The following is a 55,769-nucleotide window of genomic DNA, read 5'->3' as shown; positions in this document are numbered from 1 at the left end:
AGATGGCCCAGTTGCAGCGGCGTGCCCGGCGTTGAGCCGGCCGCGCCCGTGGCGTCGCTGTCGCCGCCGGATTCGAAGGTCTTGCTGCGATCCGGCGTCACGCCGGGTGCCGCGCGGCCACCCAGCTGTATGCCCAGGGCACCCGCCGCCGAAGCGAGGATGATGCCCTCGTTGGCATGCATCCAGAGACTGGCATCGCGGCGCCAGCCGTTCACCGCTTCCTCGAAATTGCCGACGATGGCGAAACCAGTGGCCGTGAGCCGGGCCGGCACGTGATCAACCCAGCCGAACAGCTGGCGCGAGAGCTGCATCAGCCGCTCATTGGTCGGTGCATCGGTGGTGCGGCTCTTGAAGGCCCAGTAGCGGCTGGCGAACTCGGCCATGCGATAGAGCACGGCACCGGCCGGGCCCAGGCCCACGGTGGACAGCACGACGAACCAGAAGAACACGCCGAACACATGGCGGTGCGCGGCCAGCAGCGAATGCTCGACCACATGGCGCAGCAGCTCGGTACGCGGCAGCTCGCTGGCATCCAGGTGCCGCCAGGCCGAGAGCAGGCGTCGCGCCTCCAGCTCGTCGCCTCGCTCCAGCGCGTCACGGATGTCGGTGAAGTAGTGGCTGAACTGGCGGAAGCCCAGCGTCAGGTAGAGCGTCAGCACGGTGAACGCGAGGGCCAGCACCTCGCTGAACTGACGGATCGCGATGTGGATGATCGCGGCCAGCAGCGCCGGGCCGACGGCCGTGATGGTCCAGACCACGGTGGCATGGTGTTCACGACCCGCGTCGAAATTGCGGCCGGTCCAGCGCACCCAGGCGATCACGCCGTCGTGGACCTTGTTTCCGTGGGGCAGAGGCTTCAGCTGCTCGACCAGCAGCGCAAACAGGACCGCAAAAAAGTTCATGGCCGCCGATGATAGCGGCGCCCCGCGCTCAGGCTGAGAGGAAGCGGTAGAAATTGCGCAGCATCGCGGCCGTCGCACCCCAGATGAAGTACTCGCGTGGCAGGCCCTGTTCGTCGAGGCTGGTCCAGGGCATGGACAGGAAGCTGCGCTCGCCGCCGGCGTATTCGAAGCGATGACGACGATGGTTGGCCGGATTCATCAGGAACGCCAAGGGCACCTCGAAGGCCTCGGCCACTTCAAACGCATCGAGCTGCAATTCGATGTCGGGTTGGACCAGGGCGACGACCGGCGTCACGTGAAAGCCTGTCACGGTCACATAGACCGGCAGTTCGCCGATCACCTCGATATTGCGGCCTGCCAGGCCGATTTCTTCCTCGGTCTCGCGCAGCGCCGTAGCAATCGCATTGCCGTCCTCGGGCTCGACACGGCCACCGGGGAAGCTGATCTGGCCGGCATGGTCACGCAGATGGTCGGTCCGGCGTGTCAGCAGCAGATGCAGGCCCTGCTCATGCATCACCAAAGGCACCAGCACAGCGGCAGCGGCCGGCGGTCGGTTGGCAAACAAGCCGCCATCGCCAGGGATTTCGACCTGCCAGGACGGCGGGGAGGCAAAGCGCTCGCGCAGCGATGCCGGAGTCAGCGACCCATCGGCCACCGCGGGCAGATGGCCATCAACCGCTGTCACCGGAACGGCTTGGGGATTGAGGATGGCGGGACGAGTCATTGAGCCCAAAGGATAGGCTGGAAACGACAAAGCCGCCCGGAGGCGGCTTTGTTGAAGCGTGGCATGGCGAGTGCGTCGCCAGCTTTTGCCTGCGTTAACGGCGCCAAGGGTGCCATTAACTCCGGCGAAAGATGGCCTTAGGCCAACTTTTCCTTGATGCGAGCCGACTTGCCCGAGCGGTCGCGCAGGTAGTACAGCTTGGCACGGCGGACATCGCCACGGCGCTTGACTTCGATCGAAGCGATCAGCGGGCTGTACAGCTGGAACGTGCGCTCAACGCCTTCGCCGCTCGAGATCTTGCGGACGATGAAGCTGCTGTTCAGGCCGCGGTTGCGCTTGGCGATCACGACGCCTTCGTAGGCCTGGACGCGCTTGCGGCTGCCTTCGACGACGTTGACGCTGACGATCACGGTGTCGCCAGGGGCGAAGGCCGGGATGGTCTTGTTCAGGCGAGCAATTTCTTCTTGCTCAAGGGTTTGGATCAGGTCCATGGTTTCTCCAGGGATCTTGTCGGCGTCCTGGCCCTGACCGTCGACGCGACGGCAGTTTGCCTGTGGTGTACGCCGAAAGCCCGGCGTCTCTCAACCCGACAGAGGATCGAAAAGCCCGCCATTATAGCCACAAAGCTCAGGCCGGCGTTCAGGCCCCGCCAGATCGGGTCTGCAGCGCCTGCAGAAAGGCCTCGTCCTTGCGGCTCAGGCGCCCTGCCGCCCTGGCCGCCACGATCAGATCGGGCCGCAGAGCCTGCGTGCGCTCCAGGGAGCGCTCCCGGCGCCAGCGGGCAATCTCGGCATGGTGGCCGGACAGCAGTACCGGAGGAACCTGCAAGTCCTCAGCCTGGTCCGGCAGACCGCTCAGCAGTTCCGGCCGGCTGTAGTGAGGGCAGTCGAGGAGCCCATCCGAGAAGCTGTCTTGCTGGTGCGAAGCCGCATCATTCAGAACACCGGGCTGCAAACGGGCGATGCCGTCCAAGAGGGCCAGCGCAGGCAATTCGCCACCAGACAGAACGAAATCGCCCAGACTCAGCTCCAGCGTTACGTGTCGATCGAGGAACCGCTGGTCTATGCCTTCATAACGGCCGCAGATCAGGATGCCTCCTGCCCCTGCCGCTAATTCCTGCATCAGGGCCTGGTCCATGCGTCGGCCGGTCGGACTGAAATGAATGACAGCTGGGGCAGCACCTGCATCGACTTGCGCTTCGGCCCGCGCAGCCTTGGCAGCAGCGAGGGCGCGCTCCAGCGGCTCGACCAACATCACCATGCCGGGCCCGCCGCCGAAGGGGCGGTCGTCGACACGGCGGTAGTTGTCCTCGGCGAAGTCCCGCAGTTGCCAGAGCTGCACATCGACTTGACGACTCTCGAAGGCGCGACGAGTCACACCGCTGGCCAGATGCGGTCCGAACAACTCGGGAAACAGGGTGATCAGATCGAAGCGCATGGCGCTCGCGAAGCCGGGTGCGGCTTAGAAATCCAGGCCCCAGTCGACGCTGATGCGTCGCTCGGCCAAGTCCACGTCATCAACAAAGGCCGACACGAAGGGGATGAGCTTTTCCTGGTCGGGCTTGAGCGGCGCCTGCAGGCCTGGCGGTGCGATTCGCAGCACGGAATGCGGGCCTGTATCGAGCAGACCTATGACCTCGCCCAAGGCCTCGCCTTGGCGGTTGACGACATTGAGACCGATCAGGTCGACCCAATAGAACTCGTCGGGATCAGCTTTGGGAAAGGCAGCACGCGAGATGAAGATGCGTGCGCCGCGCAGCGCCTCGGCGGCGTTGCGATCCGAGACGCCTTCGACGTTGGCAACAATGCCATCGCCGTGGTCACGGACAGAAAGAATCTTGAGCAGCGGCGGCACAGGCTGGGCCTTGGCCGTCGGCAGCGTCGTCTCGGCGGGCTTCAGGAACCAGCGCCGCGACGAGAAGAGCGCCTGGGCATCGTTTGAATAGGCCTGGACCTTGATCCAGCCCTTGATGCCCCAGGCGTCTAGCAGGCGTCCGACTTCGATTGCGTCAGCCGGCCAACCACCTTCGAGAGGGGTCGGCTCAGGCTTGCGTTCGGCGTCGGACACCTGGGAGGCCAATTAGGCGGTAGCCTTCTTGGTGGCGACGTCGACCAGGCGGGCGACGGCGGGCGACAGCTGGGCGCCGACACCGGTCCAGTAGCTGACGCGGTCCAGAGCGACGCGCAGCGACTCGGCAGCACCGGAGGCGACGGGGTTGTAGAAACCCACGCGCTCGATGAAGCGGCCGTCACGGCGGTTCTGGCTGTTGGCCACGACGATGTTGTAGAAGGGGCGCTTCTTGGAGCCGCCACGTGCCATACGAATCACAACCATGATTGTTCCTAAATATTCAGAGCAACCACCGCACCAGGAGACACTCAGGGCAAGCAGTTCGGTTTGATGCAGGCCCGACAATCTGATCCGGACCTTGCACCGTAGGTGGCGCTGTAGATACGCCAGCCACCACGGCTGACCAGCACCAGAACCCGGCATTATAGACTCGGCCGGTCAAAATCCTGCCAATGAGTACAGAAATCTCTTCTACGCCCACCGCAACCGGCCTGCTGATACGCCCCAGCACCGAGGCCGACCTGTCCGCCATCCAGGCGATCTACCAGCATGCCGTGCTTCATGGCACGGGCACTTTCGAGACCGAAGCGCCCGACGTCGCCGAAATGGCTCGCCGTCGCGGCGAAGTCCTGGGGCGCGGCCTGCCCTACCTGGTGGCAGAGAGCCAGGGCCGAATCCTGGGCTACGCCTACGCCAACTACTTCCGCCCTCGCCTGGCCTACCGCTTCTGCCTGGAAGATTCGATCTACCTGCATCCGGACAGCCAAGGCCTGGGCATAGGCAAGCTGATGCTGGCCGAGCTGATCGCCCGTTGCGAGGCGCTGGGCGCCCGGCAGATGCTGGCCGTGATCGGCGACTCGCAGAACCGCGGATCGATTGGGGTCCATCGCGCCCTGGGATTCGAGGACACCGGCATCCTCAAGAGCTCGGGCTGGAAGTTCGGCCGCTGGCTCGACGTGGTGCTGATGCAGCGCCAGCTGGGTCAAGGCGATGGCAACTCTCCCGAGGCGCCGAAACCATGAGCTTGTACAAATCGAAGACGGCCGCCACCTGGCTGGCCCTGGGCCTGGGCGCCTTCGGCCTGCATCGACTCTACGTCCATGGCCTCAAGGACAAACTGGCCTGGCTGCACCCATGGCCCACCCTGGTCGGCGTGTACGGCATCCAGCGCATGGATCAGCTCGGCCAGGACGACCGGCTCGCCTGGGTGCTGATGCCCATCCTGGGGCTGATGCTGAGCTACGCCATGCTCAACGGCATCATCTATGGCCTGACGCCGGACGAACGCTGGGATGCGCAGCACAACCCGGGCCAGGCCGGCCGCCAGACCGGCTGGGGTGCCGTCATTGGCGTGATCGCCTGCCTGATGATAGGCGGCGCGGTCTTGATGACCACGATTGCGTTCAGCGCCCAGCGCTACTTTGAAAGCCAGGTCGAGGCAGCCCAGAGCATCAGTCAATAGGCCGCCAGCAGGAATAGAAAAGGCCCGCTTGAAGCGGGCCTCTTTCATTGGAGCCTGGCGGGCTTCAGAACATCGTGAAGCTGAGCCAGTAGCAGACGCCGGCCATGAAGGCCGACGCCGGGATCGTGAAGATCCAGGCCCAGACGATGTTGCCGGCCACGCCCCAGCGGACGGCCGACACGCGCTGCACCGAACCCACACCGACGATGGCGCCGGTGATCGTGTGCGTGGTCGAGACCGGGATGCCCATGGCCGAGGCCAGGAACAGGGTCATCGCGCCACCGGTCTCGGCGCAGAAACCGCCGACCGGCTTGAGCTTGGTGATCTTCTGTCCCATGGTCTTGACGATGCGCCAGCCGCCGAACATGGTGCCCGCGCCGATGGCAGCGAAGCAGGCCCAGATCACCCAGGCGGGCGGTGCCTTGGCATCGGCCGACACATGGCCGGTGGCGATCAGCAGCATCCAGATGATGCCTATGGTCTTCTGCGCGTCATTGCTGCCGTGGCCGGCGCTGTAGAGGCCGGCCGAAACCAGCTGCAAGCGACGGAACCAGCCGTCCACCTTCAAGGGCGGCGTGCGGCGGAAGATCCAGGCCACCGCCACCATCAGCAGCGAGCCCAGGATGAAGCCGAGCAGCGGCGACACCACGATGAAGGCGACCGTGCGCATGATGCCAGAGGCGATCAGGGCGCTGGCACCGGACTTGGCGATCACGGCGCCCACGATGCCGCCCATCAGCGCATGGGAGGAGCTCGAAGGGATGCCGTACCACCAGGTGATCACGTTCCAGGTCAATGCGCCGACCAGGGCGCCGAACACCACGTGATGGTCAACCACGCCAGCCTGGACGAAGCCCTTGCCGACCGTGGCAGCCACCCCGTAGTTGCTCATCCCGAAGATGACCACGAAGTTGAAGAAGGCGGCAAACAGCACCGCCTGCTGCGGCTTCAGCACGCCGGTGGAAACCACCGTGGCGATCGAGTTCGCCGCGTCGTGAAAGCCGTTCATGAAGTCGAACATCACTGCCAGCACGACCAGCAGCGTGACGACCCACAGGGCAACCTGTACCGATTCCATCTGCGGACTCGATCAGGAGTTCTCGAGGACGATGCCCTCGATCAGGTTGGCCACGTCTTCGCAGCGGTCCGAGATCGATTCCAGCTGTTCGTAGATCGCCTTCAGCTTGATCAGCTCGCGCACGTCGTCCTGCTCGCGGAACAGCTTGGACATGGCGGCACGCATCACGCGATCCGCATCGCTTTCCAGCTTGTCGATTTCCTCGCAGGTCTTGATGGCGGCCTCGGCCGTCTTGGGCTCGCTGAGCTTGGACAGCAGGGTCACGGCATGCTGGACGCGCTCGCAGCACTTGGCCGACAGGTCGCCCAGCCGCAGCACTTCCTCGGGGATGGAGCGCACGTCGTACAGCGACATGGTCTCGCTGGAGTCCTGCAGCAGGTCCAGGATGTCATCCATCGCATTGATCAGACCATGGATCTGCTCGCGGTCGATGGGCGTGATGAACGTGCGGTGCAGCAGGCGGTTCACCTCGGCGGTGATGCGGTCGGCCTGGTGCTCCGCGGAATCCACCTCGGCCGCGTACTTCTCACGCAGCGTGGCGTCGCCGTAATTCTGGATCATCAGCATAAAGGCGCGCGCGCCTTCGACGATCTGGGTTCCATGCTGATTGAACAGCTCGAAAAAATTGCCCTCGCGGGGCAGCAGCTTGCCAAAGAACATGGAGACTCCTGTGTGCGGTTCCGGGCCCGGTGGCCCGCCATCACTTCTATTGCAACGACTTGGGGGATTTGATTGTCATCACCGCGTCATGCGCGGCACGGGCGAGAGTGTAATCGGGAGGCGTTCAATAGCCTGCCCGTCCGTCGCCGCCAGATGGGACCGAAGATTCCCCAATTCCGGGATCTGCAAGTCGGGCGACAGCTCCAGCAGGGGCTGAAGCACAAAGGCGCGCAGGTGGAGCCGTGGGTGCGGCAGGCTCAGCCTGGCCGTTTCGACACGGGCCTGGCCCTGCAACAGCAGGTCCAGATCCAGGGTGCGGGGCGCATGGCGATAGGGCCGTTCGCGCCCCTGCTCCAGCTCGATGGCCAACAAGGCATCAAGCAGGGTTTCGGGTGTCAGCCGGGTTTCGAGCAGGGCCACGGCATTGAGGAAGTCCGGGCCACCGGCATCGACAGGCGCACTGCGGTAGGCGCCCGAGACGGCTAGCAGCCTTGTGTCAGGCAAGGCCGCGAGTGCCGCCAGCGCCTGTTCCAGCGCCAGCCGGGTATCGCCCAGATTGGCGCCCAGGCCAATGTAGGCGAGCTCGCTCATCGTCAGTCTTGGCTGGGGGTGCCGCCCGCGCCTTCAGCACGGCGCGCACCGGAGGGGCGACGACGGCGGCGGCGCTTCTTGGCCGGCGCACTGCCGCCCTCCTCGCCGCCCAGCTCGTCATCAGTCGGCTTTGCGGCGGCCGGCGACTGCTGGGAATCCTTGCGCGGCTGGGGCTTGGCGACCCGGCGCTGCTTGCTGTCCTTCTCGCGGGCATCGGCCAGCAGCGCCTCGCGCTCCTCATCGCTGCCGAGGGCGAAATCCTCCCACCAGTCGGCCAGGGCCGGATCGACCTCGCCAACATCGGCCCGCAGCCGCAGGAAGTCGAAGCCGGCGCGGTAGCGAGGCTGCTCGACCAGGCTGAACACCCCGCTGCCGCTGCGGCGCTCGAAGCGCGGCTGCATCATCCAGATCTCGCGCATATCCGCCGCCAGCTTGCCGCGGCCCGAGATGTCGCCGATGCGCGCATCGAATGCGGCATCAATCGCCTGCTGCAGGGCCGGGATGGCCGGCTCGCCAGCCTCACGGGCCTTGGTCCAGCGGTCCAGCACCTCGTGCCAAAGCATGCAGGCCAGCATGAAGCTGGGCGAAACGCCACGGCCCTCGGCCACCCGGCGGTCCGTGTCCTCGAAAGCCTGGCGGACGAAGTTGCCGCGGGTGCCGGCCGGCAGATTGCCATCGGCATCCAGCATCGCATCCAGTATGGGGAAGACGCCGCGGGCCAGGCCCAGCTTGCGCAACTGCTCCAGGCTCGCCAGCGAATGGCCGGTCTGCAGCAGCTTGATCATCTCGTCGAACAGGCGCGAGGCCGGCACATTGGCCAGCAAGGGCACGCTGGCCTTGACCGGCGCCTTGGTCTTGGCCTCCAGCTCGAAGCCCAGCTTGGCGGCAAAGCGCACGGCACGGATCAGGCGCACCGGGTCCTCGCGATAGCGCGTTGCCGGGTCGCCAATCATGCGCAACACGTGCTTGCGGGCATCGGCCAGGCCGCCGTGATAATCCACCACCACCTGGCGCTGGGGTTCGTAGTACATGGCGTTGACCGTGAAGTCACGGCGAGCAGCATCCTCGATCTGCGGGCCCCAGACGTTGTCGCGCAGCACCCGGCCTTCGGCGTCCACCACATGGGCCTTGCCGGCCAGTTCGGCCTTGGAGGTCTTCTCGTTGCCGGTGACCTGCTCGGCGCCTTCGGCCGTGGGCAGAGCCCGGAAAGTCGAGACCTCGATCACCTCATGCTCGCGACCGCGGCCATAGACCACATGGACGATGCGGAAGCGCCGGCCGATGATGAAGGCGCGCCGGAACAGGCTCTTGACCTGCTCGGGCGTGGCATCGGTGGCCACGTCGAAATCCTTGGGCCGCTGGCCCAGCAGCAGGTCGCGCACCGCGCCGCCGACGATGTAGGCCTCATGCCCCGCCTCGGTCAGCGTCTGCACCACGCGCACGGCGCGCTCGTCCAGCAACTGGGGGTCGATGCCATGCTCGGCGGCCTGGATCTCGACCCGCTTGCCCAGCTTGGGGGTCCCGTTGGCGGGCTTGCCCAGCAGCTTGTCGATGAATTTCTTGATCATGCGAAGAGTTTCAGAATGGGCCAACCGCGCTCGCGGGCAACCGCCTCCAGCGCCGGCGTCGGGTTGGTCGCCACCGGGTGGCTGACTTGTTCCAGCAGCGGCAGGTCATTGGTCGAATCGCTATAGAAGCTGATCCGCTCGAAGTCCTGCCAGGACTTGCCCTGCTCTGCCAGCCAATCACGCACCCGGCTGATCTTGCCGGCCTGGAACGAAGGCACACCGTCGATGTGGCCGGTATAGCGGCCGGCCGCATCGCGCTGCAGCCGCACCGCGATCAGGTGTTCGACACCGAAGGCCGCCGCGATGGGCGCCGTGACGAACTCGTTGGTCGCGGTGACTACGGCCACCAGGTCCCCTGCGTCTTGATGCTGGCGCACCAGGGCGCGCGCATTGTCGCGCATCAGCGGCGCCATCACCTCGGCCATGAAGCGGACCCGGGCGGCCTCGGCCTCGGCCGGCTCCCGCGAACGCCAGACCGAGGTGGCGAATTCGATATAGGCATCGACATCCAGCTCGCCCCGCTGGTACTGGGCGTAGAACTCGTCATTGCGGGCCGCCCAGGCGGCGCCGTCGGCCCAGCCTATGCGGACCATGAACTCGCCGAAGGCATGGTCGGAATCCTGCGGGATCAGGGTGCCGTCGAGGTCGAACAGGGTCAGGTTCATGGGGCGGGTGTGGAATCTTGAGGGCTCTCGTCGGCCAGCATCTGGCGCAGCAGGGGCACGGTCACGGCCCGCTTGTGGGCCAGGGCGAACTCGTCCAGCCGATCTAGCAACTTCATCAGGTGCTTGAGATCGCGGGCGAAGCGGGTCAGCAGGTAGTCCATCACCTCGTCGCCCAGGAAGATGCCACGGCGGTCAGCCTCCCGGCGCAGGGCGGAACGGGTTTCGGCCTCCGACAGCGGCTGCAGCGCAAAGGTCGGACCCCAGCCGAGCCGGGTCCGCAGGTCCTCGCGCAGTTCCAGGTCCACCGGTGGCGCCGAACCGGCAGCGACCACGGCCAGGCCCTGGGTGGCCGCCTCGACGAACAAGGTGAAGGCCGCATGCTGCTGGCCGGCATCGAAGCGGTCGCAGTCGTCGAGCAGCAGCAGCGAAGGTTGAGCCGGCAGGTCCCATGGCAGGATGGTGTCGGCGTCGTACCAGCCGACCTGGGCGCCCGCGGTCTGCCAGGCCTGGGCCAGGGCACGCAGGCAATGGGTCTTGCCGCTGCCCGGCGGGCCCCAGAGGAAGACCGGCGGCGCCCCCACAGCCAGCTGGCGCAGCTGAGCCAGCAGGCCGGAGTTGGCACCGGGCACGAAGTTATCGAAGGTGAACTCGGGATCAGGCGCGATGGCCAGCGGAATCTGCTTCAACAAGACAAGAACTCACTCATCAGCCCTGGTACAGCGGACTGTCCAGATAGGCATTGCGGGTGCGGCGCCAGGCCACGACCCCCAGGGCACTCAGCGGCAACGCTATCAGCACGCCGACGAAGCCGAACAAATGGCCAAAGGCCAGCAGCGCAAAGATCACCATCAGCGGCGACAGGCCTATGCGCTCGCCGACCAGTCGCGGTGTCAGGAAAAAGCCCTCGACCAGTTGCCCCAGGCCAAAGACCACGGCCACGGCCAGCACGCCGTACAGGCTGGCGAACTGCAGCACGCCGGCCAGCAGGGCCAGCAGCAGGCCCAGGCCGAAGCCCAGGTAGGGAATGAAGACGGCCAGGCCGGTGAACACGCCAATCGGCAGGGCCAGGTCGAACCCAGCCAGCGCCAGACCCACGCTGTAGAAGACCGCCAGTGCCGCCATCACCATCAGCTGGCCGCGCAGGTACTGGCCCAGCATCTGGTCGCATTCGGACAGAAAGCCGCCGACCGGCTCGCGAAAGCGCGGTGGCACCAGGCTCCAGGCCCGTTCGACCAGTTGGGGCCAGTCGTTCAGCACATAGAACACCACCACCGGCAGCAGCACCAGATTGCCCACCAGAGTCAGCAGCAGGCTGCCGCCGATGCGGGCCGAGCTCAGCGCCGTGCCCAGCCAGTCTTCCAGATTGGCGTCCAGATACTTCAGCACGAAGGCCTTGATGCTGGGCACGTCGAGCGAAACCTGGATGCCGAACTGCTTGAGCCAGGGCGCGAGATGGGTATTGGCTTGCTGGGCAAGCACGGGGATCTGCTCGCGCAGCAGCGGCAGCTCCTTGCTCAGGATGGGCACGATCAGCAGCGCAATAGCCAGCAGCACCAGCACCGCCCCTACCTCGACCAGTGCCACGGCCAACACGCGCGGCACGCGGCGGCGGGTCAGCCTTTCGACCAGCGGCTGCAGCGCGTAGGCCAGGACGGCCGCCGCGATGAACGGGGCGAGCACCGGCTTGAGCAGCCAGATCAGCGCCAGGCCGACCAGGGCCAGGCCTATCCAGGCCAGGGTCAGGCGTTGGCGATGGCTGAGTTTCATTCAGGGAGGGGCTGGCGCCCGAGAGGAAAGTCGGCGCCGATTCTATGTGCGGGGCTCAATGCAGAGCCGGGCCGTCGCGGCGCCGCAGGGCGTCGAGGCGCTGGCGTTGTTCGGCGCGGTCTGGCGCCTGCTCTGCCCGGTCCAGATAGAACTCGAGGTCGGCAGCCGCAGCACTCCAGTGACCCAGCGCTTCTAGCACCAGGGACCTGTCGCGGCGCTCGGTCAGCTCGTCCGGCAACAGCAGCACCAGACGCTGCTGCACCGGCAGCAAACGGTCCCAGTCGCTCTGGGCACGATGGATTTCCTTCAGATTCCGCAGCATCCTCGCCAGCACTTGACGGGGCGATGCCGGCTGCAGGAACAGCTCAAGGGGTAGCTCCACATCGCCGGCCAGGCCGGCGCTCTGGCGGTAGGGCTGCAGGGCCTCGTCCAGTTCGTTGCGCGACAGCGAACGGCCGCTGAACGGGTCCAGCATCACCTCGCCCTGCGACAGGTGCAGCTTGACCAGGAAATGCCCCGGAAACGCCACGCCTCGCGCCTGCAGCCCGACTTGACTGGCCAGTTCCAGATAGATCACGGCCAGCGTGATGGGAATACCGCGGCGCGTCGCCAGCACATGGTGGACGTAGCTGTTGCCGGCCTCGTAGTAGTTGTTCACGTTGCCGGCAAAGCCCAGCTCGGTGTGGAAATAACGATTCAGGGCACGCAGGCGGTGAGCACTGGGCGCATCGGCCGGCAGACGCTGCAAGAGCCGGCGGGCCAGGGTGTCGATCTCGGCCTGGACGGCCTGCACGTCGAGCTGGGGGAATTCGTCCTGGCCGATGGCGATGGCCGCCTCCAGCAGATTGATGCTCGCGTCATCGGCCACCAGGCTGGCGAAATACTCCAGAGCCGAGGGCGCATGCAGACGCAGCGACGAAGTCATGGCCCGAGTGTAGAGAGGATCAGCCGCGCCGCACAAATTGGCGCAGCTTCAGGCCGCTCAGCAGCAGCACCGCGAAATAGAGCAAGGCCGAAGCCGTCAGGCTGCCGGCCATTGCCAGGGCCCGCAGCACGCCGCTCTGTCCCAGGGCCAGCCAGTCGATGCGCGTGGCCAGCAGGTATTGCAAGCCACCCATGGCCGCACTGGCCATCAGCACGCGGAAGGAAAACAGCATCCAGCCGGGCAGCGGCTTGTAGCTGCCTCGACGGCGCAAGCCCCACAGCAGCAGACCGGCGTTGAGCATCGCGCCCATGCCTATGGACAAGGTCAGGCCCGCCGCGCCCAGCTTGGGCACGAAGACGGCATTGAGCAACTGGGTCAGGACCAGCACACCGACGGCGATCTTCACCGGCGTGCGCGTGTCCTGCTTGGCGTAGTAGCCCGGTGCCAGCACCTTGATGGCCACCAGCCCCATCAACCCCGCCCCGTAGCCCATGACCGCGCGCGCCGTGTTTTCCACGTCCAGCGCCTTGAACTTCTTGTAGTGGTAAAGCACAGCCACCATGGGTTCAGGGAACACGAGCAGGGCCACGGCGCAGGGCAGGCCGAACAGCAACACAAGGCGCAGGCCCCAGTCAAGCAGGTCGGAATAGCCTTGCCCTTCCCCCTTGGCCTGGGCCGCCGACAACTGAGGCGTCAGCACCACGCCCAGTGCCACGCCCAGCAAAGCGATGGGGAATTCCATCAAGCGATCAGCCAGGCTGACCCAGGTGGCCACGCCTTCGCCAATGAAGGTCGAAATCTGCGTGTTGATCATCAGCGACAGTTGGGCCACCGAGACGCCCAGCAAGGCAGGGGCCATCTGTGCCAGCACCTGCCGGACACCGCTCTGGCGCCAGGCTGCCGCCACGCTGGAAGGCCGCCAGCCAATGCGCGGCAGCACGCCGAGTCGCCGCAATGCCGGCCACTGGACGGCCAGCTGCAACATCCCCCCCAGCATGACGCCTATGGCGAGGGCATAAATGGGCTGGTAGCCCCACGTCTGCAGCCTTGGCACCAACAGCCAGGCCGCACCGATCACGGAGATGTTTAGCAGCACCGGTGTTGCCGCCGGCACCATGAACCGCCGCCAGGTATTCAGGATGCCAGCCGACAGCGCTACCAAGGACATGCAGCCTATGTAGGGGAACATCCAGCGGGTCATCACGATAGAGGCTTCGCGGCCCGGCTCGGTCAGGCCGGCGCCCAGCATCCACACAAGCACTGGGGCACCGACGACGCCGAGAATGCAGGTCAGCAGCAACGCCCAGACCAGCACCGTAGCGACGGCATCGATCAGTTCCCGAGTCGCTTCATCGCCCTCCTTGGCTCGCGTTGCTGCCAGCACAGGTACGAAGGCTTGCGAGAAAGCACCCTCGGCGAACAGGCGTCGCAGCAGATTGGGAATCCGGAAAGCGACCTGGAAAGCATCGGTCAGTGCCGAGGCTCCGAAGAAGGCGGCGACCAGACTCTCGCGCAGCAGGCCGGTGATTCGCGATGCCAGGGTCAGGACGGAGACGGTCGAGGCGACGCGCAGCAGATTCATCGGGACGTGGGTCGACGCGGGTGAAAGGCGCCGCATTATCAGCGCAGTGCCAGGTCTGGCCCGGCGCTCTTACCATCGAATCATAAAAGTGCTATACTCGCCGTCTTTGCACCAACTGGGTAGATTCACAGCATGGCAACCTCTTCCAAAGCTAAGAAGAAAACCGTCCGTCTGGCATCGGGCCGCAAGCGCGCTCGCCAGGACGTCAAGCTGAACGCCGCCAACACGGCTCTGCGCTCCAAATTCCGCACGGTCATCAAGAACGTGCAAAAGGCCGTGGTCGCTGGCGACAAGCCCAAGGCCGCCGAACTGTTCAAGACCGCCCAAGCTGTCATCGACTCGGTCGCCGACAAGGGCATCTTCCACAAGAACAAGGCCGCTCGTCACAAGAGCCGCCTGTCCGCCAAGATCAAGGCGCTGGCCGCCTAATAACCAATCCAGCTCTGGTGCAATCAAAAAGCCCGCGCAAGCGGGCTTTTTGTATTTTGGGTCACCAAGTTCATGCAGGCCTCACCCATGCAGGATGCGCTGCGATATCCATTCCGACACCGCATTGGCGACCCAGGGGGCGTCGTCCAGCGGCAGTTCATGTCCGGCTGCCGTATGCATGCGAAGCGGCACTCCCCAAGTCCTGCTTAGTGTCTGGGAACAACGCCAATCGACCATGCCATCGCCCAGGCTGCAAAGCAGCAACATCGGTGCCTGGGGCTTGGCATGGCTGGCTTTGAAGGTGGCGGCAGCGAGCAACTGACGGCAGGTCGTGCCAAACCCAATCCTGGGGCGCCGATTCGGTGGCGGCGCGGACAAGCGAACCTCGGGCGTCGATGGCCCCAAGCCCAGCAACTGCAGGAACTCCAGCGGCTTCAAGCGCCGAAGCATTGGCGTGAACGGTCGCAATCTGGCATTGACCAAGACGGCCGCCCCAACCTCTTCCGGGTACCGAGCGACCCAGTCGCTGACGACCAGCACACCCAGCGACATTGCCAGCAAGTGCACCGGTGATATCACCCCCAGACGCTTCAGTTCGGCGCGGCAGGCGTCAACCAGGGCCGCGATACTGGAAGGGCTGGTCTGCCGACGCAAGGCACCATGTCCGGGCAGGTCCAGGACAAGCACGCGCGCACCTGGCTGCAAGCGCGCCATCTCTTTGACAAAGACGTTGGGGAAGTCGCCCCAACTGCCACCCGTGCGCGTCAATCCGCGGAGCAGGACCCAGGTCACGGACGGCATCCCTGCATCGATGGCTTGGTGTTGGTCGGCAAAGGGCAGCATTGCCGCAAGGTTAGCGCATACCCTCGCGCGAACAGGCTGCCAACCCACTCAGTTGTGGCTTCGGCCAAACCCTAGGTGACAGCCTCAGCTCGACTTGTCGCCAGTGCCTTCCGGCAGCAGGCAGGCCTCGGCAACCTGCAATTGGTTGTCCCGCGCAAAGTTCATGACGAAATCCCAGGCCATCGGTTCGATGGCCTTGAGTTCCTCATTGACGATCACGCACTTGATGCCATTGATCACGCGAGGCACGCAATAGGGCGAGTAGCCAATATAAGCGCCGATGCCGCCCTTTGCGCCGCCAGGGCGGAAACAAGACATCGCGCCTGCCAGCCGCTCGGCCCAGTCGCTGGGCCGGAAGGTACGCCCTTCCAGGGTGATTCCCTGGATGAACACTTCGCGCGGTTTGGGCGGCAGACTCATGGGCTCGGTGGCGGGAACTTGCACCTCGGAGCGTCAGGCTCGCGAGGCAAAGCCGCTATTGTGCCTTGTTGCGGCGCAGCAAGCGCACAACAAAGTCATGCCGCTCGATTGACATAGCGCACGACCAAGGGCGCCTCCAGGGGGCGACCCTTAGAATCGTCGGCCGACCTGGGTCCCCAGGTTCGCACGCCCCTACTGCCTTGTTTTCCTTGCACTGGAGAGTCGATGAACGCCCCCGTCCCGTCCGCCGAGCCGCATGTGATGCAGACCTACGGCCGCCTGCCCATTGCGCTGTCGCATGGCCAAGGCTGCTGGGTCTGGGACACGAACGGCCGACGATACCTGGACGGCCTGGGCGGCATCGCCGTCAACACCCTGGGCCACGGCCATCCGCGCCTGGTGCCGGCGCTTCAAGAACAGGTCGCCAAGCTGATCCACACCAGCAACTACTACCTGGTGCCGCTGCAAGAACAGCTCGCCGCCAAGCTGGTGCAGATCTCGGGCATGAGCAATGTCTTCTTCTGCAACTCCGGGCTGGAAGCCAACGAGGCCGCACTGAAGATCGCGCGCAAGTACGGCCATGACCGTGGCAATGCGAACCCCGAGGTCATCGTCTTCGAGAAGGCCTTCCACGGCCGCTCCATCGCCACCCTGTCGGCCACCGCAAATCCCAAGATCCACGCCGGCTTTGGCCCGCTGGTGCAAGGCTTCGTGCGCGTGCCGCTGAACGACATCGCCGCCGTCGAGAAGGCCCTGGTCGAGCATCCCAACGTGACGGCCATCTTCCTGGAAACCATTCAGGGCGAAGGCGGCGTCAACCCCGCCCGCATCGAATTCCTGCAGGGCCTGCGCCGTGTCTGCGACCAGCACGACATCCTGCTGATGCTGGACGAAGTGCAGTGCGGCATCGGTCGCACCGGCAAGTGGTTCGCCCACCAATGGGCGGGCATCGTTCCTGACGTGATGCCGCTGGCAAAGGGCCTGGGCTCGGGCGTGCCGGTGGGCGCGGTGGTCTGCGGGCCGCGTGCGGCCCATGTGATGCAGCCGGGCAACCATGGAACGACCTTCGGCGGCAACCCGCTGGCCATGCGCGCGGGCGTCGAGACCTTGAAGATCATGGAAGAAGACAAGCTGCTGGAGAGCGCCGCCAAGGTTGGCGGTGAGCTGATGGCGGCGCTGAAGGCCGGCCTCGCTGGCGTCGAAGGCGTGGTCGAAGTGCGCGGCCAGGGCCTGATGCTGGGCATCGAGCTCGACCGTCCGGCCGGTGCCCTGCTCGCCCAGGCGGCCGAAGCCGGCCTGATGATCAGCGTCACGGCCGACAAGGTCATTCGCCTGGTTCCTGCCCTGATCCTGACGAGCGACGAGGCCGCCCAGATCGCTGCCATCCTGGTTCCGCTGATCAAGGCCTTCCTGGCCCAGCCCAAGGCATGAAGCCGGGGGACAGCCTGATGCGCCACTACCTGCAGTTCAAGGACCTGCGGGCCGAGGAATACGGCCACCTGTTCGAGCGCGCCGCCATCATCAAGCGGCGCTTCAAGAACTACGAGAAGTACCAGCCGCTGCAGGATCGAACGCTGGCCATGATCTTCGAGAAGGCCAGCACCCGCACCCGCGTGAGCTTCGAGGCCGGCATGTACCAGATGGGCGGCTCGGTCGTGCACCTGACGACCGGCGACAGCCAGCTGGGCCGCGCCGAGCCCATCGAAGACAGCGCCCGCGTGATCAGCCGCATGGTCGACATTGTGATGATCCGCACCTATGAGCAGACCAAGCTCGAGCGCTTTGCGGCCCATTCGCGCGTGCCGGTCATCAATGGCCTGACCAACGAGTACCACCCCTGCCAGATCCTGGCCGACCTGTTCACCTTCATTGAAGCGCGCGGCATGGACCGCCGAGGCGCGATTGATATGGACTGCCTCAAGGGCCGGGTGGTCGCCTGGGTCGGCGACGGCAACAACATGGCCAACACCTGGCTGCAGGCGGCCGAGATCCTGGGCTTCACTATCCACGTCAGCACGCCCAGCGGCTACGAGGTCGACCCGGCCGTGGCCGGCATCAAGGATTCGTCCTGCTACAAGGTCTTCAAGGACCCGATGGATGCCTGCCGCAGCGCCGACCTGGTGACGACCGATGTCTGGACCAGCATGGGCTACGAGGCCGAGAACGAGGCCCGCCGCGCCGCGTTCGCCGACTGGTGCGTTGACGCCGAGATGATGGCCGTGGCCAAGCCCGACGCGCTATTCATGCACTGCCTGCCGGCCCATCGCGGCGAAGAGGTCTCGGCCGACGTGATCGACGGCCCCCAGTCCGTGGTCTGGGACGAGGCAGAGAATCGCATGCACGTGCAAAAGGCACTCATGGAGTACCTGCTGCTCGGCAGGATCGGCTGACTACCGCGGCCTGAAGCTCTCGGCCAGCACGCTGGCCGGGTAGTAGCGCTGGAAGGCCTTCCAGACCTCGCCATTGCGACCGGCCTTGTCGATCAAGTCCTTCAGCTGATTGCGATCGATTGCGCTGAGGGCCGACTTGGAAAGGTAGACGCCACTCTCGCCCCAGGGCAGTTCATCGACCGGTTCAATGCGTATCCGGCTGACCAGGGCCTTGAGTCGGGCGTCATTCTGCAGCGCACCGGTAAAGATGCTCGGCGCCATCACGGTCAGGTCGGCCATGCCAAGACTCAGCATGCGGGCCACTTCGGTGGCGTCGACCGCCTGACTGAGCCGTCCCTGGGTTCCGAGTTCCTTGGCCAGCCCCTGGTAGGCCTCGCCATAGTCAAAGCCACGCACCAGCACCACGCGCAGTTCGCGCCGCCTCAGCAACTCGTCCAGCGAGCGCAAGGCCGGGCGATCCTTGTCCATCGATATCAGCGTGGGCCGGCTGCGCACCATGGGCACGAAAAAGCCCAGTTCATCACGACGCGGCGTCCGTGAAGCCGGCATCAGCAGGTCGGCCTGGCCGGCTTCGAACATCAGCTCCAGCCGCGCCCGAGGCACGATGGAGAATTCGAAACGGCATCCTTCACCGAGGTTGCGGAGGATATCCGGATAGACACCTCCGACCGTCTCGCCTTCAATGGTCACGCTCAGGCCTATCGGTGCCGCCGGCACCTTGAAGGGACGCGTGCAGGGAGCCGGCTGTTGCGCAACTGCCCAGGCAGGCAGGAGCAGCAGACAACTCAGCAAGGCTCGACACACCAACTTCATGAGGACTCCCCCGGTCTGACGGCCATTGTGAACGAACTGCAGCGCCGCCCGTCCGCGCGGCCTGGCGTAGTTGTTCAGTGTGGCGTCAGAACCGCGTGGCAGGCTGCAGGCTGATGAAACTCGCCCTGATCTCCGACCTCCATGCCAACCGGGAAGCGCTGGAGGCCGTGCTCGACCATGCCACGCTCCAAGGCGCCGATGGCCATGCTCTGCTGGGCGATTTCGTCGGTTACGGCGGCGACCCGGCCTGGGTACTGGACCGGGTGATGCAACTGGTCGAGGCCGGCGCCGCCGCCGTGATGGGCAACCACGACAGTGCCGTCGCCCGAGGCGCCCTGCCGAGCATGCGCGAAGACGCCCGCGCCGCCATCGAATGGACCCGTAGCCAGCTCGGCCGCCACCATCTTGATTTCCTGCAGCAGCTGCCGATGACGCAGCGCCGCGGCGAGCTGCTGTTCGTCCATGCCAACGCCTACGACCCGGGCGGCTACGAATACATCCAAGGCCGCCTCGAGGCGATCCGCAGCCTGCACGCCACCGATGCCCGCTACACCTTCTGCGGCCATATGCACGAGCCCATGCTGTTCCACCTGAGCGGCACAGGAAAGGCCGGCGAATTCACACCGCAGGCCGGCGTGGCCATCCCGCTATTGCCCAACCGCCAATGGCTGGCCATCCCCGGATCCTGCGGCCAGCCGCGCGATGGCAATCCGGCCGCCTGCTACGCCATGTTCGACACGGATCAAGGTGAACTCAGCTTTCAGCGGGTAGCCTACGACGTCGACGCCGCTGCAGCCCGGGTTCGCGCGGCCGGCTTGCCCGAGAGCCTGGCCCAGCGACTGCTCAGGGGCGAGTGATAGCGGCCGGGGCCAGGTCTTGCCACCTACACAGCACATGCCCGAACCCTCCACCCCCGCCTCGCCACTGCAGGAAGGCCAGGTCATAGACGGCTTCCGCCTCGAGGCGCGGCTGCACCAGGGCGGCATGGCCAATCTGTGGGGCGTCTCGCGCGTCGACCCCCTGCCGGGCGAGAACTTCCGGCTGATGATGAAGGTGCCGCGCATCAAGGGCGGCGAGGACCCGGCCACCATCGTCGGCTTCGAAGTCGAGCAGATGCTGATGCCGGCGCTCAAGGGGCCGCACGTGCCGCGCTACATCGCACGTGGCGACTGGACCCGCCAGGCCTACATCGTGATGGAGCGCATCGAGGGCGTGTCACTTCGCCCGCGACTGGACGAGGCGCCGCTGCCGCTGGAAGAGGTGGTGGACATAGGCATCCGGGTCGCCACGGCCCTGCAGGACCTGCACCGCCAGCATGTGGTCCACCTGGACATCAAGCCCAGCAACCTCATGCTCCGGCCCGACGGCACCGTGGTGCTGGTGGACTTCGGCCTGTCGCGCCATGACCACCTGCCCGACCTGCTGGAAGAGGAGTTCTCGCTGCCCATGGGCACCGGGCCCTACATGTCGCCGGAGCAGGTCCAGTTCGTCCGCAACGATCCGCGCAGCGACCTGTTCGCGCTGGGCGTGATGCTCTATCACCTGTCCACCGGCGAGCGCCCGTTCGGCCAGCCGAGCTCGGTCCGCGGCCTGCGCCGCCGGCTCTATGTCGAGCCGGTACCGCCGCGCGCGATTGATGCGAGCCTGCCGCCCTGGTTCCAGGAGATCGTGTTGCACTGCCTGGAAGTCAGGCCCGAGCGCCGCTACCAGAGCGCCGCCCAGCTGCTGCTGGACCTCAAGAGCCCGGCCACCGTCGCCCTGACCAGGCGCTCCGAGAAGACCCAGGCCAGCAGCGGCCTCAAGGCCCTCAAGCGCTGGTTCTTCGCCCTGGGCGCCGAGCCGGCGCCGCCCGCCAAGGTGGGCGAACAGCTGGACCGCAGCCCCATCATCATGGCGGCCATAGACACCGAGAACGCCACCCCCGCCCTGCAGGAGCAGCTGCGCGAGCATGTGCGCCGCGTGGTCCAGGCCGAGGCCGGCGCGCGCCTGGCCTGCGTCAGCGTGATGAAGACCGCCCGCCTGGGCATGGACGAGCTGACCGACAGCCAGGGCCAGAGCCTGCATGTGAAGCAGCTGATCGCCCTGAAGTCCTGGGCCCGGCCGATCAGCAAGGCGCTAAACCTGGAGGACGGCCGCCTGACCTTCCACGTGCTGGAAGCGCCCGACGCCGCGACCGCCCTGATCGAGTTCGCCTCGCGCAACGGCATAGACCACATCGTCATGGGCGCGCGCGGCGCCTCGGCCCTGCGGCGCTATCTCGGCAGCGTGTCCTCGCAGGTGCTGGCCGAATCGGATTGCACCGTCACCGTTGTCCGCGAGCGCTAGCGCCGATCAGTACGGATAGGCAGATGTCGGCGCCGCGCTCTTGCGCTGCTGGACCTGGGTCTTGATGGTCAGCCGGTTGACCCCGGCCACCAACTGAGCCGAGGTCGGCTCCACATCCAGCAACTGGTCGGCATGCCAGATGCGCACCTTGACCGGCCCTTCCGGCACACCGGCCACCAGCAGCTTGCCATCGGCACCGCTGAGCTGGGCCCAGGGCGAGTCGGCCACATAGAGATGGCCCCGCATCGAGCTGTGCAGGTGGCAGCCCAGCAGGTAGGGACCGGTCTGGTTGAAGCTGCGCACCTCGTTGCCGGGCACACGGCCCCCCGATTTGCCGGACAGACGCAGCTGGATGTTCTGGTTCGGGTCCAGGTAGACGCCGCCCGGCCCCATCAGCCCGGCGATCACATGGTGGTCGAAGCTGTCCTTGTTGCTGAACACGATGCGCGTGCCCGGCGCCACGATGCTGACCGCCGGATGGAAGCGCAGCTTCTCCTGCGCAATCGTGATCTCGGCCGGCGGCACCGGCCGCTGGCCCGGCATGCTGCTGTCCACCATGACCACGGCCTCAGCCAGCGCCTGGCCGGCACGGTCCAGCACCGTGATCTGGAGCTCGGCCGCCGAAGCGGCCAGGCCGCTCAGCAGGGCAAGAAGAACGAGGACGGCAGGCAGTCGACGCATGGGCATGTCTCCGGACCGGGTGAGGCCCAGTGTCTCATCGGCGCGGCGCCCGCTTCAAGCTCACTGGGCCTTGGGATGGGGCGCGCGCACCTCGGCCTGGACCTGCAGCTCGTGGCGCTTCTTGGCCTTGTCCTCGTAGACCAGGGTCAGCGGCAGCCTGTCGCCGGCATTGAGCGGCTTGCTCAGGCCCATCAGCATCACATGCAGGCCGCCGGGCTTGAACTCCACCGTCTTGCCGGCCTTCAGGTCCAGGCCTTCGACGGCGCGCATGCGCATCACCGAGCCTTCCATGGCCATCTCGTGGATCTCGACCATCATGGCTGCCGGCGAACGGGCCTCGACCAGGCGGACATCGGCCTGGGCGCGCAACTGGAAGAAGGCACCACTGGCCTTTTGCTGGGCCACGGTGGCGCGGGCCCAGGCGTCGCTGACCTGCAGCTGCTGGGCGTGGGAGGCGATGCTGGCCAGGCCGGCCAGCAGGGCAATGAGGGCGTTTCGCATGGCGGCCATGATAGCCAGACCTACACTGCCGCCATGAGCCGTGCCGATGACGACAACCCCTGCATTCGCTGCGGCGCCTGCTGCGCCAGCTTCCGCGTCGATTTCGCCCGCGAGGAGATGATGAGCGAGGGCGGCAGCGTGCCCGACGGCCTGTGCGGCGAGCTCAACCACAGCCTGGCCCGGATGCGGGGCACGGACCACGCCAGCCCGCGCTGCGCGGCCCTCGTCGGCACGGTTGGCGTCAAGGCCAGTTGCGGCATCTACGAATGGCGGCCCTCCCCCTGCCGCGAATTCGGGCTGCGCGCGCCGCTGGGCCTGGGCGACGAGGCCTGCGCCCGGGCGCGAGCGCGCCAAGGCCTGCCGCCGCTCTAGCCAGCGGCCTACTGCTTGTAGGCCGCCCTGTAGGCCTTCAGCTTGTCCAGCTTGGAGGCGTAGATGTCGCGCTCCTTCAGCGTCGTGCTGTAGTCCTTGGCGATCTCCAGGTGCTTGCTGGCGCTGGCCAGATCACCGAGCCGCAACTCCGCCTGGGCGAGCCAGAAGTGGAATTCCGGCACATAGGCGGCCCGCTTGAGCTCCTTCTCGAACAGCTCGCGGGCCTGCTTGTAGTTGCCGTCGTTCATCGCCTGGACACCGCGGTCGAAGAAGGCATAGGGCGGGTCGGGCTGCACGGCCGTCAGCCGCAGCTGCAGCTGATCGGCCTCGCCGTGCTTGCCGAGATCGCGCAGGGCCACGATCAAGTTGCCCAGCACCTGCGGGTTGTTGGGATCCTGCTGGTTGACCAGCCGCAGCACTCGCTCGGAGGCCACCAGGTCGCCATGGCGCCGGTAGATCACGCCCAGCGTGTTGTAGGCATTGGCATAGGTCGGGTCGCGCTCGATGGCGGCGCGGGCCAGCCAGTAGGCCTGGTCCATGTCCTTCTCGACCATGGCCTCGGCCGCGCGGTTGTTGTAGTACATGGCCACCACGGTGGCTTCGTCGATCGGGCGGGTGCGCTGGCCGCGAGCCAGCTCGGGCGGCACGAAGTCTATGGTCATCGAGTCCGGATCCAGCGAGAAGCCCTGGTTCTCGAGCAGCTTGCGACCGAGGCTCACGTTGACATGGCCAGCCAGGAAGAGCACGTTGTCGTTGCGACTCCAGTTGCCGTCGGTCTGCACCGTCTGGTAGCGCAGCTGCAGGCCCAGCTCCTTGGCAAAGGCCGCCGTCATGATGACCAGCGAGAGGCAGTTGCCAGCCCGGGACTCGAAAGCCTCGGAGGCCGTGCGGGTCACGGCCGCGTCGTAGTCGAGGATCAGCTTGCGCTTGAGGTAGAGCGCGTCGATCAGCCCCCAGCGTATGCCCTTGGAGCGGGCGGCGTCAGCCACTTCCTTGCTGAGGAACTGGCGCATGGCCGGGCTCAGCTCGAACAGGGCCTTGTCGTCGATGGGAGTCCGGGGTTGCCTGAAGGCGCTGTCCTCGAACAGCGCCTGACGATCCGTAGGACTCAGCCTAGGCGGGCTGGCGCAACCGGCCAGCAGCAGGGCCGCGCCCAGCAGCCCCAGACCCAACAGCTTTCGCATGATTCACCTCGCGCGCCGGCACGACCGGTCGGCGAGCTTGCCGAACCAAACTGCCTGCTGCAACGATGCTAGTGCGCTTTGCGCCCCCTGCCAAACGTCAAAGAACCCTCATTCGAGTACCCAGACCACGGCCGACTGCGCCGGCACGAAGAAACGGCCGCTGCCGGCTTCGTGGCGCGCCTCCTGGCGAACCCGGGGGTCGGCCGCCGAGGCAGCAAGCTGCACCGGATGCAGACGGTAGGCGCGGCCGCGCTCGCCCTCGAAAACCAGGCTCTGAGCCTCGCGCCCCACATTGACCAGATAGAGCAGGCGACGGAAGCCGGCACCTGCCAGGCCTTCGCCATCCAGCACCGCCGCCATCACCAGCGGGTTCTGTGCCGGGCCGGTGTTGAGCAGGCTCAGCCGCTTTTGGATTTCGGCCGTGCTGTCCAGCCGCAGCAGCTTGCTGCTGGCGCGAATCTTCAGCAAGTCCAGGAACATGCCACGCGACCGGGCGATGTCGGCCGGCAGCGGTTTGATGGCTGAAGCGTCGGCCAACAGCGGACGGAGCAAGTCCCAATCCCTGCCGTTGTCCTGCTCCGGTGGCAGGCCGGCGCCGTAGCCGTTGTCGCTCAGGCTCCAGTCGATGCGGTTGAACCAGTCGCCCGAGTCGTAGCTGTTGCGGTCCAGCGACTTGGAGCGCAGCAGCTCCTGGCCGGCATGGAAATACGCGATGCCCTGGCTGAAGGCCGTGAGGGCCGAAGCCAGCATCTGCACGCGCAGCCTTTCCTCGCGCGTGGCGTCGCGCGGCAGGCGCAGCACATTGAGGTCGAACAGCGTCTGGTTGTCGTGGTTCTCCACATAGTTGACCACCTCGCCCGGCTGCGCGACATAGCCCGCCGGCTGATCGCCGTAGGCAATCTCGGAGAGCTTGCGACGACGGCCGTCAGAGGCCTCCATCTCGTAGTCGCGCAGCGAGCCGGCCAGGCCCACGCGCACCAGGTCGGCGGCGCGCAGCAGCTCGGCTTTGTCGCGCATCGGCGCCGCATCGTTGGGCGCATAGACCAGGCCGTTGAGCCAGCCCTGGTTGCTGCGCATGGCCTTGCCGCTGTCCCCAGCACTGCCGCCGCGCAGGGCATCGCGGGAGCGGTCGCTGAAGGTCCCAATGCCCGATCCGTTCAAGGACAGCTGCGAAGCCTGGACAAAGCGCGCGCCGTTCGCGATCTCGCCGAAGTTCCAGCCCTCGCCTATCAGCTGCACATGGCGGCCGGCCGCTGCGTCGACCTCGCGCTGCAGCTGCTCCATGGCGGCGCGCGGCTGGTGGCCCATCAGGTCGAAGCGGAAGGAGTCGATGCGGTAGTCGCGGGCCCAGCGCACCGCCGTGTCGACCATCAGCTTGGCCATCATCCGGTGCTCGGTGGCGGTGTTGTCGCAGCAGGTCGAGCGCTCGACCTTTCCGGCGGCATCCAGGCGCTGGTAGTAGCCGGGCACGATGCGGTCCAGCACCGAATGCCTGTGCTGGCCCGAGGCCGGCGTGTGGTTGTAGACCACGTCCATGCCGACCCTGAGCCCGCTCTCGTGCAGGGCCTGCACCATCTGACGGAACTCGACGATGCGGCGGGCACCGTCAGCCGCCTGGCTGGAATAGCTGCCCTCGGGCGAGCCGTAGTGCAAGGGGTCGTAGCCCCAGTTGAAGCAGTCGCGCGAAGCCACGGCCATCACGGCGCGCTGCTGCTCAGGGCTGTCCGTCGCAGCCTTGGGCACGGTGGGCGTGGCGCAGCCGGATTCGGGAATGCTGGCGATGTCGAACACCGGCAGCAGGTGCACATCCGTCATGCCGGCGCGTGCCAGCAGGCGCAGATGCTTCATGCCGGCCGAAGCCTTGTCGGAAAACGCTGCAAAGCGGCCGCGATGGGCGACGGGCACCGTGGCATCGCCGATGGAGAAATCGCGCACATGCAGCTCGTAGATCGCCATGTCGGTGTTCGAGCGCAGCGGCGCCGGGCGCCTGTGCTGCTGCCAGCCCTTGGGCTTCAGCGCCGCGGCATCCAGGTCGGCGATGTAGCTGCGCCGCGAATCGACGCCATGGCTGATCGAATAGGGATCGCTGACCCGATTGAGCACCCAGCCCCGGCCCGGCACGAAGACTTCGACCAGATAGCGGTAGTAGCGGCCGGACAGATCCTGCGCAGCCTGACCCGACCAGATGCCGGTTGCCTCGTCGCGCTGCAACCGCTGGGCCATGCGCGCGGCCTTGGCCTCGTCGCTGTCGTAGACGCAGACGCTGACCGCCCGGGCCGTCGGCGCCCAGAGCTTGAAGGCCGTGGCGGTACGAGCTTGAATGCTGACACCGAGGTCTTTCGCCTCGGCCGCGCCGCCGTACAGATCGTCAAGAGCGCCAGCGTTCTGGATGCGTGTGAAGGCCAGCACCCGGCCCGCTTCGTCTTCGCGCGTCAGCAGCAGCTGGGCCCGGTGCAGCGACGCCGAATCCACAGCCTCCAGCTTCAGCCTCAGGCCCGCACCGACAAACCTGAATCGTTCGGCCAGCGCCGCCGGCAGGGCCTCGGCATCGACACGCAGCTCATGGCTGGCTTCGCCGCCCTGCACCGCCTGACCCACCTGGACCGAGAGGCTGCCGGCCGCCGAGACATGGAGCTTCCAACGCTCGCCGGCCACCGCCTGCTGGCCCGGCCACTGGAGCCGTGTGCGGTCCAGCCAATGGGCGCGCGCCTCGGCTTGCAGGCTGCCGGGCTGCAGCAAGGTCTGGAAGTCCTCGACATCGCAGGCCGCCATGCCTTGGGAGGCCTGGGCGGCCCGGCCGAACATCATCAAGACCAGCAGGCCCAGTCGCAGTTTCATCATGTCTCCTGTTTTCGAAGATGGTAGCAAAACTACATTGATATTCGGATGGGGCTTTGCATCCTCCAGGCAATGCCACTATGCTTGCCGCCGCCATCGACCGCAGTCGAAAGGTAACTTTGCTACAGCCGGCGGCAAGCCGACGGGAGCCACGATGAACCGGATTTCCAAGCTCGGTGCCCTGCTGGCGCTGGGCAGCAGCCTGATGAGCCAAGCCCAGACCCTGGATCGCATCGAGCCCGCCTTCTGGTGGACCGGCATGAAGAGCCCGGCCCTGCAGCTGATGGTCCATGGCGAGCGGATTGCCGAGCTGCAGCCCCAGCTGCAAGCGGCCGCCGGCGTGACGCTGAAGAAGAGCACCCGGGTCGCCAATCCCAACTACCTGTTCCTCGACCTGGAGATCGCCGCCAACGCCAGGCCCGGCGAGTTCCAGATCCAGTTCGGCAGCGGTGACAAGGCCATCAGGCACAGCTACCGGCTGCTGGCGCGAGAGCCGGGCTCGGCCGAACGCCAGGGCTTCGGCCCGCGCGATGCGATCTATCTCGTCGTCCCCGACCGCTTTGCCCAAGGCGTGACCAACCGCCCGCTGCCGACTGGCCTGCTGGAAGTCAATGACCGCCGCAATCCCGGCGGTCGCCATGGCGGCGACCTGGCCGGACTGCGCCAGCACCTGGACTACATCGCCAAGCTGGGCTTCACCCAGATCTGGCCGACGCCGCTGACCGAGAACAACGGCGCCAAGTACAGCTACCACGGCTATGCGGCCAGCGATTTCTACAAGATCGATGCCCGCTTCGGCACGAACGAGGAATTCCGCGACCTGGCCCGCGAGGCCCGCGGCAAGGGTCTGGGCCTCGTCCAGGACATCGTGCTCAACCACATAGGCGGCAGCCACTGGTGGATGCGCGACATGCCGACGCCGGACTGGGTCAACCAATGGCCTGAGTACACCGAGACCCATCACGCGCGTGTCACTCTGCAGGACCGCTACGCCGCCGACAGCGACCGCAAGCGTTTCACCGATGGCTGGTTCAGCCGCAACATGCCGGACCTGAACCAGCGCAATCCCTTCGTCGCGACCTACCTGACCCAGATGTCGATCTGGTGGGTCGAGTACGCCGGCCTCAGCGGCATCCGCACCGACACCTACTCCTACTCCGACCGCGAGTTCCTGGGCCGCTGGTCGGAGCGGCTGATGCAGGAGTACCCGCGGCTCAACATCGTCGGCGAGGAGTGGACGCCGCATCCGGCCATCGTCTCGTACTGGCAGCGCGGCAAGCGCAACCACGACGGGTACGTCTCGTCCACACCCAGCATGATGGACTTCCCGTTGCACGAGGCCCTGCTGAAGGCGCTGACCGAAGGCGATGGCCACGACAGCGGTCTGATGCGGCTCTACGAGGCCCTGGCCCATGACTTCGTCTACCCGGCACCCGAGCAACTGGTGCTGTTCGAAGGCAACCACGACACGCCGCGACTCTTCTCCGCTTTGAAGGAAGACCTAGGCGCCTGGAAGTCGGCCCTGGCCTACATCGCCACCGCACGCCGAATTCCGCAGATCACCTACGGCACCGAGTTGCTGATGCAGAGCCCCAAGCACCGCGACGACGGCCTGGTACGTTCGGACTTTCCCGGCGGCTGGGCCGGCGATGCGGTGGACGGCTTCAACGGCCGCGGTCTCACGACGCGCCAGGCCGAGGCACAAGCCTATGTCCGCCAGCTGTTCAACTGGCGCAAGGGCCAGCGCGCCATCCATGAAGGCGCGCTGATGCACTACGCACCGGTGGCCGGCGTCTACGCCCTGTTCCGCTACCTGCCGGACGACCCCAAGGCCTCGCGCATCCTGCTGCTGCTGAACAAGGGCAATGCGGCTGCGACGGTGGACCTGAATCGCTTTTTGGAGATGTGGCCGGGCACGGTATCCGTGAGCGATGCGCTGAGTGGGCTCGCGCTGAAGGCGGAGGGCGGCAAGCTGGTTGTGCCGGCTCGCTCGCCATTGATAGCCGAAATGCGTCGCTGAATTTGAGGGCGGCCGTGCCGGCCCAAACGCGGGCCGGGCAGCCGCTGCGCCCAGAGGCGGCGGTCGGCCCAAGGGCCGACTCCCTTGCGATGCTCGCAGCCCGGGACGGGCGCACAACTCACTACGCTCCCTTCGGTGCGCTCCGTTCAGACAAGCGCGCCCAGTCAGTTGAACGAGGCGCGCAAGCGCGCGTCCCGGACTGCTGTGCTTCTCAGCACCGCCAATGGGCACAGCGGCTGCCCGGCCCGCGTCTGGGCTGAACCGCCATGGCGTGCGCCGAATTCTTCGCATGCCACCCTCGTGGTTGCAGGCCCGGCAGAGCCCGCTGCGGGGCGCATGTGGGCAGCCGAGAGCGCAGCAGTCCGGGTCGGCGCGCGAATGCGCGCTTCGTCCATCTGACTCAGCGCGTTTGTCTGAACGGAGCGCACCGAAGGGAGCGTAGTGAGTTATGCGCTGCGACCCGGGCTGCGAGCACCGAGGGCAGTCGGCCCTTAGGGCCGACCTGCACGCCTGCGCCCCGCAGCGGGCTCTGCCGGGCCTGCTGGCGACGCCCCGCCGCAGACGCCCAAGCCAAACTCAACTCGTCCGCAACACCAGTTCCTGCAGCCGCCTCAGCTTGGGCGCCACCATAGGCACCGTCAGCATCGTGCTGGCCACCGCCATCAGCAGCAGGGCCGTGAAGGTCTCGCTGGTAATGATCTGCTTGTCCAGCAGGATGTTGGCAAAGATGATCATGATCAGCGCCTTGGTCTGCAGCAGCCAGCCGATGATCGAAGCCTCGCCCTTCTGCCAGCCCAGCACGCGGCCAGCGATGCGCACGCCGATCAGCTTGCCGCTGACCGAGGCGACGAGCAGCAGGCCCGCCGCCAGGAAAACCGCCGAGCCGCCCACATCCCACTGCGTGCGCAAGCCGGTGGAGAGGAAGAACACCGGCATCACGACCAGCAGAACATGGTGGCGCAGCGCGTCCATCTGGGCCTGGTCGAACCATTCGGCATCCATGACCGCGCCGGCCAGGAAGGCACCGACCATGAAGTGCAGGCCGGCCCAATCGGCACCGAAGGCGCAGACGGCGAGCCAGACGAGGCCTAGGTACCAACGGTCGCGTTCGGGCACGGCGCGCATCAGCTTGCGGAACAGCCAGGTCGCCAGTGCGAACACCGCCAGGAAGGCGCCCTGCCGGCCAATGCGCTGCCAGTCCATCAGGATCAGGGCCAGCACGCCCCAGATCGCGATGTCGTCCAGCGAGGCATAGCGCAGGATGCGCTGGCCCACCGGCTGGCGCAGGATCTCCAGCTTCTCCATCAGCAGGATCAGGATGGGCAGGGCCGTCACGGCGCAGGCCATGCCAACGCCGACGATGAACTGCCAGCTCTGCGCCTGCGGACCCATCCAGCCGGAGGACATCAGCATCAAGCCGGCCGCGCCGCAGCCGAACAGCATGGGCGTGCCCAGGGCCAGGCCGGCCGTGATCGAGCTCTCGCGGCGATGCTGCCAGGCCTTCTTCAGGTCCAGCTCGATGCCGGCGATCCAGACGAAGATCATCACCGCCCACCAGGCCACGCCGTTCAGCGACTGCACCACCTGCGGGTTGAACACGAAGCTGTAGTACTCCGGGAACATGCGGCCCAGGATGCCCGGCCCCAGCAGGATGCCGGTGATGATCTGCACCACCACCAGCGGCGCAAAGTAGTCCATGTCGCCCAGCCGCCAGAGCAGGTAGGGCACGCTGAAGATGATCGCCATCGCGATCAGGTAGATCTCGGTCGTCGTCATGTGCATGGCGGCGTTGCTTTCTCTTGCTCTCAGGGCAGGTTCAGGAACTTGGCCGGCGCGCGGCCGCTGGCGGCGCTGATCAGGCCCAGCACGCGGGCGGGCTCGGCGCCCAGCATCTCCCAGCTGAAGCGCCAGGCCCAGTTGCCGCCCAGCACGCCCGGCACATTCATGCGGTGCTCGGCGCCCAGGCCCAGCACGTCCTGCAGCGGGAACACGGCGATGTTGGCCACCGAGTTGCAGCAGGCGCGGATCATGGCCCAGTGCACGTCGTGCTCGCCGCAGGCCAGGTAGGAGCCGGCATAGGCCCGCTCGCGCGCCGAAGCGCCGCGCCACCAGCCCAGCACCGTGTCGTTGTCGTGCGTGCCGGTGTAGGCCACGCTTTCGCGCGGCCACATGTGCGGCAGGAACTCGTGATCGGTCTCGCCGCCGAACGCGAACTGCAGGATCTTCATGCCGGGGAAGCCGCAGCCGTCGCGCAGCTCGTGCACGTCGTCGGTGATGAAGCCCAGGTCCTCGGCCACGATGGGCAGCTTGCCCAGGCTGGCCTCGATGGCATCGAACAGCGGCTTGCCCGGGCCCTGCAGCCAGCGGCCCTGCTTGGCATCGGGGCTGCTGGCCGGAATCTCGTAATAGCCGGCGAAGCCGCGGAAATGGTCGATGCGGAACACGTCGGCCTGGCTCAGCGCGCGCTTCACGCGAGCGGTCCACCAGGCGTAGTTCTCGGCCGCCATGCGGTCCCAGCGGTACAGCGGATTGCCCCAGCGCTGGCCGGCCGTCGACATGGCATCGGGCGGCACCCCGGCCACCACCGTGGTCTGGAAGTTCTCGTCGAGCGAGTACAGGTCAGGGCGCGACCAGCAGTCGGCGCTGTCATGCGCCACGAAGATCGGCAGGTCGCCCATCAGGTGCACGCCCTTGGCGTTGGCATAGGCCTTGAGCTCGCCGGCCTGCACGTCGAAGCACCACTGCACGAACTGCCAGAACGCGATCTCGGCGGCGTGGGTTTTGCGGACCTCGGCGATGGCGGCGGCCTCACGGCGCGCCAGGCCGGCCGGCCAGTCCCACCAGGGCTGGCCGTTCAAGGGCGAGCGGATCGCCATGAAAAGCGCATAGTCGTCCAGCCAGTCCTTCTGCGCTTCGCACCAGGTGGCGAAAGCGGCCTTGTCCGCGGCCGTGGCCTTGGCAGCGAAGCCGGCTGCGGCGGCGCGCAACTGCTGCTCGCGCCAGGGCAGCACGCGGCCGTAGTCCACCTTCAGCGCATCGAAGCCGCCCTCGGGCAGCTGCGGAGCGGCGAGCCAGCCCTTGGCCACCAGCGGCTCGAAGGCCACCATCCACTGGCTGCCGGCAAAGGCCGACACACCCTGGTAGGGCGAATCGCCCGGACCGATCGGCGTGGTCGGCAAGAGCTGCCACAGGCCCTGGCCGGCCGAGGCCAGCCAGTCGACGAACTGGTAGGCCGCCGGGCCGAAATCGCCCATGCCATGCGGGCCGGGCAGCGATGTGATGTGCAGGAGCACACCGGCAGTGCGTTGGTTCAGGTCCATGGTTTTCTCTCTGGTCTATCCGGGGTTCTAGAGCGCGTGCAGCAGCAAGAGGCTGCGCGCCGGGACTTGGAAGGCCTGGCCGGCGGCGATGCGCGTGCCGGCCGGCAGCTCGCCGCTGGAATCCAGCAGCAGTTCGAAGGCCTGCGTGGTGAGGTGGAAGCCCTGGGGCTCGGCCTCGGGATTGAAGGCCAGCGCCAGCCGGGCCTGCGAGGCACCGGCCTCGCGAAGCAGGCATGCGAAAGCCAGCTGCGAGGCATGCCAGTCGTGCACCTGCATCTCATGGCCGGCCGGGCTGAACCAGCAGATGCAGGCATCGCCCGGCTTCTCGTGGCCGGGGCCGGCAAACCAGCGGGCGTGATGCAAGAGCGGTTCGCTGCGACGCAAGCGGCTCAACGCCGCCACGAAGTCAGTCAGGCTCGCATCCGCCTGCGGCCAGTCCAGCCAGCCGACGGTGTTGTCCTGGCAGTAGGCGTTGTTGTTGCCCTGCTGGCTGTTGGCGATCTCGTCGCCGGCGTTCAGCATCGGCGTGCCCTGAGCCAGCAGCAGCGTGGCCAGCATGGCGCGGCGGACCCGCTCGCGCGTGGCGCGGATTGCTGCGTCCTCGCTCGGCCCTTCAACGCCGAAGTTGGCGCTGAGCTCGCCGTCGCGGCCGTCGCGGTTGTCTTCGCCGTTCAGCTGGTTGTGCTTGTGGCCGTAGCTGACCACGTCGTTCAGCATGTAGCCGTCATGCACGGCGACGAAGTTGACCGAGGCCACCGGCCGGCGCTGGCCGTGGTGGAACACATCGCTGGACGCGGTGAAGCGCCGCGCGAACTCGCCGCGACCGACCTTGCCCGTGCCCAGCCAGTAGCCGCGCACCGCGTCGCGGAACTTGTCGTTCCATTCCAGGAAGCGACCCGGGAAGCGGCCCAGCTGATAGCCGTCATAGGCCGCATCCCAGGGCTCGGCGATCAGGTGGACGCCGGCCAGCAGCGGGTCCTGCCTCAGCGCGGCGAAAAAAGCTGCCTGCGGCTCGAAGCCATGCGGGCCGCGGCCCAGCACCGGCGCCAGGTCGAAGCGGAAGCCATCCACGCCCAGCTCCTGCACCCAGTAGCGCAGCGAGTCCAGCACGAACTGCGCGACGCGAGGATGCTGGACATTGAGCGTGTTGCCGCAGCCGGTCAGGTTCTCGCAGCGGCTGCGGTCGTCATGGGCCAGGCGGTACCAGAGCCGGTGGTCCAGGCCGCGGAAGCTCAAGGTGGGGCCGAACTCGTTGCCCTCGGGCGTGTGGTTGTAGACCACGTCCAGCACCACCTCCAGCCCGGCCTCGTGCAGCGCCTGGACCATGGCGCGGAACTCGGCCGTCACCGCCGCCGGATCGCGTCGATTCTCAAGCCGAGCCAAACGCGGATCGGGCGCGAAGAAGCCCAGGGTGTTGTAGCCCCAGTAGTTGCGCAGGCCCTTGCCGTGCAGATGCGGTTCGTCCACGCAGTACTGCACCGGCAGCAGCGACAGCGTGGTCACGCCCAGCTTCTTGAAGTGGGCAATGGCGGCCGGATGGGAGAGCGCCGCGTAGCTGCCGCGCAGCTCGTCCGGGATGCCGGGATGCTGCATGGAGAAGCCCTTCACATGGACTTCGTACAGCAGCAGCTCCTGCGGCGCATGGCGCGGTGCGTTCAGACGCGGCGACGGACCGGTGAGCGGCTCGGCCACCCTCGCCTTCAGCGCCTGGGTCGCGTTGTCTCGCGCATCGAAGGAGCGCGGCCCATCCGGGTGGCCCAGCTCGTAGCCATGCTGCTCGGCCGCCCAGCGGAAATGGCCGACGATCTCGCGGGCATAGGGGTCCAGCAGCAGCTTGTGCGGATTGAAGCGATGGCCATGCTCGGGCTCGTAGGGCCCATGGGCCCTGAGGCCGTAGACAAGACCTGGCCCCACGCCGGGCAGGAAGCCGTGGAACACGCCGTCGTGCGGGCCGTGCAGCTCGTAGCGGCGCAGCTCGCGCTGGCCGTCGGTGTCGAACAGGCAGAGCTCGATGCGGCTGGCATGCTCGGACACCACGGCGAAATTGACGCCGCCGTCGCGCGGCTCGGCGCCCAGCGGCTCGTGCCTGCCTTCGTCGATTTGCGCAGGCAGCTTCATGCCGGCACCAGCACCAACGTCGCCAGCGGCGGCAGGCTGACCGAGATCGACAGAGGCCGCCCTTGCGCCGCCTTCTTCTCCACCCTCAGCGTCGCTTCGAGGTTGCCCATATTGCTGCCGCCGTAATGGGCGGAATCGGTATTGAGCCGCTCGCGCCAGGCCTTGGTGCCCGGCGGCACGCCCAGCCGGTAGTCGGGCCGCGGCACCGGCGTGAAATTGCAGATCACGATCACCTCATGGCCCTCGCCGTCGCGGCGCAGCCAGGCCAGCACCGATTGCTGGCGATCTTCCTGCTGCAACCATTCGAAGCCGGCGCTCTCGCAGTCCAGCTTGTGCAGGGCCGGCAGCTCGCGGTAGACATGATTGAGGTCGCGCACCAGGCGCTGCACGCCGGCATGGCGCTGATCCTGCAGCAGCTGCCAGGGCAGGCTGCGGTCGTGATTCCATTCATCGGGCTGGGCGAACTCCTGGCCCATGAAGAGCAGCTTCTTGCCCGGGTGGCCCCACATGAAGCCGTAGTAGGCGCGCAGGTTGGCGAATTTTTGCCAGTCGTCGCCCGGCATCTTGGCCAGCATCGAGCCCTTGCCGTGCACCACCTCGTCATGCGAGATCGGCAGCACGAAGTTCTCGCTGAAGGCGTAGACCAGCCCGAACGTCATCTTGTCGTGGTGCCAGCGGCGGTGGACCGGATCCTCGTGCATGTAGCGCAGGGTGTCGTTCATCCAGCCCATGTTCCATTTGTAGTGGAAGCCCAGGCCGCCGGCCGAGGTGGGGCGCGAGACGCCAGCAAAGCTGGTGGACTCCTCGGCCAGCGTGATCGCGCCGGGCGACTCCAGGCCCAGGCGTTCATTGACCCGCTGCATCAGCGAGATCGCCTCGAGGTTCTCGCGGCCGCCGTCGGCATTGGGAATCCATTCGCCGGCCGGCCGCGAATAGTCGCGGTACAGCATCGAGGCCACGGCATCGACGCGCAGACCGTCCACGCCCCAGCGCTCCGTCCAGTACAGCGCATTGCCGGTCAGGAACTGGCGCACCTCGTTGCGGCCGAAGTTGTAGATCAGCGTGTTCCAGTCGCGGTGGAAGCCCTCGCGCGGGTCGGCGTAGTCGTACAGATGCGTGCCGTCGAACTGGGCCAGACCGAAGGCATCGGACGGGAAATGCGCCGGCACCCAGTCCAGCAGCAGACCCAGGCCCTGGTCGTGACAGGCGGCCACGAAACGGCCAAAACCCTCCGGCGGGCCGAAGCGCGCACTCGGGGCGAACAGGCCCAGGGTCTGGTAGCCCCAGGAGCCGTCGAAAGGATGCTCGCTGATGGGCATCAGCTCCAGATGGGTGAAGCCCAGGTCGGCCGCATAGGCCGGCAGCTCGGCGGCCAGCTCGTCCCAGCTCGGGAAGCGGCCATCGGGCTTGCGCCAGGACGCGGCGTGGACCTCGTAGATGCTGATGGGCGCATCGCGGCGGTTGGCCGCAGCCCGCGCGCCGCTGAGAACCCGCGGCTTGTTCAGCGGCGCGGCCACGACGCTGGCCGTCTCGGGCCGCAGCTGTGCGGCGCGTGCATAGGGGTCGGCCTTGGGCGGCAGGAGCTGCCCTTCGGGACCGACGATCTCGAACTTGTAGAGGTCGCCCGGCTGCACATCGGGCACGAACAGCTCCCAGACGCCGGCCTCGTGGCGCAGCCGCATCGCATGGCGGCGGCCGTCCCAGTTGTTGAAGCCGCCGACCACGGCGACGCGGCGCGCATTCGGCGCCCAGACGGCAAAACGCACGCCGGCCACACCGCCCTGCTCCAGCCCATGCGCGCCGAGCTGGGTGAAGGGCCGCGGATGCTCGCCGCGGGCCAGCAGGCCCAGGTCTTCGTCCAGCAGCTGCGGACCGAAGGCATAGGCATCGGCATAGCAGCCCTCGATGCCGTTGTCCCAGCGCACCTGCAGCCGGTAGTCGAAGCGCTTGCGGCGCCGGCCCAGCTGGGCCTCGAACAGGCCGCCCTCGCGGTGCGGCAGCGTGGCCACGACCTTGCGGCTGGCCGCCTCCAGCACCATCACGCCAGCCGCGCCGGGCAGCAGCGCGCGCAGCCAGAGCTTGCCGTCCTCGTCGGCGTGCAGGCCCAGCACCGCGAACGGATCCGGGTGTCGGGCGCCCAGCAGGGCCTGCAGTTCCGGGTCGGACAGCATCGTCAAAGGGTCAGCTCAGGCTCTTCACCGACCAGACACGTTCCACGTATTCGGCAATCGTGCGGTCCGACGAGAACCAGCCCATGCCGGCGACGTTGAGGATGGCGCGGCGGTTCCAGGCCACCGGGTCCTGGTACAGCGCATCGACGCGCAGCTGCGTGGCGACGTAGTCGGCGAAGTCGGCCATCAAGAGATAGGGATCGTGGCCCAGCAACTTGTCCACCAGGGCCTTGTAGCGGTGGGTGTCGCCGCCGCTGAATTCGCCCGAGGCGATGGCGTCGATCACGGCCTTCAGCTGGCGGTTTTCTTCGACGTAGAGGCGCGGGTCGTAGCCCAGCGTCTTGATCTTGGCCACGGCTTCGGTGCGCAGGCCGAAGACGAACATGTTCTCCGTGCCCATGGCTTCTGCCATCTCGATGTTGGCGCCGTCCCAGGTGCCAATCGTCAGCGCCCCATTCAGCGCGAACTTCATGTTGCCGGTGCCCGAGGCCTCGGTACCGGCGGTGGAGATCTGCTCGCTCAGCTCGGCCGCCGGCAGGATGGTCTCGGCCAGCGAGACGCCGTAGTTGGGCAGGAACACCAGCTTGAGCTTGTCACCCACGCGCGGGTCGCTGTTGACCACACGGCCCACGTCATGGGCCAGCTGGATGATGGACTTGGCCATCTGGTAGGCCGAGGCGGCCTTGCCGGCGATGACCACGGTGCGCGGCGTCCAGTTGGCGCCCGGGTTGGCGACGATGGCCTGGTAGCGCGCGATCACATGCAGGATGTTGAGCAGCTGGCGCTTGTACTCGTGGATGCGCTTGATCTGCACGTCGAACAGGCTGTCCGGATTGACGGCAATGCCCAGCTCGCGACGGATCAGGGCCGCCAGGCGCTCCTTGTTGGCGCGCTTGACCGAGCGGAACTGGCGGCCCAGCTCGGCGTCATCCGCCAGCTCTTTCAGCTTGCCCAGCTGGGCCAGGTCCTTGCGCCAGCTCGTGCCGATGCGACCGTCGATCAGGCTGGACAGCTGCGGATTGGCCTGCTGCAGCCAGCGGCGCGGGGTCACGCCGTTGGTGACGTTGTGGAAGCGCTCCGGGTAGATGCGGGCGAAGTCGGCAAAGATGGTCTGCACCATCAGCTCGCTGTGCAGGGCCGCCACGCCGTTGACCCGGTGCGAGGCCACGATGGCCAGGTGGGCCATGCGCACGCGGCGCTCGCCGCCACTGCCGTAGCCACCCTCTTCCTCGACCAGCGAGACCCGGTTCATCAGGCCTTCATCGCCGGGGAAGCGCGCCTTCAGTTCTTCCATGAAGCGGTGGTTGATCTCGAAGATGATTTCCAGGTGGCGCGGCAGCTGGGCCTCGAACAGGTACAGCGGCCACTTCTCCAGCGCCTCGGGCATCAGCGTGTGGTTGGTGTACGAGACCGCCTGGCCGGTGATGGCCCAGGCCTCGTCCCAGCCCAGGCCATGCTCGTCCAGCAGCAGGCGCATCAGCTCGGCCGGCGCCAGCGCCGGGTGGGTGTCGTTCAGGTGGATGACATTGGTCCTGCCCAGGTTGTGCAGCGAGCCGAACTCGCGCAGGTGGCGGGCGATCAGGTCCTGCAGCGAAGCGCTGACCAGGAAGGCCTCCTGCTTCAGGCGCAGCTCGCGGCCGGGGTCGGTCGAGTCGTCCGGGTACAGCACCCAGTTGATCGCGTCGGCCTGCACCCGGTGCTTGGCCGCCTGCGAATAGGCGCCGCGGCAGAAGCTGTGGAAGTCGATCGGCGCCTCGGCACTGGCATGCCACTGGCGCAGCGTGGAGACGCGCTCGCTGTGGTGGGCGGGAACGATGAAGTCGTAGGCCTGAGCCACCAGGCGCTCTGCCGGCACCCAGCGGCGGCTGCCGTCGGCATCGACCTCGATGCGGCCACCGAAGCCCACCGGATAGCGCACGTCGGGACGCGGCACTTCCCAGGCATTGCCCAGGCGCAGCCAGTCGTCCGGCCGCTCGACCTGGCGGCCGTCCTGTATGCCCTGGGCGAACATGCCGTATTCATAGCGCAGGCCATAGCCGAAGGAAGGCAGGCCCAGCTCGGCGAACGAGTCAAGGAAGCAGGCGGCCAGGCGGCCCAGGCCACCATTGCCCAGGGCCGCGTCGTTCTCGCGCTCCAGCACATCGGGCAAGGCCTGGCCCTGGGCGGCGAAGGGCTCGCGCAGGCTTTCGTCCAGGCCGAGGGCGGCGATGGCATTGCCAAGGGCCCGGCCCATCAGGAATTCCATCGACAGGTAATGGACGCGGCGCACCGGCGCATCGACGCCGCGCTTGGCATCGGCAGCCTGGGTGTCGGCCCAGCGCTCGGCCAGTTGCTCGCGGCAGGCGGCAGCGGCGGCGCGCATCAGGGCTTCGCGGCTGCCTGCATCGGCAGCGCCGCGCAGCTCACGGGCCAGGGCGGTCTTGAAGGCAGCTTGGACGGGCGTGGGTTGGGTGCTCATGGCGGCGTTCTTGAGGGTCGCGAACAGCGTGCTTGCTTTCATGGGATTCCGGCTCCGATGCGCCCTTGGCGCAGGCGCGCTTGCAGGACCGGCCGAGGCCGGCGATTGCCGCGCAGTATCGCAAACCGCCAAGGATTTGTGTAGTTTCACTACATCGGTAAATCCACCAACCCAGGCGACGAGGCCTTTATTCTAGGCGAAGACCCGAAAAAGCCCCGGTGGATACCATGTTGTATCACTACATTTTCAACGGTATATTCGCGCCAGCTTCCCGAGCCGGCCTGTCCGGCACCCACCCAAATAGCCGCGGCCTTGAGCCGACCGGCACGGAGACAGACAAGTGGCCGACGTCCAGCTTTCCCAAGTCGCCAAGGCCTACGGCGACGTCAAGATCCTGCATGGCATCGACCTGGAGATTCGCGACGGCGAATTCATGGTCTTCGTCGGCCCCTCGGGCTGCGGCAAGTCCACGCTCCTGCGCACCATCGCCGGCCTGGAAGAGATCACCGGCGGCGAACTGCGAATCGGCGGCCGCCTGGTGAACGAGGTGCCGCCGGCCGAGCGCGGCATCGCCATGGTGTTCCAGTCCTATGCGCTGTACCCGCATATGAATCTGTACGACAACATGGCCTTCGGCCTGAAGCTGGCCAAGGTGCCCAAGGACGAGATCGACGGCGCCGTGCGCAACGCCGCAAAGATCCTGCACATCGAGCATCTGCTGGACCGCAAGCCCAAGGACCTCTCGGGAGGCCAGCGCCAGCGCGTGGCCATAGGCCGCGCCATCGTGCGCAAGCCGGAGGTCTTTCTGTTCGACGAGCCGCTGTCCAACCTCGATGCCGCCCTGCGCGTGCGCATGCGCTACGAGTTCGCCAAGCTGCACGAGGACCTGAAGACCACCATGGTCTACGTGACCCATGACCAGGTCGAGGCCATGACGCTGGCAGACCGCATCGTGGTGCTCTCGGCCGGCAAGATCGAGCAGGTCGGCTCGCCGCTGGAGCTGTACGAGCACCCCTGCAATCTCTTCGTGGCCGGCTTCATCGGCAGCCCCAAGATGAATTTCCTCGCTGGCGAGCTGGCCTCGATCTCGGCGGGCGAAGCCGAGGTCAGGCTGGCCGGCGGCCTGACGATGCGCACCCTGGTGGACGCCAGCCGCGCCAAGGTCGGCGACAAGGTCACGCTGGGCGTGCGGCCCGAGCACATCCGCGTCGGCGGCGAAGGCAACCTGTTCCAGACCACGGTGGCCTTTGTCGAGTCGCTGGGCGGCCTGACCTTTGCCTACTGCCCCTACCCCGGCCTCGAAGAACCGCTGACCTGCCAGTTTGAAGGCCGCAACGGCTGCGACCGGCTGCGCAGCGGCTCCATGCTGGACCTGCAATTCCCGGCCGAGGCGCTCTACCTGTTCGATGAACAAGGCCAGGCCTTCCGCCGCCTCGCCGCGCCGGAGCTGGGCGCATGAACAAGGCCACCGCCCTCGCCCTCGCGCTGGGACTGCTGGCCGTCCATGCGGCGCAGGCCCAGTCCGCCCCCAAGCTGCTGGTCTGGATCAACGGCGACAAGGCCTACAACGGCCTGCAGAAGGTCGGCAACGCCTTCGAGAAGGCCAGCGGCGTCAAGGTCGTGGTCGAGCATCCGGTCGATGCGCCGGAGAAGTTCCAGCAGGCTGCCGGCGCCGGCAAGGGCCCGGACATCTTCTGCTGGCCGCATGACCGCATAGGCGAATGGGCCAAGGCCGGCTTGCTGACCGCCATCCGCCCCGGCAGGAAGCTGCGCGAAGAGAACGAGGAAGCGGCCTGGAAGGCGATGGCCTACCGCGGCAAGCTCTGGTCGTACCCCATCGCCATCGAGACCACCGGCCTGATCTACAACAAGGCCCTGGTGCCCAAGCCGCCCGCCACGATGGAGGAGCTGATCGCGCTGGACAAACAGCTGCAGCAGCAGGGCAAGCACGCCATCCTGTGGGACTACAACAAGAGCTTCTTCAGCTGGCCGCTGCTGGCCGGGCCGGGCGGCCGCGTGTTCGGTCGCGATGCGCAAGGCGAGTACGACCCCGATCAAGTGGGCGTCAACAACGAAGGCGCGCTGGCCGGCGCGAAGATGCTGGAGCGGCTGGTCAAGGAAGGCCACATGCCCAAGGGCGCGCGCTACTCCGAGATGGAAACCGGCTTCGCCCGCGGCACCGTGGCGATGATGATCTCCGGCCCGTGGGCCTGGGACAACGCACGCCGCGCCAAGATCGACTTCGGCGTGGCCGCCATTCCGGCCGCCGTGGCGGGCCAACCGTCCAAGCCCTTTGTGGGCGTGCTGGGTTGCATGGTCTCGGCGCCGAGCAAGCAAAAGGACATCGCCATCGAGTTCATCGAGAACCACCTGATGCGGCCCGAGGCCCTGAAGGTGCTTGATGCCGACGTGCCCATAGGCGTGCCGGCCAACAAGGCCTTCTATGCCGAGCTCGCGGTGAACCCCTTGATCAAGGCCAGCATGGACAACGCCCGCGCCGGCGAGCCGATTCCCAACATCCCCGAGGTGGGCCGCTTCTGGACCGCGATGGACGCGGCGCTGGAGGCCATTACCAACGGCCTGCAATCGCCCAAGGACGCGCTGGATGGCGCCTCCGGCCGCATGCGGCTCAAGACCGCCAAGTGAGTGGAGTCACAAACATGAACGCCACCACCGCCCCCGTCCATCGCCAGGCCTACAGCAGCCTGCCGCCCAGCGCGCTGGAGAGATTCGCGCGCCTCCTGCGCTGGCCGCTGACCGGCATCGCCTTGCTGGCCTCGCTCTACCTGGTCTTCCTGATCCATGCCTCGGGCCAGACCTACTGGGCCCTGGGCGTGCTCGCGCTGTTCAGTGCCGGCTTCTACGTCTATGTGAGCAAGGCCGCGTTTGCCGCGCGCTACCTTTTCCCGGGCATCGCCGGCATGCTGGTCTTCATCGCCTTCCCGCTGGTCTACACGGCGGTGATAGGGTTCACCAACTACTCCTCGCCGCATCTGCTGACCGAAGAGCGGGTGCGCGAATACCTGCTGGACCAGCACGAGGCCGTGGAGGAGCAGGTGCTGCCCTACAGCTTGCATGCCGATGGCGCCGAGTTCCGCCTGGTGTTGCGCGATGCCGCGAGCGGCGAGCCGCGCTGGGTGTCCACGCCGCTGGCGCTGCGCAAGCTGCGCGGCGAGCTCAAGGTCGAGATGCGCGACGTGGCCGCCGAGCCGCTGCCGCTGGCCAGCCCGCTGCAGGCCGCCCTGCCCTTGCGCGAACTGATCCAGCATCGCGAGGCACTCTCGCATCTGGCCCTGCAGATGCCTGGCCAGGCCGAAGCCCTGCACTACCTGGGCCTGCGCGAATTCGGACCTGTCCGTAGGCACTGGGAATCGCTGCCCGACGGCAGCCTCAAGCGCGTGGCCGACGGCCAGGTCTACAAGCCCAACGGTGACACCGGCTTCTTCGAGAACGTGCAAGGAGAAGCGCTGCAGCCCGGCTACAAGGTGCTGGTCGGCACGCAGAACTACAAGCGCATGCTCTTGAACGAAGAGTTTCGCGGCCCCTTCCTCGCGATCTTCACGTGGACGGTGATCTTCTCCTTCACCACCGTGCTGTTCGCCACCGCCATCGGCATGCTGCTCGCCGTGCTCTTGAACTGGGAAGACCTGAAGTACCGCGGCACCTACCGCACCCTGCTCTTCCTGCCCTATGCGGTGCCGGGCTTCATCTCCATCCTGGTGTTCAAGGGCCTGTTCAACCAGAACTTCGGCGAGATCAACGCCATCCTCGATGCACTGGTGGGCGTGAAGCCGGCCTGGTTTGCCGACCCGCTGCTGGCCAAGATCATGCTGGTGATCGTGAACGTATGGCTGGGCTATCCGTACATCATGATCCTGTGCTCGGGCCTGCTGAAGGCGATCCCTTCGGACCTGTACGAAGCCTCGGCCCTGGCCGGCGCCGGCCCGCTGACCAACTTCTTCAAGATCACCGCGCCGCTGATCATCAAGCCGCTGGCGCCGCTCCTGGTCAGCGCCTTCGCCTTCAACTTCAACAACTTCGTGCTGATCGCGCTGCTGACGGACGGCCGGCCGGACTACCTCAGCACCAAGATCCCGGCGGGACAGACCGACATCCTGGTGTCCTACACCTACCGCATCGCCTTCCGCGATTCGGGCTCGGACTTCGGCCTGGCGGCCGCGATCTCCACGCTGATCTTCATCCTTGTCGCGGCGATGTCCCTCGTCAATCTGCGCTTGATGAAGAAGGCCCAGCAGTAATGCAGTAAAGGACTCGGCATATGGCAATCGTTCGAGGCAAGCAGGCGCGCTGGCGCGTGTTCGGCGCGCATGCGCTGCTCTGGGTTTTCCTGGCGCTGACGTTGTTCCCGCTATTGGCCGTGGTGTCGATCTCGCTGCGCCCCGGCAACTTCGCCACCGGCAGCCTGATACCGACCGAGATCAGCCTGGAGCACTGGAAGCTCGCGCTGGGCATTCCGTATCAGGCAGCCGATGGCAGCCTGGTGCAGCCGCCCTTCCCGGTGCTGACCTGGCTGTGGAACTCGATCAAGGTGGCGACCATCGCGGCCTTCCTGATCGTGGGCATCTCCACCACGGCAGCCTATGGTTTCGCGCGTTTGAAGTTCCGCTTCAAGACGCCGATCCTGAATTCGATGCTGCTGCTGCAGATGTTCCCGGCGGTGCTGGCCCTGGTGGCGATCTACGCCATTTTCGAGACCATAGGCAGCTATCTGCCGGCCATAGGCCTGGAGACGCATGCCGGCCTGGTGCTGGCCTATCTCGGCGGCGTGGCCACGCATGTCTGGACCATCAAGGGCTATTTCGAAACCATCCCGGTCGAGATCGAGGAGAACGCCAAGGTCGACGGCGCCACGCACTGGCAGGCCTTCCGCATGGTGCTGCTGCCCATGGCCGTGCCCATCCTGATGGTGGTCTTCGTGCTGGCCTTCATAGGCACCATCATCGAGTACCCGGTGGCCTCCGTGCTCTTGCGCGAGGAAGGCAACCTGACGCTGGCCGTCGGCAGCAAGTACTTCCTGCATGACCAGCGCTTCCTGTGGGGCGACTTCGCGGCGGCCGCGGTGCTGTCCGGCTTGCCGATCACGGCCGTGTTCCTTCTCGCGCAACGCTGGATCGTCAGCGGCCTTACGGCAGGCGGAGTGAAGGGATGAGGCGGGCCCTGGGCGCGACGCTGGTCCTGGCCGCACTGGCGGCAACTGCAATGCCGGCATGGGCCGGCACCTTCGAAAACCGCGAGCGCGACTGGCGCAATGGCGCCGTCGTCTACCAGATCATCGTCGACCGCTTCGTGCCCAGTGCGAACCTGGAGGCCAAGCGTGCGCTCTATCCGGCCCCCAAGGTCTTGCGGCCCTGGAGTGAAGCGCCGAAGCCGGGCGTCTACCTGCCGGACCAGAAGCTCAACTCGGCCGAACTCGACTTCTGGGGCGGCGACCTCGCCAGCGCCGCCACGCGGCTGGACCACATCCAGCAACTCGGTGCCGATGTGCTCTATCTGAACCCGATCCATCTGGCCTGGACGAACCACAAGTACGACGCCTTCGACTTTCAGAAGCTGAGCCCGGAGTACGGCAACCGTGAGGATTTCAAGCGCCTGGCGTCGGATGCCCGCCAGCGCGGCCTGAAGGTGGTGCTGGACGGTGTGTTCAATCACATGGGCCGCAACGCGCCTGTCTTCAAGGACGCCTATGCCAATCCCAAGAGCCCCTGGCGCCACTGGTTCTCCATCGGCCCGCAATACGAAGGCGGCGCGCTGGTCTGGACCGGCTTCCAGAACCTGCCGGAGCTCAAGCTCGAAAACCCCGCGGTACGACGCCACCTCTGGCTGGACAAGGACTCGGTCGTTCGCTCCTACCTTCGTGATGGTGCGGACGGGTGGCGACTCGACACCGCCTTCGAGCTCGGTCACAACTACCTTCGCGAGCTGACCGAGGCCGCCCATCGGGAGAAGCCTGGTTCCCTGGTGGTCGGCGAAATCGCCAACTACCCGGACCAGTGGCTGAAGTCCATCGACGCCGTGATGAACTTCTCCTTGCGCGACATCATCCTGGGCGCAGCCAGTGGCGACATAGCCCCGGCGACCGCCGCGCGCATGACCGACCGGCTGGTCAGGGACGCCGGCATCGAGCCCCTGCTGAAGTCCTGGGTGGTGATCGACAACCACGACATCCCCCGTATCGCCACCCAGTTGCCGGCGACCGCGCAACGCCGCCTGGTCCAGGCGCTGCAGTTCACACTGCCCGGCGCCCCCAATCTGTACTACGGTGCCGAGGTCGGCATGGTGGGCGGTACCGACCCGGAGAACCGCGGCCCCATGCGCTGGGACCTGGTTCGGGAGGACAACCCCGAGCTGTCCTGGGTCCGCAAGCTGATCGCGCTGCACAAGGCGCATCGCGCGCTGCGCATCGGCGACTTCCGGCTGATCGAATCGCAGCAGCTGTTCGCCTTCGAGCGTCACACCGACAAGGCGCTGGACACACGCATAGTCATTGCCAACCCCAGCAACCAGACCGTGCGCGAGCGGCTGATGGTTGCCAACGCCCACCTGATGGACGGCACGCCCATGATCGACCTGCTCGGCCTGGTGTCACCTGCGCCGACCGTCGCCTTTGGCGCCGGCTCCTTCGTGGTCGAGATGCCTGCGCACAGCGTTCTGGTGCTGCAGCCCAGGCCCAGCGAGATGGGTGGCTACAGCCGCTACAAGCGAGTGCAATGATGCAGAAGACCCTGTTGTTGCTGGTAGCCGCGATGGCCGCCACTGCTGCGCTGCCTGCCACGGCAGCAGGCGCCTGCCGGCCCTCGCCGCTGGGCCAGCGCGACCTGTTCCTGCGCGGCAGCTTCAATGGCTGGAGTGCCGAGGAGGCACAGCGCTTCGCCTATGTCTGCGACCGCTACGAGTTGCACCTGAAGCTGGCCGGCGAGCACCAGTTCAAGATCGGTGACGAGGACTGGTCGCCGGACGCCGACTTCGGCGGCAAACCGGCCCAGCTGCAGCTCAAGGGCCCGGCGATGAGCCAGCGCTTCAAGGGCGGCTACCAGCTGACGCTGCGCCTCGAAGGCGCCGCGCCCAGCCTGCAGATTCAGCCCTTCGCGGGCAAGCTGCCAGCGCCGAAGCCACTGCCGGGCGTGAGCAATGCCGTCGCGCGCAGCCTGCGCTTCGACTCTCGTTCCATCGCCGACAAGCAGCCCTTCGGCGCCGTGACCGCCGGCAGCGAGGTGAGCTTCGCCCTCAGCGCTTTGCCCGGTGTCGAGCAACTGGACCTGGTGCTCGCCAAGCGCCGCCTCGAAGGCAATCAGGAGGTGCTGGAGTACCAGCCGCTGACCCGCATCGCCATGGCCAGGCACTCGGACGGCAAGCACGAACGCTGGACCGCCTCTCATCGCTTTGCCGAGCCCGCCGTGTACGGCTACCACTTCGAGGCCCGCATTGCCGGCCAGACGTACGTCTACGGCAACAACCGCGACAAGGTGTTCTGGACCCGCGAGAAGGGCACGATGGGTGTCGGCATTGCGGAGGACAAGCCAACGGAAGACAAGCGCATCCGCCGCTACCGCCAGACCGTCTACGCCGCCGACTTCAAGGTGCCGGACTGGGCCAGGGACCTCGTCTACTACTACATCTTCCCCGAGCGCTTCCGCAACGGCGACCGCAGGAACGACCCCCAGCCGGGCCGCGACCGCTACCACGACAAGACCGTGGAGTTGCACAAGAACTGGCTCGACAAGCCCTGGAAGCCAGGCTCGGGCGACGGCTCCGACGTGCTACCCAACAACGACTTCTTCGGCGGCGACCTGGCCGGCATCATCGAGAAGCTGGACTACATCAAGGCCCTGGGCGCCAATGCGATCTACATGACGCCGGTGTTCCGCGCCGCCAGCAACCACAAGTACGACACCGGCGACTACACGCAGATCGATCCGGCCTTCGGCACCAATGCCGACTTCGAGCGGCTCTGCGCCGAGGCTGCCAGGCGCGGCATCCGCGTGATCCCCGACACCTCGCTGAACCACGTCGGCCAGGACTCGCCCTACTTCAATCGCTTCAGCAACTACAAGGCTGGCGGCGCCTTTGACGGCGCCAAGATCAACGCCACATCGCCCTACGCCAGCTGGTTCACTTTCGACACGAAGCAGACCGAGCCCGACAAGCAATACAAGGGCTGGGTCGGCGTGCTGGACCTGCCCGAGATCAACAAGGCTTCGCCGGCCTTCCGCGCCTTTGCCTATGGCGACAAGGACTCGGTGATGAAGCAATGGCTGGACCGCGGTGCGGCCGGCTGGCGCATGGACGTGGCGCCCTGGGTGCCGGACGACTTCTGGCGCGAGTGGCGCAAGGCGATCAAGGCCCACAGGCCCGATGCGCTGACCGTGGCCGAGACCTGGTTTGACGCGAGCAAGTACCTGCTCGGCGACACGTTCGACTCGACCATGAACTACATCTTCCGCAACGCACTGCTGGAGTACGCGGCCGGCGGCGATGCGAGAAAGCTGTACGCCAATATCGAGCTGATGCGCGAGGCCTATCCGCCGCAGACCTTCTATGCGCTGATGAATCTGCTCTCGACGCATGACCAGGCTCGCGCCCTGCATCATTTCGGCTATCACGACGACGGCAATCAGGCCAAGCTGAGAGAAGCCAAGCTGCGGCTGAAGCTGGCCGTGCTGTTCCAGATGAGCTTCCCCGGCTCGCCAACCATCTACTACGGCGACGAGGTTGGGCTGGCCGGCGGCGACGACCCGTTCAACCGCGCGACCTACCCTTGGGCCGACGAAGGCGGAAAGCCTGATGAAACCCTGCTCGCCGACTTCAAGCGCCTGACGGCCATGCGCAACGAGCATGCGGTGCTGCGCCACGGATCGATCAGCGCGCCCATTCACCTCGATGCCAACGTGATCGCCCTGGCCCGCCAGGATGGGGAACGCTGGGCCGTCACGGCCACCAACAACGCAAACACGGCTCGCACCGTCAAGCTGGCTGCGCCGGCCGCGCTGCGCGGCAAGCAGCTACGTGATGCCCTGAGCAACAAGCCCTTCCAGGTCGGCGCCGATGGCCGGCTGACCCTCACCCTGCCGCCGCTCTCCGGCGCCGTCCTGATCTCTTCTGCCCCATGAACCTCCAAGACTTCGGCCGCACCGGCCTGCGCGTCAGCCGCCTCGGCTTCGGCGCCATGCACCTCAACGACGAGCGCACTTCCGAAGAAGACGCCGAGCGGCTGCTCAACCAGGTGCTGGACCTGGGCGTCAACCTGATAGACACGGCCCGCAGCTACGGGCTCTCGGAAGAGCGCATCGGCCGCTATCTATCTCGCCGCCGCCACGAGTTCGTGCTGTCCACCAAGGTCGGCTACGGCGTCGAGGGCGTGCCCGACTGGACCTACGGCTGCATAGTCCAGGGCATAGAGCGCGCACTGCGCGTGATGCGCACCGACGTGATCGACGTCGTCCATCTGCATTCCTGCCCGCTGGCCACGCTGGAACAAGGCGAGGTGGTGCGCGCCCTGCAGGACTGCCAGGCGGCCGGCAAGATCCGCGTGGCGGCCTACTCGGGCGACAACGCCGAACTGGATTTCGCCATCGCGAGCGGCGCCTTCGGTTCGCTGCAAACCTCGATCAGCGTCTGTGACCAGGTCAACCTGACGGTGCGTCTGCCCGAGGCCCAGCGCCAGGGCCTGGGCCTGATCGCCAAGCGGCCGCTGGCCGGCGCGATCTGGCGCTTCGCCGAGCGGCCGAGCGACTACGCCGAAGGCCAGTACTGGGACCGCTGGCAGGCCATGGGCATCGCGACCCAACTGGCGGATGCCGACCTGGGCGAACTGGCCCTGCGCTTCGTCGCCCACCTGCCCGGCGTGGCCAGCAGCATCGTCGGCACCAGCAAGCTGGAAAACTTCAAGCGCAACCTGGCCATCGTCGACAAAGGCCCGCTGCCGGACGAGCAGCAACGTCTGCTGCGCGAGGCCTTCCTGCATCACGAGCGGGGCTGGAAGGGCCTGATCTGATGGTCGGCTAGGGCCGACCGAACACCAGGATCAGGTTGTTGGCCGGCATCGCCACGGTTTCCAGCAGGGCCAGGCCGGCCGCGGATGCCAGCGCCTCTACGTCGGAGATATCGCGCACGCCCCATTCGGGATTGCCTTCGCGCAGGCTCGCGTCGAAGGCCGCATTGGACGGCGCCGTGTGCAGGCCCTCACGCTTGAACGGCCCGTAGAGATACAGCCGCCCTTCGGTCGCCAGGGCACGGCCTGCGCCTGCGAACAGGCCCTCGGCGACCTGCCAGGGCGCGATATGGATGACGTTGGCACAGAACAGGGCGAGCAGCTCTCGCGGCCCCTGGGCCTGCACGCCGCTCCACCAGTCGGGATCGGACAGATCGACCCGGAGCGGCGCCTGCAGATTCGGCAGCTGTGCATGGGCGCGCCAGGCGGCAATGCTCAGCAAGTGGATTTCGTTGAAGTCGCTGGACCACCAGCGGATGCCGGGCGCGCTGCGCGCGAAATGCACGACATGCTGGCCGGTGCCGCTGCCGACCTCCAGCACCTCGCCGGTCTTGCCTTCGAGACGCGGCCCGAGCACCGCCCAGATCGGTTCGTGGTTGCGATGGAAGGCCGCCGCATCGAGACGGCCGTCGGATGGCAGCGGCTGCCCGTCCTTGCCGAATTCGACGACGTAATCCGCCATGGCTAGTTCTTCCGGTAGTGGGTCGTGATCGCGTCGATCAAGGCCTGGCGGATCTGGGCCGATTGGGGGTCGGTTGCGCCTACCCAGGCGCTGTGCGTGACCACCACGAGGCGCAGCTCAGGGTCTATCCACAGGCCCTGGCCGAAGATGCCGGAAGCCCGATAGGCCTTGCCGGTTGTTGTCCACCACTGCAGGCCATAGCCGCCGCGGCCCTTCAGGCCTTCGGTGGCTTCGCGGGTGGTGGTGACCGCCTGTTCCACCCAGCCGTCCGGCACCACGGCCTGGCCATTGGCCAGGCGCCCGCCGCCCATGAAGAACAGGCCGAAGCGACCATAGTCGCGCAGCGTTGCCGAGAGGCAGCAGCCGGCGATTTCAGCGCCCGAGCGGTCGAGCATCCAGTAGGCGTCGCCCTCCATGCCCAGCGGCTGCCAGACCTTCTCGGACAGATAGTCCGACAGGGTCTTGCCGGTCGCCGCCCGCACCAGAGAGCCGACCAGGTTGGTCTCGCCGGTCTTGTAGACCCACTTGCTGCCCGGCGCGGCTTCGCGCGGCAGCCGGGCCATGTAGCTCACCACCGGGTCCGAGCCGTTCACGCTGGGCTCGGCGGCGAAGCGGGCCACGTCGGAGTTGGGGTCGCCGTAGTCCTCGTTCCAGCGCACTCCCGAGGTCATGTTGAGCAACTGCCGGACGGTGACGCCGTCATAGGCCGAGGCCTTGAGCCCGGGCAGGTACTGGGTGATCGGATCGTCCAGGCCGCCAATCTTGCCGTCGCGGATCGCGGCGCCGACCAGGGTCGAGGCGAAGGACTTGGCCACCGAGAAACTGGTCCAGCGCATCTGCGGCGACTGGCCCAGCGCGTAGCGCTCCAGCACCACCTGGCCATCCTTCAGCACCAGCAGGCCGGCGGCGCGGTTGCGGCTCATGTAGTCGTCGAGGGTCCAGGTCTGGTCGCCGACCTTGAAGCTGATCTCCAGCGGCTTGGCGGCCACCGGCAGCGGAGTGCTTGTGCCACCGCGCTTGACCAGCCGGGTCGGGTACAGGTCCTCCATGTGGGGATAGCCGGCCTTCTGCTCCTCGAAGGACCAGAACAGCACGCTGCCACGGGCCAGTGCCGAGGCGGCTGTGGGTGGCGCCGTGGCCGTCTCGGCGGACCTCGCAGGCAGTGCGAGGGCCAGCAGCAGGGCTGGAAGGAGACGCGCGGCGACGACATGCTTCATGGTGCTGGACCTCCTGTGGACTCGGTGAGCTAGCGGCACGTTCCTCGCTGCCGACGGGGCTGCAGCCGCCGAGCATATATGGGCATGGCAGGCTCCAGGGACCCAATCGGCGCCGCAACACGGCCCCACACCCGACAAGGTTCTTCAGACCGGTGGCTTGCTGAATTTTCAGAAATTACTGAAAATTCAGCACAAACTTGCGCCAGAACAAGGCGGCCACCCGTCAGAGCCGCAGGTCCCTTGACCGAGAACATTGAAAGGCAGATCCACATGGAAGCCATGAGCCCCCTGGTCCGCAGCTTCGTCGCGCATTTCGGCGAGATGGGCAGCCGCTGGGGCATCAATCGCACGGTGGGGCAGATCTACGCCCTGATCTTCGTTTCACCGCGGCCGCTGAACGCCGACGAGCTGGCCGAGGCGCTGGAGTTCAGCCGCTCCAATGTCTCCATGGGGCTCAAGGAGCTGCAGGCCTGGCGCCTGGTACGGCTCAAGCATCTGCCGGGCGACCGGCGCGAGTACTTCGAGGCACCGGGCGATGCCTGGGAGATCTTCCGCACGCTGGCCGAGGAGCGGCGCCGACGCGAGATCGAGCCCACGCTGTCCATGCTGCGCAATGCCCTGCTGGAAACGCCGGCCACGCCGGATGAGCGCTATGCCCAGGAGCGCATGCGCGGCATGCACGACCTGATCGAGCTGCTGACCAGCTGGTTCGACGACGTGCAGCGCATGGATACGCAGACCCTGGGCCAGCTGATGAAGATGGGCTCCAAGGTGCAGAAGCTGCTGGAGTTCACCGGCCGCATCAAGCCGGCGCGGGAGGCCTGAGCCATGCCGGATGCCCTGCTCCTGGCGCGCGCCCAGTTCGCCGCCAACATCTCCTTCCACATCCTGTTCCCCACCATCAGCATCGCCCTGGCCTGGGTGCTGCTGTTCATGCGCTGGCGCTGGCTCAGCACCGGCCTGGACCGCTGGCTCTCGGCCTATCGCTTCTGGACCAAGGTCTTTGCGCTGACCTTCGCGCTGGGCGTGGTCAGCGGCATCACCATGAGCTTCCAGTTCGGCACCAACTGGCCGGGCTTCATGGAGAAGGCCGGCAACATCGCCGGCCCGCTGCTGGGCTACGAGGTGCTGACCGCCTTCTTCCTGGAGGCCGGCTTCCTGGGCATCATGCTGTTCGGCCATGGCCGGGTCGGCGAGCGGGTGCACCTCACCTCCACCTTCCTGGTCGCGTTCGGCACCACGCTGTCGGCCTTCTGGATCCTGAGCCTGAACTCCTGGATGCAGACACCCCAGGGCTACGAGATCATCAACGGCGAGTTCCATGCGCTGGACTGGTGGGCGGTGATCTTCAACCCCTCCTTCCCGTACCGGCTGGCGCACAAGCTGCTTGCGTCGGGCCTCACCGTGGCCTTCATCCTGGCCGGCCTCACCAGCTGGCAGCTGCTGCGCCGCAAGGCCCAGGACTGGACGCCCTCGGTGCTGCGCCTGGGCCTCAGCCTGGGCGCCCTGCTGATACCGCTGCAGATCTGGGTCGGCGACCTGCACGGCCTCAACACGCTGAAGCACCAGCCGGCCAAGATCGCGGCCATGGAAGGCGTCTGGCAGACCGAGCGCGGTGCGCCGCTGCTGCTGTTCGCCTGGCCCGACGAGAAGACGCGCAGCAATCGTTTCGAAGTGCCGGTGCCCAAGCTGGCCAGCCTGATCCTGACCCACGAGGCGGACGGCGAGATCCGCGGCCTCGACGACTTCAAGGGTGCGCATCCGCCGGTCAAGCCGCTGTTCTTCGGGTTCCGCGTCATGGTCGGCACCGGCCTCTTGATGCTGGCCTTCAGCTGGGTCGGACTGTGGCTGTATCGGCGCCGAGGCTGGCATGCCGAGGCCCTGCCGCGCTGGCTGCTCGGCGGCCTGGCAGCCATGAGCTTCTCGGGCTGGCTGGCCACGCTGGCCGGCTGGTACGTCACCGAGATCGGCCGCCAGCCCTTCCTCGTCTACGGCCTCTTGCGCACCGCCGACCTGGCCTCCAAGACGCCGGCCCCGACCATTGCGATGTCGCTGGCCGCCTACTGCACGCTCTACCTGGGCCTGATCGTGGCCTATGTATCGGTCATCAAGTACATGGCCGAGAAACCCGCCGGGAGCCCAAGCAAATGAACCCACACGCCAACGACTGGATGCCCCTGGTATTCCTAGCCCTGATGGGCCTGGCCCTGCTGGTCTACGTGGTGCTGGACGGCTACGACCTGGGCGTGGGCCTGCTGATGTCCGGCGCCAGCGACGAGCACAAGGACCGCATGGTCGCCTCCATAGGCCCGTTCTGGGATGCCAACGAGACCTGGCTGGTGCTGGGCGTGGGCATCCTGCTGGTGGCGTTTCCCAAGGCCCATGGCCTGATCCTGCAGGCGCTCTACCTGCCGGTGGCCCTGATGCTGATAGGCCTGATGCTGCGCGGCGTGGCCTTCGACTTCCGGGTCAAGGCCCAGGCGCAGTTGAAGCCGCTGTGGAACCGGGCCTTCATGCTCGGCTCGGCCCTGGCCTCGCTGGCCCAGGGCTGGATGCTGGCGCGCTACATCACCGGCTTCGCCGAGGGCTGGAGCTTCGTGCTGTTCGCAGCCCTGATCGCCCTGGCCAATGCGGCGGCCTATGCCCTGCTCGGCGCCGGCTGGCTGATCATGAAAACCGAAGGCGAGCTGCAGCAGTTGGCCGTGCGCCGCGCCAAGCAGGCCTGGCCCGCGGTGGTGGTGGGCCTGCTCGGCATCTCGCTGGCCACGCCCCTGGTCAGCCCCACGGTGGCCGAGCGCTGGTTCCGTCTGCCGGAGCTGATCGCCCTGCTGCCGATTCCGCTGACCACCGGCCTGGCCCTGCTGGGCCTGCGCGCGCTGCTGAACTCGCACCGCGTGCTCGGCAAGCTGTGCTGGCTGCCGTTCGCGCTGATGGTGCTGGTGATGCTGATGGGCTTCCTGGGCCTGGCCTACAGCCTCTACCCCTTCGTGCTGATCGACCGCATGACGGTCTGGCAGGCCGCGGCCGCGCCCAAGTCGCTGCAGTTCATCCTCTGGGGCTGCGCGATCACGGTGCCGGCCATAGCGGCCTACACGGTGTTCGCCTACCGCGTGTTCTGGGGGAAGGCGGACGAACTGAGCTACGCCTGATGCGGCCCGGCGGGCCCACAATGGGCAGGTCCCGCCGCTGCCGCCATGCTCCACGATCCCGCAGTTCCGCCCTCGCGCCGCCGCCTGCTGGCGCTGCTCGTGGGCCTGCTCGGTACTCGCTCGGCCCGCGCGACCGGCGCCCTGCGGCTGCGCATGGTGCAGGCCCACTGGCCACCCTACGTCCACATGGTGAACGGCCGGCCGGCCGGACTGGATGTAGAACTGATCGAGGCCGTGCTGCACCGCATCGGCTACCGGCTGGAACTGGTGGCCGAAACCCCGCGCCGGCGCCGGCCTCAGCTGCTGGCCGCCGGCGAGCTGGACATGCTGCTGGCGGCCACGGTCACCGAGGACCGGACCAGCGAGTTCAGGTTCAGCAGCACCTACCGCCAGGAATGGATAGGCCTGCTGTGCCTGGAATCAAGGCTGGGCGAGTTCGCCGCGCTGCACAGCTATGCCCGCCTGGTCGAGCGCCGCATCAAGCTGCTGGCACCCAAGCACCGACTGGGCGGCGAGCTCGACCTGCTGATCGACCAGCTGCGGCCCGCCGGCCTGCTCGAGCCCTACGACAGCGCCCAGCGCGGCCTGGGCATGCTGCAGCGCAGCCGGGCCAGCCTGATCGTCGGCGACATTCCCGCCCTGCTCCACCTGGGCCGCAGCGAAGGCACGCCGCTGGCGCGACTGACCCTGCCGGAGCAACGGGCGCCGGTCAGCCTGATGCTGAGCCGCAAGACCGTCAGCGCCGCACTGCTGGCCCAGATCAACGGCGCACTCGCGGCACTGGAAGCCGACGGCACGCTGCCGGCCATACGCAGGCGCTACGGCTTCTGAGCGAGGCGATCGGTGAGTGATGGCAGGCGAGCCGGCCCGGCATCGGCCAGTCGCTGGTCATGCCGGTAGTCCTCGTTGACCTCGATGCGCCAGGCCTTGCGCTCGAAACGGCGCGCCAGGCCCTGGACCACCTGGTCGAAGCTCAGGGCGGACTCGGCATTGCTGTCCAGATGGACCACACGGCCGGCCGCGGCCGGCTCCTCGATCAGCGCCAGCAAGGCTTGAGCGGTGTCAGTCATGAAGGAACAGGCCGGAATCCAGGCGCGGCTGGCCGCGATGCGGCCCTGCTCGCGCTGCCACTGCTCCAGCGTGGCGAGCATGTTGTTGCCGCTGGAATGCTCGTCGATCTGCCAGCCTATGCGGGCGATGCAGGCACCGGGATGAGCGCCGCGAATCGCGTCCTCGCCGGCGATCTTGGAGCGGCCGTAGTCGTCCTTCGAGGTGCGCTCGTCCTGCGGGCGGTGCGGCCCGTCCGGCTCGTGGTCGAAGACCATGACCGTGCTGGTATAGAGCAGGGGCAGGCCTTGCTGCGCCGCATGCTCGGCCAGACCGCGCGACCATGAAGGCGAGCCGAGGGCCAGATGGGCGATGGCATCGGGCCGGCTGGCCTGCAGATGGGCGGCCACGGCCTGTTCGTCGTCGACCGGGATGCGACGGCGGTCCCAGCCAAGCACCTGCCAGCCGGCGGCCTCGGCCGCGCGGGCCAGATGCGGCGCCAGCGTGCCGCCCAGGCCGGTCACCAGCAGTCGGCGCAGGCCCATCAATGCCGGGTCGCGATGGACCAGCCCCAGGGCGCCAGCTTTCGGGACGCGCCTTCAAGCCGGTAGGACTGATCAGCGGCCGAAAGATTGACCGCAATGGTGACGACGTTGCGGCCCAGCTGGCGGCGGAAGGCGAAGACCTGCTCATTGCCGGCGTCGAGGATCTCGGCCGGTGCGCCGTACTGGCCGTTGGCCAGCGCCGGATTGGCATGCTTGATCGCCATCAGCTCGGCGTAGAAGCCC

The 55,769-nt window shown here is 66.9% G+C and carries 51 protein-coding genes (2 of these 51 only partly in view); 20 read left to right on the top strand and 31 right to left on the bottom strand.

The features are described 5' to 3' along the window. The 6 genes from QT382_RS01295 to rpsP form a co-directional block, all read right to left on the bottom strand. Positions 1-902 carry the 5' portion of a CobD/CbiB family protein gene (locus tag QT382_RS01295; protein WP_289252240.1) on the bottom strand. It extends 88 nt beyond the left edge of the window, so only the first 902 of its 990 coding nucleotides appear in the window; its start codon is at positions 900-902; the stop codon falls past the left edge of the window. Between the two features lie 28 nt (positions 903-930). After that, complete coding sequence (locus QT382_RS01290; protein WP_289252239.1) at positions 931-1,626, bottom strand: CoA pyrophosphatase; 696 nt, start codon at positions 1,624-1,626, stop codon at positions 931-933. A 137-nt stretch (positions 1,627-1,763) separates the two neighbouring features. Further along, positions 1,764-2,117 (bottom strand): 50S ribosomal protein L19, encoded by a 354-nt coding sequence (gene rplS / locus QT382_RS01285; protein ID WP_289252238.1) that lies wholly within the window; start codon positions 2,115-2,117, stop codon positions 1,764-1,766. A gap of 148 nt (positions 2,118-2,265) precedes the next feature. Next, complete coding sequence (gene trmD, locus QT382_RS01280) at positions 2,266-3,063, bottom strand: tRNA (guanosine(37)-N1)-methyltransferase TrmD (RefSeq protein WP_289252237.1); 798 nt, start codon at positions 3,061-3,063, stop codon at positions 2,266-2,268. A 24-nt stretch (positions 3,064-3,087) separates the two neighbouring features. Then, positions 3,088-3,693: a ribosome maturation factor RimM gene (gene rimM / locus QT382_RS01275; protein WP_289252236.1), complete on the bottom strand. Its 606-nt coding sequence runs from the start codon at positions 3,691-3,693 to the stop codon at positions 3,088-3,090. A 12-nt stretch (positions 3,694-3,705) separates the two neighbouring features. Further along, positions 3,706-3,960, bottom strand: coding sequence for a 30S ribosomal protein S16 (gene rpsP / locus QT382_RS01270; RefSeq protein WP_289252235.1), 255 nt, complete (start codon positions 3,958-3,960; stop codon positions 3,706-3,708). A gap of 188 nt (positions 3,961-4,148) precedes the next feature. Here rpsP and QT382_RS01265 point away from each other — a divergent pair, with 188 nt between their 5' ends. Continuing rightward, positions 4,149-4,718, top strand: coding sequence for a GNAT family N-acetyltransferase (locus QT382_RS01265; protein WP_289252234.1), 570 nt, complete (start codon positions 4,149-4,151; stop codon positions 4,716-4,718). Then, a complete protein-coding gene (locus QT382_RS01260) occupies positions 4,715-5,158 on the top strand; it encodes a hypothetical protein (protein WP_289252233.1) in 444 nt (147 codons plus the stop codon). The genes QT382_RS01265 and QT382_RS01260 overlap by 4 nt, the downstream gene beginning before the upstream one ends. Positions 5,159-5,222: 64 nt before the next feature. On the opposite strand, the gene QT382_RS01255 is transcribed toward QT382_RS01260, so the two are convergent. The 9 genes from QT382_RS01255 to murJ all read right to left on the bottom strand — a co-directional run bounded on the left by QT382_RS01255 (position 5,223) and on the right by murJ (position 13,994). Further along, on the bottom strand, positions 5,223-6,236 hold the full coding sequence (locus QT382_RS01255) for an inorganic phosphate transporter (protein WP_289252232.1): 1,014 nt from the start codon (positions 6,234-6,236) through the stop codon (positions 5,223-5,225). Between the two features lie 12 nt (positions 6,237-6,248). Next, the gene (locus QT382_RS01250; protein ID WP_289252231.1) at positions 6,249-6,896 is read right to left on the bottom strand and encodes a DUF47 domain-containing protein; all 648 of its coding nucleotides are present in this window, start codon (positions 6,894-6,896) and stop codon (positions 6,249-6,251) included. Positions 6,897-6,974: 78 nt separating this feature from the next. Continuing rightward, positions 6,975-7,487 (bottom strand): 2-amino-4-hydroxy-6-hydroxymethyldihydropteridine diphosphokinase, encoded by a 513-nt coding sequence (gene folK / locus QT382_RS01245; protein ID WP_289252230.1) that lies wholly within the window; start codon positions 7,485-7,487, stop codon positions 6,975-6,977. A 2-nt stretch (positions 7,488-7,489) separates the two neighbouring features. Next, a complete protein-coding gene (gene pcnB / locus QT382_RS01240) occupies positions 7,490-9,055 on the bottom strand; it encodes a polynucleotide adenylyltransferase PcnB (protein ID WP_289252229.1) in 1,566 nt (521 codons plus the stop codon). After that, complete coding sequence (locus tag QT382_RS01235; RefSeq protein ID WP_289252228.1) at positions 9,052-9,720, bottom strand: histidinol-phosphatase; 669 nt, start codon at positions 9,718-9,720, stop codon at positions 9,052-9,054. The genes pcnB and QT382_RS01235 overlap by 4 nt, the downstream gene beginning before the upstream one ends. Continuing rightward, positions 9,717-10,406 (bottom strand): DnaA regulatory inactivator Hda, encoded by a 690-nt coding sequence (gene hda, locus QT382_RS01230; protein WP_289254666.1) that lies wholly within the window; start codon positions 10,404-10,406, stop codon positions 9,717-9,719. Before hda ends, QT382_RS01235 begins: the two co-directional genes overlap by 4 nt. Before the next feature lie 19 nt (positions 10,407-10,425). Next, entirely contained in the window at positions 10,426-11,487 is a 1,062-nt protein-coding gene (locus QT382_RS01225) for an AI-2E family transporter (protein ID WP_289252227.1), read from the bottom strand. 55 nt (positions 11,488-11,542) lie between these two features. After that, positions 11,543-12,412, bottom strand: a complete 870-nt coding sequence (locus tag QT382_RS01220) for a SirB1 family protein (RefSeq protein ID WP_289252226.1) — start codon at positions 12,410-12,412, stop codon at positions 11,543-11,545. A 19-nt stretch (positions 12,413-12,431) separates the two neighbouring features. Continuing rightward, positions 12,432-13,994 carry a murein biosynthesis integral membrane protein MurJ gene (gene murJ / locus QT382_RS01215; protein WP_289252225.1) on the bottom strand — a complete coding sequence of 521 codons (1,563 nt, stop codon included), beginning with the start codon at positions 13,992-13,994 and terminating at the stop codon, positions 12,432-12,434. A gap of 132 nt (positions 13,995-14,126) precedes the next feature. On the opposite strand from murJ, the gene rpsT reads away from it, so the two are divergent. Then, entirely contained in the window at positions 14,127-14,423 is a 297-nt protein-coding gene (rpsT, locus tag QT382_RS01210; protein ID WP_289252224.1) for a 30S ribosomal protein S20, read from the top strand. 81 nt (positions 14,424-14,504) lie between these two features. On the opposite strand, the gene QT382_RS01205 is transcribed toward rpsT, so the two are convergent. Then, positions 14,505-15,266 carry an alpha/beta fold hydrolase gene (locus tag QT382_RS01205; protein ID WP_289252223.1) on the bottom strand — a complete coding sequence of 254 codons (762 nt, stop codon included), beginning with the start codon at positions 15,264-15,266 and terminating at the stop codon, positions 14,505-14,507. An 84-nt stretch (positions 15,267-15,350) separates the two neighbouring features. Then, positions 15,351-15,686 (bottom strand): DUF3579 domain-containing protein, encoded by a 336-nt coding sequence (locus tag QT382_RS01200; protein WP_289252222.1) that lies wholly within the window; start codon positions 15,684-15,686, stop codon positions 15,351-15,353. Positions 15,687-15,911: 225 nt separating this feature from the next. Between QT382_RS01200 and QT382_RS01195 the strand changes: the two genes are divergently transcribed. Continuing rightward, the gene (locus tag QT382_RS01195) at positions 15,912-17,117 is read left to right on the top strand and encodes an aspartate aminotransferase family protein (RefSeq protein WP_289252221.1); all 1,206 of its coding nucleotides are present in this window, start codon (positions 15,912-15,914) and stop codon (positions 17,115-17,117) included. Beyond that, positions 17,114-18,076: an ornithine carbamoyltransferase gene (argF, locus tag QT382_RS01190; RefSeq protein WP_289252220.1), complete on the top strand. Its 963-nt coding sequence runs from the start codon at positions 17,114-17,116 to the stop codon at positions 18,074-18,076. Before QT382_RS01195 ends, argF begins: the two co-directional genes overlap by 4 nt. Here argF and QT382_RS01185 read toward each other — a convergent pair whose 3' ends face one another. Next, positions 18,077-18,766 carry a substrate-binding periplasmic protein gene (locus tag QT382_RS01185; protein ID WP_289252219.1) on the bottom strand — a complete coding sequence of 230 codons (690 nt, stop codon included), beginning with the start codon at positions 18,764-18,766 and terminating at the stop codon, positions 18,077-18,079. It abuts the gene before it with no gap. Between the two features lie 236 nt (positions 18,767-19,002). On the opposite strand from QT382_RS01185, the gene QT382_RS01180 reads away from it, so the two are divergent. After that, positions 19,003-19,746 (top strand): metallophosphoesterase family protein, encoded by a 744-nt coding sequence (locus QT382_RS01180; RefSeq protein WP_289252218.1) that lies wholly within the window; start codon positions 19,003-19,005, stop codon positions 19,744-19,746. Positions 19,747-19,783: 37 nt separating this feature from the next. Beyond that, complete coding sequence (locus QT382_RS01175; protein WP_289252217.1) at positions 19,784-21,214, top strand: serine/threonine protein kinase; 1,431 nt, start codon at positions 19,784-19,786, stop codon at positions 21,212-21,214. Positions 21,215-21,220: 6 nt separating this feature from the next. Here QT382_RS01175 and QT382_RS01170 read toward each other — a convergent pair whose 3' ends face one another. Beyond that, entirely contained in the window at positions 21,221-21,895 is a 675-nt protein-coding gene (locus QT382_RS01170) for a cupredoxin domain-containing protein (protein WP_289252216.1), read from the bottom strand. 60 nt (positions 21,896-21,955) lie between these two features. Next, complete coding sequence (locus QT382_RS01165) at positions 21,956-22,396, bottom strand: copper chaperone PCu(A)C (RefSeq protein WP_289252215.1); 441 nt, start codon at positions 22,394-22,396, stop codon at positions 21,956-21,958. A 33-nt stretch (positions 22,397-22,429) separates the two neighbouring features. On the opposite strand from QT382_RS01165, the gene QT382_RS01160 reads away from it, so the two are divergent. Further along, positions 22,430-22,768 (top strand): YkgJ family cysteine cluster protein, encoded by a 339-nt coding sequence (locus tag QT382_RS01160; RefSeq protein WP_289252214.1) that lies wholly within the window; start codon positions 22,430-22,432, stop codon positions 22,766-22,768. Between the two features lie 8 nt (positions 22,769-22,776). On the opposite strand, the gene QT382_RS01155 is transcribed toward QT382_RS01160, so the two are convergent. Both QT382_RS01155 and QT382_RS01150 read right to left on the bottom strand, forming a co-directional pair. Beyond that, a complete protein-coding gene (locus QT382_RS01155) occupies positions 22,777-23,952 on the bottom strand; it encodes a tetratricopeptide repeat protein (RefSeq protein ID WP_289252213.1) in 1,176 nt (391 codons plus the stop codon). A gap of 108 nt (positions 23,953-24,060) precedes the next feature. Then, positions 24,061-26,790, bottom strand: coding sequence for an alpha-1,6-glucosidase domain-containing protein (locus QT382_RS01150; RefSeq protein ID WP_289252212.1), 2,730 nt, complete (start codon positions 26,788-26,790; stop codon positions 24,061-24,063). A gap of 154 nt (positions 26,791-26,944) precedes the next feature. Here QT382_RS01150 and QT382_RS01145 point away from each other — a divergent pair, with 154 nt between their 5' ends. Further along, positions 26,945-28,810, top strand: a complete 1,866-nt coding sequence (locus tag QT382_RS01145) for a glycoside hydrolase family 13 protein (protein WP_289252211.1) — start codon at positions 26,945-26,947, stop codon at positions 28,808-28,810. A 576-nt stretch (positions 28,811-29,386) separates the two neighbouring features. Here the strand turns inward: QT382_RS01145 and QT382_RS01140 are convergent. Genes QT382_RS01140 through QT382_RS01120 form a run of 5 tightly spaced genes read right to left on the bottom strand, consistent with a single transcriptional unit; the run spans position 29,387 to position 38,919 of the window. After that, a complete protein-coding gene (locus tag QT382_RS01140; protein WP_289252210.1) occupies positions 29,387-30,592 on the bottom strand; it encodes a cation:proton antiporter in 1,206 nt (401 codons plus the stop codon). Positions 30,593-30,615: 23 nt separating this feature from the next. Further along, on the bottom strand, positions 30,616-32,130 hold the full coding sequence (gene malQ / locus QT382_RS01135) for a 4-alpha-glucanotransferase (RefSeq protein WP_289252209.1): 1,515 nt from the start codon (positions 32,128-32,130) through the stop codon (positions 30,616-30,618). Positions 32,131-32,157: 27 nt separating this feature from the next. Further along, entirely contained in the window at positions 32,158-34,248 is a 2,091-nt protein-coding gene (glgX, locus tag QT382_RS01130) for a glycogen debranching protein GlgX (RefSeq protein WP_289252208.1), read from the bottom strand. Next, complete coding sequence (gene glgB / locus QT382_RS01125) at positions 34,245-36,419, bottom strand: 1,4-alpha-glucan branching protein GlgB (protein WP_289254665.1); 2,175 nt, start codon at positions 36,417-36,419, stop codon at positions 34,245-34,247. The genes glgX and glgB overlap by 4 nt, the downstream gene beginning before the upstream one ends. A 10-nt stretch (positions 36,420-36,429) precedes the next feature. Further along, positions 36,430-38,919 (bottom strand): glycogen/starch/alpha-glucan phosphorylase, encoded by a 2,490-nt coding sequence (locus QT382_RS01120; RefSeq protein ID WP_289252207.1) that lies wholly within the window; start codon positions 38,917-38,919, stop codon positions 36,430-36,432. A 298-nt stretch (positions 38,920-39,217) separates the two neighbouring features. On the opposite strand from QT382_RS01120, the gene QT382_RS01115 reads away from it, so the two are divergent. The 7 genes from QT382_RS01115 to QT382_RS01085 are packed head-to-tail and all read left to right on the top strand — an operon-like array spanning position 39,218 to position 48,889. Further along, on the top strand, positions 39,218-40,336 hold the full coding sequence (locus tag QT382_RS01115; protein WP_289252206.1) for an ABC transporter ATP-binding protein: 1,119 nt from the start codon (positions 39,218-39,220) through the stop codon (positions 40,334-40,336). Then, the gene (malE, locus tag QT382_RS01110; RefSeq protein WP_289252205.1) at positions 40,333-41,523 is read left to right on the top strand and encodes a maltose/maltodextrin ABC transporter substrate-binding protein MalE; all 1,191 of its coding nucleotides are present in this window, start codon (positions 40,333-40,335) and stop codon (positions 41,521-41,523) included. Before QT382_RS01115 ends, malE begins: the two co-directional genes overlap by 4 nt. Before the next feature lie 14 nt (positions 41,524-41,537). Continuing rightward, positions 41,538-43,136 (top strand): maltose ABC transporter permease MalF, encoded by a 1,599-nt coding sequence (gene malF / locus QT382_RS01105; RefSeq protein ID WP_289252204.1) that lies wholly within the window; start codon positions 41,538-41,540, stop codon positions 43,134-43,136. A gap of 20 nt (positions 43,137-43,156) precedes the next feature. After that, complete coding sequence (malG, locus tag QT382_RS01100) at positions 43,157-44,047, top strand: maltose ABC transporter permease MalG (protein ID WP_289252203.1); 891 nt, start codon at positions 43,157-43,159, stop codon at positions 44,045-44,047. Further along, entirely contained in the window at positions 44,044-45,609 is a 1,566-nt protein-coding gene (locus tag QT382_RS01095; protein WP_289252202.1) for a glycoside hydrolase family 13 protein, read from the top strand. The genes malG and QT382_RS01095 overlap by 4 nt, the downstream gene beginning before the upstream one ends. Then, positions 45,609-48,005, top strand: coding sequence for an alpha-amylase family glycosyl hydrolase (locus tag QT382_RS01090; protein ID WP_289252201.1), 2,397 nt, complete (start codon positions 45,609-45,611; stop codon positions 48,003-48,005). Before QT382_RS01095 ends, QT382_RS01090 begins: the two co-directional genes overlap by 1 nt. Next, entirely contained in the window at positions 48,002-48,889 is an 888-nt protein-coding gene (locus QT382_RS01085) for an aldo/keto reductase (protein WP_289252200.1), read from the top strand. Before QT382_RS01090 ends, QT382_RS01085 begins: the two co-directional genes overlap by 4 nt. A gap of 7 nt (positions 48,890-48,896) precedes the next feature. On the opposite strand, the gene QT382_RS01080 is transcribed toward QT382_RS01085, so the two are convergent. Further along, positions 48,897-49,568 carry a DUF938 domain-containing protein gene (locus tag QT382_RS01080; protein WP_289252199.1) on the bottom strand — a complete coding sequence of 224 codons (672 nt, stop codon included), beginning with the start codon at positions 49,566-49,568 and terminating at the stop codon, positions 48,897-48,899. A 2-nt stretch (positions 49,569-49,570) separates the two neighbouring features. Continuing rightward, positions 49,571-50,785, bottom strand: a complete 1,215-nt coding sequence (locus QT382_RS01075) for a serine hydrolase domain-containing protein (RefSeq protein WP_289252198.1) — start codon at positions 50,783-50,785, stop codon at positions 49,571-49,573. 270 nt (positions 50,786-51,055) lie between these two features. Here QT382_RS01075 and QT382_RS01070 point away from each other — a divergent pair, with 270 nt between their 5' ends. The 4 genes from QT382_RS01070 to QT382_RS01055 are packed head-to-tail and all read left to right on the top strand — an operon-like array spanning position 51,056 to position 54,765. After that, positions 51,056-51,610, top strand: a complete 555-nt coding sequence (locus tag QT382_RS01070; RefSeq protein WP_289254664.1) for a GbsR/MarR family transcriptional regulator — start codon at positions 51,056-51,058, stop codon at positions 51,608-51,610. A gap of 3 nt (positions 51,611-51,613) precedes the next feature. Further along, positions 51,614-52,936, top strand: a complete 1,323-nt coding sequence (locus tag QT382_RS01065; protein ID WP_289252197.1) for a cytochrome ubiquinol oxidase subunit I — start codon at positions 51,614-51,616, stop codon at positions 52,934-52,936. Next, complete coding sequence (locus QT382_RS01060) at positions 52,933-53,934, top strand: cytochrome d ubiquinol oxidase subunit II (RefSeq protein ID WP_289252196.1); 1,002 nt, start codon at positions 52,933-52,935, stop codon at positions 53,932-53,934. The genes QT382_RS01065 and QT382_RS01060 overlap by 4 nt, the downstream gene beginning before the upstream one ends. A 45-nt stretch (positions 53,935-53,979) precedes the next feature. Continuing rightward, complete coding sequence (locus QT382_RS01055) at positions 53,980-54,765, top strand: substrate-binding periplasmic protein (protein WP_289252195.1); 786 nt, start codon at positions 53,980-53,982, stop codon at positions 54,763-54,765. Here the strand turns inward: QT382_RS01055 and QT382_RS01050 are convergent. Both QT382_RS01050 and QT382_RS01045 read right to left on the bottom strand, forming a co-directional pair. Then, positions 54,753-55,526, bottom strand: coding sequence for a sugar nucleotide-binding protein (locus QT382_RS01050; protein ID WP_289252194.1), 774 nt, complete (start codon positions 55,524-55,526; stop codon positions 54,753-54,755). The two genes, QT382_RS01055 and QT382_RS01050, sit on opposite strands and share 13 nt — an antisense overlap. Next, positions 55,526-55,769: the 3' end of an alpha-amylase family glycosyl hydrolase gene (locus tag QT382_RS01045; protein WP_289252193.1), read on the bottom strand. 1,091 nt of this gene lie beyond the right edge of the window; 244 of the gene's 1,335 nt are visible here — the last part of the coding sequence; its start codon lies beyond the right edge, outside the window — the gene reads right to left on this strand; the stop codon is at positions 55,526-55,528. The genes QT382_RS01050 and QT382_RS01045 overlap by 1 nt, the downstream gene beginning before the upstream one ends.

This window comes from Pelomonas sp. SE-A7, from assembly GCF_030345705.1.
GTDB lineage: Bacteria > Pseudomonadota > Gammaproteobacteria > Burkholderiales > Burkholderiaceae_C > JAUASW01.
This window is presented reverse-complemented; position numbering and strand designations above follow the sequence as displayed.

What these genes read in the sequence shown, in the direction of transcription:
- QT382_RS01250 (WP_289252231.1), bottom strand. Translation starts at nt 6,896, where the DNA reads ATGTTCTTTGGCAAGCTGCTGCCCCGCGAGGGCAATTTTTTCGAGCTG.
- malG (WP_289252203.1), top strand. Translation starts at nt 43,157, where the DNA reads ATGGCAATCGTTCGAGGCAAGCAGGCGCGCTGGCGCGTGTTCGGCGCG.
- QT382_RS01195 (WP_289252221.1), top strand. Translation starts at nt 15,912, where the DNA reads ATGAACGCCCCCGTCCCGTCCGCCGAGCCGCATGTGATGCAGACCTAC.
- QT382_RS01200 (WP_289252222.1), bottom strand. Translation starts at nt 15,686, where the DNA reads ATGAGTCTGCCGCCCAAACCGCGCGAAGTGTTCATCCAGGGAATCACC.
- QT382_RS01170 (WP_289252216.1), bottom strand. Translation starts at nt 21,895, where the DNA reads ATGCGTCGACTGCCTGCCGTCCTCGTTCTTCTTGCCCTGCTGAGCGGC.
- malE (WP_289252205.1), top strand. Translation starts at nt 40,333, where the DNA reads ATGAACAAGGCCACCGCCCTCGCCCTCGCGCTGGGACTGCTGGCCGTC.
- QT382_RS01265 (WP_289252234.1), top strand. Translation starts at nt 4,149, where the DNA reads ATGAGTACAGAAATCTCTTCTACGCCCACCGCAACCGGCCTGCTGATA.
- QT382_RS01225 (WP_289252227.1), bottom strand. Translation starts at nt 11,487, where the DNA reads ATGAAACTCAGCCATCGCCAACGCCTGACCCTGGCCTGGATAGGCCTG.
- QT382_RS01080 (WP_289252199.1), bottom strand. Translation starts at nt 49,568, where the DNA reads ATGGCGGATTACGTCGTCGAATTCGGCAAGGACGGGCAGCCGCTGCCA.
- QT382_RS01120 (WP_289252207.1), bottom strand. Translation starts at nt 38,919, where the DNA reads ATGAAAGCAAGCACGCTGTTCGCGACCCTCAAGAACGCCGCCATGAGC.
- pcnB (WP_289252229.1), bottom strand. Translation starts at nt 9,055, where the DNA reads ATGATCAAGAAATTCATCGACAAGCTGCTGGGCAAGCCCGCCAACGGG.
- murJ (WP_289252225.1), bottom strand. Translation starts at nt 13,994, where the DNA reads ATGAATCTGCTGCGCGTCGCCTCGACCGTCTCCGTCCTGACCCTGGCA.
- malQ (WP_289252209.1), bottom strand. Translation starts at nt 32,130, where the DNA reads ATGGACCTGAACCAACGCACTGCCGGTGTGCTCCTGCACATCACATCG.
- glgB (WP_289254665.1), bottom strand. Translation starts at nt 36,419, where the DNA reads ATGCTGTCCGACCCGGAACTGCAGGCCCTGCTGGGCGCCCGACACCCG.
- QT382_RS01165 (WP_289252215.1), bottom strand. Translation starts at nt 22,396, where the DNA reads ATGCGAAACGCCCTCATTGCCCTGCTGGCCGGCCTGGCCAGCATCGCC.
- QT382_RS01220 (WP_289252226.1), bottom strand. Translation starts at nt 12,412, where the DNA reads ATGACTTCGTCGCTGCGTCTGCATGCGCCCTCGGCTCTGGAGTATTTC.
- QT382_RS01175 (WP_289252217.1), top strand. Translation starts at nt 19,784, where the DNA reads ATGCCCGAACCCTCCACCCCCGCCTCGCCACTGCAGGAAGGCCAGGTC.
- QT382_RS01070 (WP_289254664.1), top strand. Translation starts at nt 51,056, where the DNA reads ATGGAAGCCATGAGCCCCCTGGTCCGCAGCTTCGTCGCGCATTTCGGC.
- QT382_RS01050 (WP_289252194.1), bottom strand. Translation starts at nt 55,526, where the DNA reads ATGGGCCTGCGCCGACTGCTGGTGACCGGCCTGGGCGGCACGCTGGCG.
- rpsT (WP_289252224.1), top strand. Translation starts at nt 14,127, where the DNA reads ATGGCAACCTCTTCCAAAGCTAAGAAGAAAACCGTCCGTCTGGCATCG.
- QT382_RS01075 (WP_289252198.1), bottom strand. Translation starts at nt 50,785, where the DNA reads ATGAAGCATGTCGTCGCCGCGCGTCTCCTTCCAGCCCTGCTGCTGGCC.
- QT382_RS01090 (WP_289252201.1), top strand. Translation starts at nt 45,609, where the DNA reads ATGCAGAAGACCCTGTTGTTGCTGGTAGCCGCGATGGCCGCCACTGCT.
- trmD (WP_289252237.1), bottom strand. Translation starts at nt 3,063, where the DNA reads ATGCGCTTCGATCTGATCACCCTGTTTCCCGAGTTGTTCGGACCGCAT.
- malF (WP_289252204.1), top strand. Translation starts at nt 41,538, where the DNA reads ATGAACGCCACCACCGCCCCCGTCCATCGCCAGGCCTACAGCAGCCTG.
- QT382_RS01290 (WP_289252239.1), bottom strand. Translation starts at nt 1,626, where the DNA reads ATGACTCGTCCCGCCATCCTCAATCCCCAAGCCGTTCCGGTGACAGCG.
- QT382_RS01205 (WP_289252223.1), bottom strand. Translation starts at nt 15,266, where the DNA reads ATGCTGCCCTTTGCCGACCAACACCAAGCCATCGATGCAGGGATGCCG.
- folK (WP_289252230.1), bottom strand. Translation starts at nt 7,487, where the DNA reads ATGAGCGAGCTCGCCTACATTGGCCTGGGCGCCAATCTGGGCGATACC.
- glgX (WP_289252208.1), bottom strand. Translation starts at nt 34,248, where the DNA reads ATGAAGCTGCCTGCGCAAATCGACGAAGGCAGGCACGAGCCGCTGGGC.
- QT382_RS01095 (WP_289252202.1), top strand. Translation starts at nt 44,044, where the DNA reads ATGAGGCGGGCCCTGGGCGCGACGCTGGTCCTGGCCGCACTGGCGGCA.
- QT382_RS01155 (WP_289252213.1), bottom strand. Translation starts at nt 23,952, where the DNA reads ATGCGAAAGCTGTTGGGTCTGGGGCTGCTGGGCGCGGCCCTGCTGCTG.
- QT382_RS01235 (WP_289252228.1), bottom strand. Translation starts at nt 9,720, where the DNA reads ATGAACCTGACCCTGTTCGACCTCGACGGCACCCTGATCCCGCAGGAT.
- QT382_RS01180 (WP_289252218.1), top strand. Translation starts at nt 19,003, where the DNA reads ATGAAACTCGCCCTGATCTCCGACCTCCATGCCAACCGGGAAGCGCTG.
- QT382_RS01060 (WP_289252196.1), top strand. Translation starts at nt 52,933, where the DNA reads ATGAACCCACACGCCAACGACTGGATGCCCCTGGTATTCCTAGCCCTG.
- QT382_RS01255 (WP_289252232.1), bottom strand. Translation starts at nt 6,236, where the DNA reads ATGGAATCGGTACAGGTTGCCCTGTGGGTCGTCACGCTGCTGGTCGTG.
- rpsP (WP_289252235.1), bottom strand. Translation starts at nt 3,960, where the DNA reads ATGGTTGTGATTCGTATGGCACGTGGCGGCTCCAAGAAGCGCCCCTTC.
- QT382_RS01055 (WP_289252195.1), top strand. Translation starts at nt 53,980, where the DNA reads ATGCTCCACGATCCCGCAGTTCCGCCCTCGCGCCGCCGCCTGCTGGCG.
- QT382_RS01150 (WP_289252212.1), bottom strand. Translation starts at nt 26,790, where the DNA reads ATGAAACTGCGACTGGGCCTGCTGGTCTTGATGATGTTCGGCCGGGCC.
- rplS (WP_289252238.1), bottom strand. Translation starts at nt 2,117, where the DNA reads ATGGACCTGATCCAAACCCTTGAGCAAGAAGAAATTGCTCGCCTGAAC.
- QT382_RS01065 (WP_289252197.1), top strand. Translation starts at nt 51,614, where the DNA reads ATGCCGGATGCCCTGCTCCTGGCGCGCGCCCAGTTCGCCGCCAACATC.
- QT382_RS01160 (WP_289252214.1), top strand. Translation starts at nt 22,430, where the DNA reads ATGAGCCGTGCCGATGACGACAACCCCTGCATTCGCTGCGGCGCCTGC.
- QT382_RS01140 (WP_289252210.1), bottom strand. Translation starts at nt 30,592, where the DNA reads ATGCACATGACGACGACCGAGATCTACCTGATCGCGATGGCGATCATC.
- QT382_RS01085 (WP_289252200.1), top strand. Translation starts at nt 48,002, where the DNA reads ATGAACCTCCAAGACTTCGGCCGCACCGGCCTGCGCGTCAGCCGCCTC.
- QT382_RS01260 (WP_289252233.1), top strand. Translation starts at nt 4,715, where the DNA reads ATGAGCTTGTACAAATCGAAGACGGCCGCCACCTGGCTGGCCCTGGGC.
- argF (WP_289252220.1), top strand. Translation starts at nt 17,114, where the DNA reads ATGAAGCCGGGGGACAGCCTGATGCGCCACTACCTGCAGTTCAAGGAC.
- QT382_RS01145 (WP_289252211.1), top strand. Translation starts at nt 26,945, where the DNA reads ATGAACCGGATTTCCAAGCTCGGTGCCCTGCTGGCGCTGGGCAGCAGC.